Origin of the sequence: Saccharomonospora sp. NB11 (genome assembly GCF_015910535.1) — a bacterium.
In the GTDB taxonomy this organism is placed as follows: Bacteria; Actinomycetota; Actinomycetes; order Mycobacteriales; family Pseudonocardiaceae; genus Saccharomonospora.
In genome coordinates, this window is sequence record NZ_JACBJG010000010.1 from 1 (window position 1) to 57,671 (window position 57,671).

51 protein-coding genes and 1 tRNA gene (1 of these 52 running past the window's edge) are annotated in these 57,671 nt (G+C 68.7%); 19 read left to right on the top strand and 33 right to left on the bottom strand.

The window, feature by feature from the left end; all coding sequences use genetic code 11:
* Positions 1–441 precede the first annotated feature (441 nt).
* The 16 genes from tyrS to infC all read right to left on the bottom strand — a co-directional run bounded on the left by tyrS (position 442) and on the right by infC (position 17,224).
* Entirely contained in the window at positions 442–1,716 is a 1,275-nt protein-coding gene (tyrS, locus tag JAV51_RS15610) for a tyrosine--tRNA ligase (RefSeq protein ID WP_197321468.1), read from the bottom strand.
* A 94-nt stretch (positions 1,717–1,810) separates the two neighbouring features.
* Positions 1,811–2,449, bottom strand: a complete 639-nt coding sequence (locus JAV51_RS15615; protein ID WP_197321469.1) for a DNA-3-methyladenine glycosylase — start codon at positions 2,447–2,449, stop codon at positions 1,811–1,813.
* 51 nt (positions 2,450–2,500) lie between these two features.
* Positions 2,501–3,898 (bottom strand): argininosuccinate lyase, encoded by a 1,398-nt coding sequence (gene argH, locus JAV51_RS15620; RefSeq protein WP_197321470.1) that lies wholly within the window; start codon positions 3,896–3,898, stop codon positions 2,501–2,503.
* 83 nt (positions 3,899–3,981) lie between these two features.
* A complete protein-coding gene (locus tag JAV51_RS15625) occupies positions 3,982–5,187 on the bottom strand; it encodes an argininosuccinate synthase (protein ID WP_197321471.1) in 1,206 nt (401 codons plus the stop codon).
* Positions 5,180–5,737, bottom strand: coding sequence for an arginine repressor (locus tag JAV51_RS15630; protein WP_197321472.1), 558 nt, complete (start codon positions 5,735–5,737; stop codon positions 5,180–5,182). The genes JAV51_RS15625 and JAV51_RS15630 overlap by 8 nt, the downstream gene beginning before the upstream one ends.
* Entirely contained in the window at positions 5,734–6,660 is a 927-nt protein-coding gene (gene argF, locus JAV51_RS15635) for an ornithine carbamoyltransferase (RefSeq protein ID WP_197321473.1), read from the bottom strand. The genes JAV51_RS15630 and argF overlap by 4 nt, the downstream gene beginning before the upstream one ends.
* Positions 6,661–6,663: 3 nt before the next feature.
* Positions 6,664–7,851, bottom strand: coding sequence for an acetylornithine transaminase (locus JAV51_RS15640; RefSeq protein ID WP_197321474.1), 1,188 nt, complete (start codon positions 7,849–7,851; stop codon positions 6,664–6,666).
* Positions 7,841–8,770 (bottom strand): acetylglutamate kinase, encoded by a 930-nt coding sequence (argB, locus tag JAV51_RS15645; protein ID WP_197321475.1) that lies wholly within the window; start codon positions 8,768–8,770, stop codon positions 7,841–7,843. Before argB ends, JAV51_RS15640 begins: the two co-directional genes overlap by 11 nt.
* The gene (gene argJ / locus JAV51_RS15650; protein WP_197321476.1) at positions 8,767–9,918 is read right to left on the bottom strand and encodes a bifunctional glutamate N-acetyltransferase/amino-acid acetyltransferase ArgJ; all 1,152 of its coding nucleotides are present in this window, start codon (positions 9,916–9,918) and stop codon (positions 8,767–8,769) included. Before argJ ends, argB begins: the two co-directional genes overlap by 4 nt.
* Positions 9,919–9,949: 31 nt before the next feature.
* On the bottom strand, positions 9,950–10,978 hold the full coding sequence (argC, locus tag JAV51_RS15655) for an N-acetyl-gamma-glutamyl-phosphate reductase (RefSeq protein WP_197321477.1): 1,029 nt from the start codon (positions 10,976–10,978) through the stop codon (positions 9,950–9,952).
* A gap of 408 nt (positions 10,979–11,386) precedes the next feature.
* Positions 11,387–13,906, bottom strand: coding sequence for a phenylalanine--tRNA ligase subunit beta (gene pheT / locus JAV51_RS15660; RefSeq protein WP_197321478.1), 2,520 nt, complete (start codon positions 13,904–13,906; stop codon positions 11,387–11,389).
* Positions 13,907–14,974, bottom strand: coding sequence for a phenylalanine--tRNA ligase subunit alpha (gene pheS / locus JAV51_RS15665; protein ID WP_197321479.1), 1,068 nt, complete (start codon positions 14,972–14,974; stop codon positions 13,907–13,909).
* A 114-nt stretch (positions 14,975–15,088) separates the two neighbouring features.
* Positions 15,089–15,895 carry an RNA methyltransferase gene (locus JAV51_RS15670; RefSeq protein ID WP_197321587.1) on the bottom strand — a complete coding sequence of 269 codons (807 nt, stop codon included), beginning with the start codon at positions 15,893–15,895 and terminating at the stop codon, positions 15,089–15,091.
* Positions 15,892–16,269 carry a 50S ribosomal protein L20 gene (rplT, locus tag JAV51_RS15675; protein ID WP_197321480.1) on the bottom strand — a complete coding sequence of 126 codons (378 nt, stop codon included), beginning with the start codon at positions 16,267–16,269 and terminating at the stop codon, positions 15,892–15,894. Before rplT ends, JAV51_RS15670 begins: the two co-directional genes overlap by 4 nt.
* Before the next feature lie 65 nt (positions 16,270–16,334).
* A complete protein-coding gene (gene rpmI, locus JAV51_RS15680; protein WP_197321481.1) occupies positions 16,335–16,529 on the bottom strand; it encodes a 50S ribosomal protein L35 in 195 nt (64 codons plus the stop codon).
* Positions 16,530–16,645: 116 nt separating this feature from the next.
* Positions 16,646–17,224 carry a translation initiation factor IF-3 gene (infC, locus tag JAV51_RS15685; protein ID WP_197321482.1) on the bottom strand — a complete coding sequence of 193 codons (579 nt, stop codon included), beginning with the start codon at positions 17,222–17,224 and terminating at the stop codon, positions 16,646–16,648.
* 250 nt (positions 17,225–17,474) lie between these two features.
* On the opposite strand from infC, the gene JAV51_RS15690 reads away from it, so the two are divergent.
* Complete coding sequence (locus tag JAV51_RS15690; protein ID WP_307845901.1) at positions 17,475–17,870, top strand: DUF1844 domain-containing protein; 396 nt, start codon at positions 17,475–17,477, stop codon at positions 17,868–17,870.
* A 10-nt stretch (positions 17,871–17,880) separates the two neighbouring features.
* Here the strand turns inward: JAV51_RS15690 and JAV51_RS15695 are convergent, their stop codons facing one another.
* Genes JAV51_RS15695 through JAV51_RS15705 form a run of 3 tightly spaced genes read right to left on the bottom strand, consistent with a single transcriptional unit; the run spans position 17,881 to position 20,682 of the window.
* Positions 17,881–18,270, bottom strand: coding sequence for a Rid family detoxifying hydrolase (locus JAV51_RS15695; protein WP_197321483.1), 390 nt, complete (start codon positions 18,268–18,270; stop codon positions 17,881–17,883).
* 26 nt (positions 18,271–18,296) lie between these two features.
* Positions 18,297–19,010 carry a response regulator gene (locus JAV51_RS15700; protein WP_197321484.1) on the bottom strand — a complete coding sequence of 238 codons (714 nt, stop codon included), beginning with the start codon at positions 19,008–19,010 and terminating at the stop codon, positions 18,297–18,299.
* Between the two features lie 28 nt (positions 19,011–19,038).
* Positions 19,039–20,682 carry a sensor histidine kinase gene (locus JAV51_RS15705; RefSeq protein WP_197321485.1) on the bottom strand — a complete coding sequence of 548 codons (1,644 nt, stop codon included), beginning with the start codon at positions 20,680–20,682 and terminating at the stop codon, positions 19,039–19,041.
* 173 nt (positions 20,683–20,855) lie between these two features.
* Between JAV51_RS15705 and JAV51_RS15710 the strand changes: the two genes are divergently transcribed.
* Complete coding sequence (locus JAV51_RS15710; protein ID WP_197321588.1) at positions 20,856–22,190, top strand: cation:dicarboxylate symporter family transporter; 1,335 nt, start codon at positions 20,856–20,858, stop codon at positions 22,188–22,190.
* A 16-nt stretch (positions 22,191–22,206) separates the two neighbouring features.
* Here the strand turns inward: JAV51_RS15710 and JAV51_RS15715 are convergent, their stop codons facing one another.
* The 3 genes from JAV51_RS15715 to JAV51_RS15725 are packed head-to-tail and all read right to left on the bottom strand — an operon-like array spanning position 22,207 to position 26,842.
* Positions 22,207–22,680 carry an SRPBCC family protein gene (locus tag JAV51_RS15715; protein ID WP_197321486.1) on the bottom strand — a complete coding sequence of 158 codons (474 nt, stop codon included), beginning with the start codon at positions 22,678–22,680 and terminating at the stop codon, positions 22,207–22,209.
* Between the two features lie 28 nt (positions 22,681–22,708).
* Positions 22,709–25,567: an excinuclease ABC subunit UvrA gene (gene uvrA, locus JAV51_RS15720; RefSeq protein ID WP_197321487.1), complete on the bottom strand. Its 2,859-nt coding sequence runs from the start codon at positions 25,565–25,567 to the stop codon at positions 22,709–22,711.
* Between the two features lie 57 nt (positions 25,568–25,624).
* On the bottom strand, positions 25,625–26,842 hold the full coding sequence (locus JAV51_RS15725; protein WP_197321488.1) for an acyltransferase: 1,218 nt from the start codon (positions 26,840–26,842) through the stop codon (positions 25,625–25,627).
* 98 nt (positions 26,843–26,940) lie between these two features.
* Here JAV51_RS15725 and JAV51_RS15730 point away from each other — a divergent pair, with 98 nt between their 5' ends.
* Positions 26,941–27,615, top strand: coding sequence for an MBL fold metallo-hydrolase (locus tag JAV51_RS15730; RefSeq protein ID WP_197321489.1), 675 nt, complete (start codon positions 26,941–26,943; stop codon positions 27,613–27,615).
* Positions 27,616–27,727: 112 nt separating this feature from the next.
* Here JAV51_RS15730 and JAV51_RS15735 read toward each other — a convergent pair whose 3' ends face one another.
* Entirely contained in the window at positions 27,728–28,129 is a 402-nt protein-coding gene (locus JAV51_RS15735) for an NUDIX domain-containing protein (RefSeq protein ID WP_197321490.1), read from the bottom strand.
* Positions 28,130–28,332: 203 nt separating this feature from the next.
* On the opposite strand from JAV51_RS15735, the gene JAV51_RS15740 reads away from it, so the two are divergent.
* Positions 28,333–28,920 carry a helix-turn-helix domain-containing protein gene (locus tag JAV51_RS15740; protein ID WP_197321491.1) on the top strand — a complete coding sequence of 196 codons (588 nt, stop codon included), beginning with the start codon at positions 28,333–28,335 and terminating at the stop codon, positions 28,918–28,920.
* Positions 28,921–28,952: 32 nt separating this feature from the next.
* A complete protein-coding gene (locus tag JAV51_RS15745; RefSeq protein ID WP_197321492.1) occupies positions 28,953–29,606 on the top strand; it encodes an RES family NAD+ phosphorylase in 654 nt (217 codons plus the stop codon).
* Here the strand turns inward: JAV51_RS15745 and JAV51_RS15750 are convergent.
* Together JAV51_RS15750 and JAV51_RS15755 are read right to left on the bottom strand one after the other, a co-directional pair.
* The gene (locus JAV51_RS15750) at positions 29,599–31,542 is read right to left on the bottom strand and encodes a S9 family peptidase (RefSeq protein ID WP_197321493.1); all 1,944 of its coding nucleotides are present in this window, start codon (positions 31,540–31,542) and stop codon (positions 29,599–29,601) included. The two genes, JAV51_RS15745 and JAV51_RS15750, sit on opposite strands and share 8 nt — an antisense overlap.
* A gap of 41 nt (positions 31,543–31,583) precedes the next feature.
* On the bottom strand, positions 31,584–32,600 hold the full coding sequence (locus JAV51_RS15755; protein ID WP_197321494.1) for a TerC family protein: 1,017 nt from the start codon (positions 32,598–32,600) through the stop codon (positions 31,584–31,586).
* A 322-nt stretch (positions 32,601–32,922) separates the two neighbouring features.
* Between JAV51_RS15755 and JAV51_RS15760 the strand changes: the two genes are divergently transcribed.
* The 3 genes from JAV51_RS15760 to JAV51_RS15770 all read left to right on the top strand — a co-directional run bounded on the left by JAV51_RS15760 (position 32,923) and on the right by JAV51_RS15770 (position 37,288).
* On the top strand, positions 32,923–35,787 hold the full coding sequence (locus tag JAV51_RS15760) for an alpha/beta fold hydrolase (RefSeq protein WP_197321589.1): 2,865 nt from the start codon (positions 32,923–32,925) through the stop codon (positions 35,785–35,787).
* Entirely contained in the window at positions 35,784–36,734 is a 951-nt protein-coding gene (locus tag JAV51_RS15765; protein WP_197321495.1) for an ABC transporter permease, read from the top strand. Before JAV51_RS15760 ends, JAV51_RS15765 begins: the two co-directional genes overlap by 4 nt.
* Before the next feature lie 173 nt (positions 36,735–36,907).
* Positions 36,908–37,288, top strand: a complete 381-nt coding sequence (locus JAV51_RS15770) for a VOC family protein (RefSeq protein ID WP_197321496.1) — start codon at positions 36,908–36,910, stop codon at positions 37,286–37,288.
* A gap of 36 nt (positions 37,289–37,324) precedes the next feature.
* Here JAV51_RS15770 and uvrB read toward each other — a convergent pair whose 3' ends face one another.
* The 3 genes from uvrB to JAV51_RS15785 all read right to left on the bottom strand — a co-directional run bounded on the left by uvrB (position 37,325) and on the right by JAV51_RS15785 (position 41,178).
* Positions 37,325–39,484 (bottom strand): excinuclease ABC subunit UvrB, encoded by a 2,160-nt coding sequence (uvrB, locus tag JAV51_RS15775; protein ID WP_307845902.1) that lies wholly within the window; start codon positions 39,482–39,484, stop codon positions 37,325–37,327.
* Positions 39,485–39,534: 50 nt separating this feature from the next.
* Positions 39,535–39,810 (bottom strand): hypothetical protein, encoded by a 276-nt coding sequence (locus tag JAV51_RS15780; protein ID WP_197321497.1) that lies wholly within the window; start codon positions 39,808–39,810, stop codon positions 39,535–39,537.
* 120 nt (positions 39,811–39,930) lie between these two features.
* Positions 39,931–41,178, bottom strand: coding sequence for a helix-turn-helix domain-containing protein (locus tag JAV51_RS15785; RefSeq protein WP_307845903.1), 1,248 nt, complete (start codon positions 41,176–41,178; stop codon positions 39,931–39,933).
* Positions 41,179–41,237: 59 nt separating this feature from the next.
* On the opposite strand from JAV51_RS15785, the gene JAV51_RS15790 reads away from it, so the two are divergent.
* On the top strand, positions 41,238–41,762 hold the full coding sequence (locus tag JAV51_RS15790; protein ID WP_197321498.1) for a DUF402 domain-containing protein: 525 nt from the start codon (positions 41,238–41,240) through the stop codon (positions 41,760–41,762).
* A 68-nt stretch (positions 41,763–41,830) separates the two neighbouring features.
* On the opposite strand, the gene coaE is transcribed toward JAV51_RS15790, so the two are convergent.
* Positions 41,831–43,030: a dephospho-CoA kinase gene (gene coaE, locus JAV51_RS15795; RefSeq protein WP_197321499.1), complete on the bottom strand. Its 1,200-nt coding sequence runs from the start codon at positions 43,028–43,030 to the stop codon at positions 41,831–41,833.
* Between the two features lie 117 nt (positions 43,031–43,147).
* Complete coding sequence (rpsA, locus tag JAV51_RS15800; protein WP_197321500.1) at positions 43,148–44,629, bottom strand: 30S ribosomal protein S1; 1,482 nt, start codon at positions 44,627–44,629, stop codon at positions 43,148–43,150.
* A 261-nt stretch (positions 44,630–44,890) separates the two neighbouring features.
* On the opposite strand from rpsA, the gene JAV51_RS15805 reads away from it, so the two are divergent.
* From JAV51_RS15805 to JAV51_RS15815, 3 genes are read left to right on the top strand one after another with little or no spacing between them, the layout of a single operon-like run.
* Complete coding sequence (locus JAV51_RS15805; protein WP_197321501.1) at positions 44,891–45,742, top strand: class I SAM-dependent methyltransferase; 852 nt, start codon at positions 44,891–44,893, stop codon at positions 45,740–45,742.
* Positions 45,739–46,608: a GNAT family N-acetyltransferase gene (locus tag JAV51_RS15810; protein WP_197321502.1), complete on the top strand. Its 870-nt coding sequence runs from the start codon at positions 45,739–45,741 to the stop codon at positions 46,606–46,608. The genes JAV51_RS15805 and JAV51_RS15810 overlap by 4 nt, the downstream gene beginning before the upstream one ends.
* Positions 46,609–46,629: 21 nt before the next feature.
* Positions 46,630–47,514: a GNAT family N-acetyltransferase gene (locus tag JAV51_RS15815; protein WP_197321503.1), complete on the top strand. Its 885-nt coding sequence runs from the start codon at positions 46,630–46,632 to the stop codon at positions 47,512–47,514.
* A gap of 6 nt (positions 47,515–47,520) precedes the next feature.
* Here the strand turns inward: JAV51_RS15815 and JAV51_RS15820 are convergent, their stop codons facing one another.
* Entirely contained in the window at positions 47,521–48,081 is a 561-nt protein-coding gene (locus tag JAV51_RS15820; protein ID WP_197321504.1) for a hypothetical protein, read from the bottom strand.
* A 117-nt stretch (positions 48,082–48,198) separates the two neighbouring features.
* Complete coding sequence (polA, locus tag JAV51_RS15825) at positions 48,199–50,901, bottom strand: DNA polymerase I (RefSeq protein WP_197321505.1); 2,703 nt, start codon at positions 50,899–50,901, stop codon at positions 48,199–48,201.
* An 85-nt stretch (positions 50,902–50,986) separates the two neighbouring features.
* Between polA and JAV51_RS15830 the strand changes: the two genes are divergently transcribed.
* Positions 50,987–51,427 carry a PaaI family thioesterase gene (locus JAV51_RS15830; protein ID WP_197321506.1) on the top strand — a complete coding sequence of 147 codons (441 nt, stop codon included), beginning with the start codon at positions 50,987–50,989 and terminating at the stop codon, positions 51,425–51,427.
* A 203-nt stretch (positions 51,428–51,630) separates the two neighbouring features.
* A complete protein-coding gene (locus tag JAV51_RS15835) occupies positions 51,631–52,848 on the top strand; it encodes a hypothetical protein (RefSeq protein ID WP_197321507.1) in 1,218 nt (405 codons plus the stop codon).
* A 116-nt stretch (positions 52,849–52,964) separates the two neighbouring features.
* Here the strand turns inward: JAV51_RS15835 and JAV51_RS15840 are convergent, their stop codons facing one another.
* Positions 52,965–53,579 (bottom strand): ANTAR domain-containing response regulator, encoded by a 615-nt coding sequence (locus tag JAV51_RS15840; protein WP_197321508.1) that lies wholly within the window; start codon positions 53,577–53,579, stop codon positions 52,965–52,967.
* A gap of 211 nt (positions 53,580–53,790) precedes the next feature.
* Here JAV51_RS15840 and JAV51_RS15845 point away from each other — a divergent pair.
* The 5 genes from JAV51_RS15845 to JAV51_RS15865 form a co-directional block, all read left to right on the top strand.
* Positions 53,791–53,864, top strand: a tRNA-Leu gene (locus JAV51_RS15845).
* A gap of 696 nt (positions 53,865–54,560) precedes the next feature.
* Entirely contained in the window at positions 54,561–55,103 is a 543-nt protein-coding gene (locus tag JAV51_RS15850; RefSeq protein ID WP_197321509.1) for a PadR family transcriptional regulator, read from the top strand.
* Between the two features lie 57 nt (positions 55,104–55,160).
* On the top strand, positions 55,161–55,904 hold the full coding sequence (locus JAV51_RS15855) for an ABC transporter ATP-binding protein (protein WP_197321592.1): 744 nt from the start codon (positions 55,161–55,163) through the stop codon (positions 55,902–55,904).
* Complete coding sequence (locus JAV51_RS15860; protein WP_197321510.1) at positions 55,894–56,523, top strand: ABC transporter permease; 630 nt, start codon at positions 55,894–55,896, stop codon at positions 56,521–56,523. Before JAV51_RS15855 ends, JAV51_RS15860 begins: the two co-directional genes overlap by 11 nt.
* Before the next feature lie 671 nt (positions 56,524–57,194).
* Positions 57,195–57,671, top strand: the 5' portion of a protein-coding gene (locus tag JAV51_RS15865) for a hypothetical protein (protein WP_197321511.1). 240 nt of this gene lie beyond the right edge of the window; 477 of the gene's 717 nt are visible here — the first part of the coding sequence; the start codon lies at positions 57,195–57,197; the stop codon falls past the right edge of the window.

Consider the following 57,671-nt stretch of genomic DNA (forward strand, 5'->3'; position numbering starts at 1 on the left):
GAATTCAATCCGACGACTCAATCAGTCATCTCAAAGAAACCCACAAAAAGGGGCTCAAAAGAGCACTACTAGCATGAACAATCACTAGCACACTGTTGAGTTCTCAAACAACACAATTCGTGTTTCCAGCCGTTGGGCGCAACCAACCCCACCACCAAAACCAGCGAGGGAGAAACACACCCAACCAGGGAGGCCCACTCTACCACAACCGCGGGAGCTTGGTTCGCCATCCCCCGCCGAGTAACCCGCCCCGACCCTTTCGGGCCCGGCCGGTCTCCCCGGCGACGAAAAGAAGATTACACCCCCCGAAAACCCCCTCGAACAGGGGGGTCCCTTAACGGCGTTTTCGCTGGTCATCCGGCATTCACACGCCAGAAACGACGAAGGCCACCGGTTCGCCCTCTCGACAAGGTCGACCGATGGCCTTCGAAGCGCGTTGGTTCAGGGGTGCACGCGGACACCCGCCATGTTCTTCTTGCCCCGTCGCACGATCAGCCAACGGCCGTGGAGGGCATCCGACGGTTCCGGCTTCCAGCCCTCGTCGGTGATCTTGACGTTGTTGACGTACGCGCCGCCCTCCTTGACGGTGCGACGCGCCGCGCCCTTGCTGTCGACGAGGCCAGCCGAGACGAGGAGGTCGATGATCGTCGGCCCCTCCGCACTACTCACCTCACCCGTCGGAACCTCCGCCATCGCGGCGTCCAACGTGGCCGCATCAAGCTCCCGAAGCTCACCGCGACCGAAGAGCGCCTGACTCGCGGCCACGACCTGCCGCGTCTGTTCGGGTCCATGCACGAGGTCGGTCAACTCCTGCGCGAGTCGCCGCTGCGCCTGCCGGGCCGCGGGACGTTCGCGCGTGGCCGTGTCGAGTTCGTCGATCTCTTCGGCATCGAGGAGGGTCAACAGCTTCAGACAGCGCACGACGTCGGCGTCCGGCAGATTGACGAAGTACTGGTACCAGGCGTACGGCGACGTCATCTCCGGGTCGAGCCACACGTTGCCGCCGCCGGTCGACTTGCCCAGCTTGCGGCCTTCCGAGTCGGTGATGAGAGGAGTCGTCAGGGCATGGACCTGCGCCCCGTGGGTCCGCCGGACGAGGTCGACGCCCGCCACGATGTTGCCCCACTGGTCGGAGCCCCCCACCTGCAGCCGCACTCCGTAACGCTCGAAGAGTTCGCGGTAGTCGGTCGCCTGCAACAGCATGTAGCTGAACTCGGTGTAGGAGATCCCTTCGCCTTCGAGACGGCGCTTCACCGTCTCCCGCGCCAACATCGTGTTGACGGAGAAGTGCTTGCCGACGTCGCGGAGGAACGTGGGCACGGTCATCGAACCGAGCCAGTCGAGGTTGTTCACCTCGATCGGCGGCACCTCCGGATGGTCGAAGTCCACGAAGCGGGCGAGTTGACCTCGCAGCCGGCCCGCCCACTCCCGCACCTGCTCCTCCGAATGCAGCGTGCGTTCACCGACGTCCCGCGGATCACCGATCAGTCCGGTGCCGCCACCGGCGAGCAGCACGGGCCGATGACCGGCGTTCTGGAACCGCCGCAGCATGAGCATCTGGACGAGGTGCCCGGCGTGCAAGCTGGGTGCCGTCGGGTCGAAGCCCGCATACACGGCGATCGGCCCCTCGGCCAGATCCCGCCGCAGGGCGTCGAGGTCGGTGGATTGCGCGATCAGACCGCGCCAGGACAGCTCGTCAAGGATGTGCTCGCTCACGGGCCCCATTGTCCCCCGCTTCCCGAGCTGCTCGGCCGTGGGGACGGTGCGGCCCCACAGGCCGAGACGTCGTCGACTGCTCGGCCGCCGCGAGTCAGCGGCGTGGGCGTGCCCGGCCTCCGCGACGGTAGGTGCTGACCGCGGGCGAGCCGTCGATCCAGAACCGCCACGGGACGTCCTTCGCGGCGGCCACACCGACCCGTGGACCCGAACGGATCCTTTCCGCGCCGACCGGATCGCCAGCCAGGAGCCGCACCGGGGAGTCGGGGTCGGTCAAATCGAGTCCGTTGTGGCCACGATCGAGGCCCAACATCGAGGTCAGCACCGCCGGGCCCTTGGCCACGAGCCCGCCACCGCGTGCCGTCGGACGCCGCGACCGGGCCAGTTCGCGGCCCTCGACGACCTCACCGGCACGGAGCAACACCGCTCCGGGCTCACCGTCCCGTAGACCGACGACGTTGGCGCAGAAATGCATGCCGTAGACGAAGTAGACGTAGAGGTGCCCGGCGGGCCCCCACATCACCTCGTTGCGCGGTGTCCGACCTCGGTAACAGTGGGACGCCGGGTCGTCCAGGCCCCGATACGCTTCCACCTCGACGAGCAGTACCCGGACGGTTCCCTGCTCACTGCGGGACTCCAGCTCGCAGCCCAACAGGCTCAACGCGAGGTCGACCGGGTCGAGGGCGAGATCCTCCCGCCTGACGACCCGTCGCGTCACCACATCGTCCGTCACCGCACTCCCCTCGCCGACGTCGCCGCGACCCAGCGTAACGAGAAGCGCCGCCTAACGCTCTGCCCACGCACGCAGGTCGGACAGGCGGGCCTCCAGTCGCTCCTTCTGCTCGGCGACCCGCTCGGGTGCGGTCCCGCCGCGCGAATTACGGGAAGCCACCGAGCCCTGCACGCTGATCACCGACCGCACCTCGGGCGTCAGTACCGGGTGGATCGTGGCGAATTCCTCGTCCGTCAGTTCGTCGAGCCCCACGTCACGGCTCTCCGCCACCCGCACGCACTCGCCGGCCGCCTCGTGAGCACGCCGGAACGGGACTCCCTGCCGCACGAGCCACTCGGCGATGTCGGTCGCGAGCGTGAAACCGGCGGGAGCGAGTTCGGCGAGCCGGTCGGTGTGGAAGGTCAGCGTGCCGATCATCCCCCCCATCGCCGGCAGGAGGAGTTCGAGCTGGGCGACCGAGTCGAAAACCGGTTCCTTGTCTTCCTGGAGGTCCCGGTTGTAGGCGAGCGGCTGCGCCTTCAAGGTGGCCAACAGGCCGGTGAGATTGCCGATCAATCGCCCGGCCTTGCCACGGGCGAGCTCGGCGACGTCGGGGTTCTTCTTCTGCGGCATGATCGAGCTGCCGGTGGCCCACGCGTCGTCGAGGGTCACGTACCCGAACTCTGCCGTGTTCCAGATGATGACTTCCTCGGCGATACGGGAGAGGTTCACGCCGAGCATCGCGACGGCGAAGCAGAACTCGGCGGCGAAGTCACGCGACGCCGTCCCGTCGATCGAGTTGTCCACCGAGGTCGGAAAACCGAGTTCGTGGGCGACGGCCTCGGGATCCAGCCCCAGCGACGAACCGGCGAGCGCCCCGGAACCGTAGGGCGACTCGGCCGCGCGGTCGTCCCAGTCACGGAGCCTGCCGAGGTCGCGCAGGAGTGCCTGGGCATGAGCCAGGAGGTGGTGTGCGAGCAGCACCGGTTGGGCGTGCTGCAGGTGGGTGCGTCCGGGAAGCACCGCCTCGGGATGCCGAGTGGCCTGGTCGACCAGAGCCTGCACGACGTCGAGCGTCCCGGAGGTCACGCGGCGCGCCGCGTCCCGCAGCCACATGCGGAACAGCGTGGCGACCTGGTCGTTACGCGACCTGCCCGCACGGAGCTTCCCACCGAGTTCCTCACCGGCCCGCTCGATCAGGCCGCGTTCGAGCGCGGTGTGCACGTCCTCGTCGGCGATCGTCGGAGTGAAAGCCCCCGACTCCACGTCCTCGGCGAGCCGGTCGAGGGCCGCGAGCATGTCGGTCAGTTCCGTGTCCGTCAACAGACCGGCGCGGTGCAGCACCCGGGCGTGCGCCCGCGACCCCGCGATGTCGTACGGCGCCAGTCGCCAGTCGAAGTGCGTCGACGCCGACAAGGCCGCCATCGCCTCGGCCGGCCCACCGGCGAACCGGCCACCCCACAGCTTCATCGTGTCCCCTCCCGGTCTGCCCGGACATCGGTGGGGCCACCCCGCACGTCACGTGCCATGTGGCCCCACCGGCTTCCGTCGCGTCAGTTGTTCTTGTTCTGCTGCCGCTTGGCGGCGATCTTGCTGGGCAGGCCCCACAGCTGCACGAAGCCCTTCGCCAACGACTGGTCGAACGTGTCGCCCTCGTCGTAGGTGGCGAGGTTGAAGTCGTAGAGCGACTCCTCGCTCCGCCGGCCGGTGACCGTGGCCGTACCACCGTGCAGAACCATCCGGATGTCGCCGGTCACGTGCTCCTGCGCCTTGGCGATGAAGCCGTCCAGCGCCTCCTTCAGCGGCGAGAACCACAGGCCGTCGTAGACCAGCTCGCCCCAGCGCTGCTCGACCTGCCGCTTGAACCGGGCCAGGTCACGCTCGACCGTGACGTTCTCCAGCTCCTGGTGCGCCGTGATCAGGGCGATGGCACCGGGAGCCTCGTAGACCTCCCGGCTCTTGATGCCGACGAGCCGGTCCTCGACCATGTCGAGCCTGCCGATGCCGTGGGCTCCGGCCCGACGGTTCATCTCCTGGATCGCCTCCAGGACGGTGACCTGCTTGCCGTCGATCGCGACAGGGACGCCCTTCTCGAAGGTGATGACCACCTCGTCGGGAGCCTGGAAGTGGACCTTCGGGTCCTGCGTGTAGGAGTAGACCTCCTTCGGCGGCTCGTTCCAGAGGTCCTCCAGGATGCCGGTCTCGACCGCGCGTCCCCACACGTTCTGGTCGATGGAGAACGGCGACTTCTTCGTGACGTCGATCGGCAGGTTGCGCTCCTCGGCGTAGGCGATCGCCTTCTCGCGCGTCCAGGCGAAGTCGCGGACGGGAGCGATCACGTCGAGGTCGGGCGCCAGCGCACCGATACCCACCTCGAACCGCACCTGGTCGTTGCCCTTGCCCGTGCAGCCGTGGGCCACCGTGGTGGCGCCGTGGTACTTGGCAGCCTCGGCCAAGTGCTTGACGATCACCGGACGCGACAGGGCGGACACCAACGGATACCGGTCCATGTACAGCGCGTTCGCCTGCAGCGCCGGCAGGCAGTACTGCTCGGCGAACTCGTCGCGCGCGTCCGCCACCACCGCTTCGACGGCGCCGCAGTCGAGCGCGCGCTGCCGGATGGTCTCGAGGTCCTCACCACCCTGGCCGAGGTCCACGGCGACGGCCACCACCTCGGCGCCGGTCTCCTCGGCGATCCAGCCGATCGCCACGGAGGTGTCGAGCCCGCCCGAATACGCGAGCACCACCCGCTCAGTCATTGTCCTTCTCCTCAATCACGTTCGTGTCCGCGTTCGACGACCGCTGTGCCAAGGCGGTGAACCGTGCGGCCAGGTCCTTGCCCGACAACGGTTCCCTGGCGATCACCGCGATCGTGTCGTCGCCGGCGATGGAGCCGACGACCTCTTCCAGCGCTGCCCTGTCGATGGCGCTGGCCAAGAACTGCGCAGCGCCCGGCGGGGTGCGCAGCACCATGAGGTTGCCCGAGGCGTCCGCCGAGACCATGAACTCGGCCAGCAGCCTGGACAGCCGCGTCGTGCCTCCCTGCACGCCCTTCACGGGACTCCCGTCCTCGGGAATCACGTACACCGGAGCACCGGAATCGGCGCCCCTGAGCTTCACGGCACCCAATTCGTCGAGATCGCGCGACAGCGTGGCCTGGGTGACCTCGATGCCCTCCGCGGCCAACAGCTTCGCCAGTTCGGTCTGGCTGCGGATGGCCATCGTGGAGACCAGTTCGGTGATCCTGGCGTGCCGTCGGGCGCGGTTGATCCCGCCCGTCACCGGGGCCCGGTGGGACTGGGTCGTCATCGTCGCTCCTGCCGAATCAACCAGGACAGCAGGGCCTTCTGTGCGTGAAGGCGGTTCTCCGCCTCGTCCCACACCGCGCTGGCGGGTCCGTCGATCACCTCGTCGGTGATCTCCCAACCGCGATGCGCGGGCAGGTCGTGCAGCACGACGGTGTCCTTGCCGGTCTGGGCGAGCAGCTCCGCGTTCACCTGGTACGGCAGGAACGGAGTCCTGCGGTCCTTGCCGTCACCCTCCTGCCCCATGGACGTCCACGAGTCGGTTGTCACGACGTCGGCTCCGGCGACCGCCGCCCGTGGGTCGGTGAACACCGTGCCACTGCCCCCGGTCTCCGCCGCTCGCTTGGCGACGAGGTCGAGCACCCACGGCAGCGGGTGGAAGCCCTCCGGTGCGGCGATCCGCACGTGCATGCCTGCCGTGACGCCGCCCAACAGCAGCGAGTGCGCCATGTTGTTGGCGCCGTCGCCGAGGTAGGTCAGCGTCAGACCCGCGAGCGTGCCCTTGCGCTCCCGGATCGTGAGGAGGTCGGCGAGGATCTGGCACGGGTGGAACTCGTCGGTCAGGGCGTTCACCACCGGGACGGTGGACGCCGCCGCGAACTCCTCGATGCGCTCCTGTCCGAACGTCCTCCACACGACGAGGTCGGTGTAGCGAGAGAGCACCCGAGCGGTGTCGCCGATCGTCTCCTCGCGGCCCAACTGCATCGTGCGGCCGTCGACGACGACGGCGTGACCTCCGAGCTGGGTGATTCCCACTTCGAAGGAGAACCGGGTCCGCGTGGAGTTCTTCTCGAAGATGACCGCTACGGACTTCGGTCCGGCCAGGACGTCGTCGTAGGGCTGCTCCTTGTACCGGGCGGCGAGGTCGAGCACCTCGGCCTGCTCGGCGGGGGTCAGCTCGTCGTCGCGGAGAAAGTGGCGTGGCATGGGTCAAACGTCCTTCGGTGTGGCGGCGTCGAGCGCCTTGGGCAGGGCCGCGAGCAGGGCCTCCACCTGCTCCCGGCTGACGATCAGCGGAGGCGCGAGCCGGATGACGTCGGGCTTGACGGGGTTCACGAGGAAGCCCGCGTCGCGCAGCGCGGACGCGACCGCCGACGCCACGGGGTGGGTGAGGACGATCCCGAGCAGCAGGCCCGCCCCGCGGACGACGTCGACGAGCGGGTGGGCGAGATCGATCACGCCCGCCGCGAGCTCTTCCCCACGGGCCGTGGTGTGGTCGAGCAGACCGTCGGCGTCGATGGTGTTCAACACGGCGAGTCCCGCGGCGCAGCACACGGGATTGCCCCCGAACGTCGTCCCGTGCTGTCCCGGCTCGAAGAACGTCGCGGCCTCGCCGAACGCCAGACACGCACCCAGGGGCAGCCCACCGCCGAGCCCCTTCGCCAGCGTCACCACGTCCGGCTGAATGCCCGCTCGCTGGTAGCCGAACCAACTGCCGAGCCTGCCGATGCCCGTCTGCACCTCGTCCACCACGAGCAGGGCGCCGTTGCGACTGGTGATCTCCCGGGCCGCCTTCAGGTAGTCGTCATCGGGCACCACCACGCCGTTCTCGCCCTGGACGGGCTCGACCACGAACGCCGCCGTGTCGGCGTCGATCGCTGCATCGAGCGCCTCCACGTCGCCGTACGGCACGTGCCGGACACCGGGGACCAGCGGTTCGAACGGCTCCCGCTTGGCGGGTTGACCCGTCAACGCCAACGCGCCCATCGTGCGGCCGTGGAAGCCTCCCTCGGTGGCGACGACCGACGTCCGGCCGGTCCGCCGCGCCAGTTTGAACGCGGCCTCGATCGCCTCGGCTCCGGAGTTGCAGAACAACACCTTGCCGTCGTTCACGCCCGACAGCCGCAGCAGCCGCTCGGCCAGGGCCAACGACGGCTCGTTGGTGAAGAGGTTCGACGTGTGACCGATGGTGGAGATCTGCTTCGTCACCGCCGACACCACGGCGGGATGGGCGTGCCCCAGCGCGTTCACCGCGATGCCCGTGACGAAGTCGACGTACTCGCGTCCGTCGGCGTCCCACACCACCGCACCGTCACCGCGAACGAGGTTCAGCTCCGGGACGCCGTAGTTGTTCATCATCGCGGCCCGCCAACGGGCCTGCGCCTGCTCATTCGACATCGTCATCCCCCTTGCCGGGCAGGACCATGGTTCCGACTCCGGCCGACGTGAAGACCTCCAGCAAGACCGAGTGCGCGAGCCTTCCGTCGATCACGTGTGCGCGGCGCACTCCACCCCGGATGGCCCGCAGGCACGCCTCCATCTTCGGGATCATCCCGCTCGCGAGACTCGGCAGAAGCTTCTCGAGCTCGTCGGCGTCGATGCGGTTCACCAACGACGAACGGTCGGGCCAGTTCGCATACAAGCCCTCCACGTCGGTGAGCACCACCAGCTTCTCGGCCTGCAGCGCCGCCGCGAGCGCCCCCGCCGCGGTGTCGGCGTTGACGTTGTGCACGACTCCGTCCGCATCGGGCGCCACCGTGGACACGACCGGGATCCGACCCGCGTTGACGATGTCGAGGACAGCCTCGGGATTCACACCGACGACGTCCCCGACCAGTCCGATGTCGACGGACTCTCCATCCACTGTGGCCTTCTTGCGCTCGGCAGTGAAGAGCCGAGCGTCCTCGCCCGAGATGCCGACCGCGTACGGCCCGTGCGCGTTGATCAGACCGACCAGCTCGCGACTCACCTGGCCGACGAGAACCATACGGACCACGTCCATGGTCTCGGGCGTCGTGACCCGCAGCCCGCCCCGGAACTCGCCTTCGATGCCGAGGCGAGTCAACATGGCGTTGATCTGCGGTCCACCACCGTGCACGACCACCGGGCGCAGCCCGGCCAGGCGGAGGAACACCATGTCCTCGGCGAACGCGCGCTTCAGGTCGTCGTCGATCATCGCGTTGCCGCCGTACTTCACGACGACGGTCGCGCCGTGGAACCGCTGCAGCCACGGCAGAGCCTCGACGAGGACTCCGGCCTTCTGCGCGGCCGTGGCGAGACGTTCGTCTGCGGGAACGAGGGAGGGTTCGTCGGTCATGTCGAGTACGCCGAGTTCTCGTGCACGTACGCGTGCGTCAGGTCGTTGGTCCAGATGGTCGCCGACTCCTCGCCTGCCTTGAGATTCACGGTCACCGTGACCTCACGGTTCGACAGATCGACGGCGTCACGCGGTTCGCCGGGTCCGCCGTCGCGGCAGATCCACACCCCGTTGAAGGCAACGTCGAGCGCCGCCGGGTCGAAGGTCGCGTCGGTGGTCCCGGCCGCGGCGAGGATGCGACCCCAGTTCGGGTCCTTGCCGAAGACCGCGGTCTTGAACAGGTTGCTACGGGCGATGGCCCGTCCCACGGCGAGCGCGTCGTCCTCCGTGGCCGCGTTGACCACGTCGATCGTGATGTCGTGCTCGGAGCCCTCCGCGTCGCTCAGGAGCTGCTGGGCGAGGTCGTGGCACGCCTCGGTGAGGAGCAAGGTGAATTCCTCCGTGTCCGGAGTCGTGCCAGACGCACCGCTGCACATCAACAACACCGTGTCGTTCGTCGACATGCAGCCGTCGGAATCGAGCCGATCGAACGTCGCGCGGGTGGCCGCCCGCAGCGCCCGGTCGGCCGTCTCGGCGTCGACGGCCGCGTCGGTGGTCACCACGACAAGCATCGTCGCGAGGGCGGGAGCGAGCATGCCCGCACCCTTGGCCATGCCGCCGATCGTGTAGCCCTGTCCCTGGCGCACCACCTGCTTGCTCCGGGTGTCGGTGGTCATGATGGCTTCCGCGGCTGCGGGCCCACCGTCAGCCGCGAGCGCGTCCGCCGCAGCCTCGATCCCGCCGGTCAGCGCGTCCCGGTCGAGTTGCTCACCGATCAGGCCTGTGGAGCACACGACGACGTCGACGGCCCCGACACCCAGTCGCTGCGCCACCAGCTCGGCGGAGGCGTGCGTGGTCTGAAACCCGATCGGGCCCGTGTAGCAGTTGGCGCCTCCCGAATTGAGGACGACCGCCTTCGCACGACGGTCCGCCATCACCTGCTCGCTCCAGAGCACCGGATTGGCCTTGCACCGGTTGGTGGTGAACACGGCCGCCGCAACGTCCGAGGGGCCGTCGTTGACCACAAGCGCGACGTCGCGTTTGCCGCTGGCCTTGAGACCCGCCGTGACGCCGGCGGCACGGAAACCCTTGGGCGCGGTGACGCTCATACGTCTGCCTCCGCCCGCGTCGGAGCGAACATCATGGTGCGACTCCCGTCGTCGGCAGCCCAGTGGTCTCCGGAAGACCGAGGGCGATGTTCATGGACTGCACGGCCCCACCGGCCGTGCCCTTGGTGAGGTTGTCGATCGCGCAGACGACCACGAGGCGACCGGCGTCCGAGTCGACCGCGACCTGCAGGTGGACCATGTTCGAACCGAGCGTGGCTGCCGTCGTCGGCCACGCCCCATCCGGCAGGAGAGACACGAACGGCTCCCCGTCGTAGGCCTTCTCGTACACGTCACGGACCGCGTCCGGCGTCGTGTCCTTCGCCAGCGGCGCACTGGCCGTGGTGAGGATGCCACGCGGCATCGGCGCGAGCACCGGGGTGAACGACACCGTCACCGCGCGTCCGGCCGCAGCGCTGAGGTTCTGCACGAACTCGGGCGTGTGCCGGTGCGCCCCACCGACGCCGTACGCACTCGCCGACCCCATGACCTCGGAACCGAGCAGGTGCGGCTTCAGGCTCCTCCCCGCGCCCGACGTTCCGGTCACCGACACGATGGTCACCTCGGGGTCGACCAGTCCCGCGGCCAATGCCGGCGCAAGCGCAAGCGAACCTCCGGTCGGGAAGCATCCCGGTACCGCGACACGACGGGTGTTCCGCAGCCGCTCCCGCGCCCCGGGCAGTTCCGGAAGGCCGTAGGGCCACGTCCCGGCGTGGTCGCTGCCGTACCACCGTTGCCAGGCAGCGGAGTCCGACAGTCGATGGTCGGCGCCCATGTCGATGACAAGAGTGTCGGCGCCGAGCTGAGCGGCGAGGCCCCCGGAATGACCGTGAGGCAGAGCGAGAAACACCACGTCGTGGCCCGACAGCGTGTCGGCCGTGGTCTCCTGGACGAGGCGGTCACGCAGCGGACCGAGATGTGCCTGGTGCTGCCCCAGCAGCGTGCCGGCGCTACTCGCCGCCGTCAGCGCACCGATCTCGACCTCCGGGTGCGCGAGCAGGAGGCGCAACACCTCTCCACCCGCGTAGCCGGTCGCGCCGGCCACCGCTACCTTCACCGCCATACGAATGATTATGCATGACTATGCAAGACCAAACACAACCGGGGGGCTGTCACGGTACGTGATTCGCACATATGTTCGACTCTAGCGACCGTTCCGTCTCTTCACAGTTCCCGGATCGGGTGACACTTATGCGTGTTGGATGCGATCCGGGCTAATGGGCGAAAGACAAGAAGCGGGGAGTCACCGGCCGCTGAGCGTCGGATACGTCGCCGACGCGCCGAAGAGAGCACCCTATGACAGGTACGAACGCCGCGCACAGCGCCGGTGACAACGACCAGCACGACGCTGCATGCGGACGGCGAAGCTCACCCAGGCCGGTCAGACGGAAAAGCGGTGGCCCGGCCTCGTACCGAACCACCGCTCACAGGATGACGTGGCCGCCCGCATCGTCACGGACGGCCACGTACGTCACCCACGAAGAACGGCGCCGAAGCGCTCCCCAGCGAGAGCCACGGCGGCGTCACGCGCCTTCGTGGCCTCCTCGCCGGTCAGAGTGCGATCGGGGGCGCGGAACCGCAGCTTGTACGCCAGCGACCGCTTGCCCTCCTCGATCTGCTCCCCCTCGTAGAGGTCGAACAGAGACACGTCCTCCACCAGTTCTCCCGCACCCTCTCGCAGAGCGTCCGCGAGAGCCGCCGCGGGCACGTCGGCGTCGACGACGAACGCCACGTCGAGCAACACCGGCGGGAAGGACGAGATGGCGGGCGCAGGCCGACGGTCCACCACCGGCACCGCGTCCAAATCGAGCTCCATCACCGCGGTCCGCTTCGGCAGACCCAGCTTCTCGACGACCTTGGGGTGCAGCTCACCGGCGTACCCGACGGTGCGGCCGTCGACCGACAGGCGAGCACACCGACCCGGATGCCACGGCATGACCTCGGCCGACTCGATGTCGAGCTGCACGCCCGACACCTCACCGACGATCCGCGCAGCCTGAACGGCGTCGGCCCAGGACGCCTGCTCCCCGGAGCCCCACCAACCGGACCGCCGACGCTCGCCCGCCAGCACGACCGCCACGTGCTGCGGCTGGTGTGGAACGGCCTGTTCGAGCGCGGCGAGCTCCTCGTCGGAAGGACGCTGCTCCACGCCGGGGTCGGGCGCACCCACCTGGTCGGGTCCCGGGAGAACGACCTGACCCAGGTGGAACAGCGCGACGTCCCGAGCGCCACGGGCCACGTTGCGCTGCAATGTCTCCAGCAGCCCCGGCACGAGGCTCGTGGTGAGTTGGTTCCGATCGGTCTCCAACGGATTGAGCACCGGAACCGTGCGGCGACGTGGGTCGTCCTCGGCCAGACCGAAGTCGTCCCACACACTCGCGGAGACGAACGGGAACGGAAGGACCTCGACGTAACCGGCCTCGGCCAGCGCACGTGCGACCGAACGGCGACGCCGCTGCTCCGGCGTCAGTCCCCGACCGGCGGGCGCTGCCGGGAGGACCGACGGAATCAGGTCGTATCCCTCAAGACGCAGCACCTCCTCGACGAGGTCCGCGGGCTGCGCGAGATCACCACGCCAGCTCGGCGGGATCGCGGTGACCACGGCCGTGCCGTCCTCGCCGGTACCCACCGACACCTTGCACCCGATCTGCGTGAGCCGTCGCACCGTGACCCCACGCTCGAACTGCACGCCGGCCACCCGGTCCGGCAGGCTGATCGGCATCGTGATCGGTTCGGCGGGCCGGACCTCGCCCTCGTCGGTGCGCCCCGGACGGATGCTGCCGTCGCCGTACTGGCGCAGCAGGCGCGCCGCGACCTCCACCGCGACCGCGCACAGCTCCGGATCGGTGAACCGCTCGAACCGGCGCGCCGCCTCGGAGAACAGGTTGTGCCTACGCGCCGTCCGGCTGATGGAGCCCGGGTCCCAGTGCGCCGCCTCCAGCAGCACGTCGGTGCTGTCGTCGCGGATCTCCGTGCTGGCGCCACCCATAGTGCCCGCCAACGAGATCACGCCGCTGTCGTCGGCGATCACCACGTCGTCCGGGTCGAGCGTGCGTTCGACCTCGTCCAGCGTCGTCAACGTCTCGCCGGGCTGAGCGCGGCGCACCACGAGGTCGCCCTTCAGCGCCGCCGTGTCGAAGGCGTGCAGCGGGTGACCGAGCTCCAACATCACGTAGTTCGTGACGTCCACGGCGAGCGAGATCGGGCGCATCCCGGCCAGCAACAGCCGCCGCTGCATCCACCACGGGGTGGGCGCACCCGCGTCGAGGTTGGTGACCCGACGCAGCACGAACCGACTGCAGCCCTGCGGGTCCTCGATCCGCACCGGCCACGCGTCGCCCTCACCCTCCGGGACGTCCACGTGGGCCGGGTCGCCGTAGGGGACATCGAACACGCACGCCAACTCGCGGGCGAGACCCCGCACCGACAGCGCGTGGCCGAAGTCGGGCGTGGGAGTCAGCTCGAACACCACGTCGGCGATGTCGAGCACCTCGCGCGCGTCGTCGCCGGGGCTGGCCGTGCCCGACGGGAGAACGAGAATCCCGGCGTGGTCCTCCCCGATGCCGAGTTCGCGGGCCGAGCAGATCATGCCCTCGCTGACGTGCCCGTACGTCTTGCGCGCCGAGATCGCGAACCCGCCCGGGAGCACCGCTCCGGGGAGAGCGACGACGACCAGGTCGCCCTCGACGAAGTTCCGGGCACCGCAGATGATGCCGTTCGTCGGCGGCTTCGTGGGATCGATCTCCTCGCCGTCCTCGACGTCCGCGGACTCGCCCACGTCGACCCGGCAGTAACGGATCGGCTTCTTGAACCCGGTCAGTTCCTCGATCTCGACGACCCGGCCGATGACGAGCGGGCCCGTGATCTCACCGACCGTTTCGACACCCTCGACCTCGATGCCGAGCTTCACGAAGGCGTTGGCGATGTCGTCGTTGGTGACGTCCTCGCTGAGTTCCAGGTGTTCCCTGAGCCAGCTGGCGGGGACCTTCATTCACGCCTCCGTTCCGAAGGGGAGGGTGAACCTCACATCCCCTTCCACCATGTCGCGCATGTCCGGAATGCCGTTGCGGAACATGAGGGTGCGCTCCAGCCCCATGCCGAAGGCGAAGCCCGAGTAGACCTCCGGGTCCACCCCGCACGCCCTGAGCACGTTGGGGTTGACCATGCCGCAACCACCCCACTCGACCCAGCCGGGACCGCCCTTCTTCTCCGGGAACCACACGTCCACCTCGGCCGACGGCTCGGTGAACGGGAAGAAGTGAGGACGGAACCGGGTGCCGGACTCCTCGCCGAACATCGCCTTGGCGAACGCGTCGAGCGTGCCGCGCAGGTGGGCCATCGTGAGGCCCTTGTCGACGGCGAGACCCTCGACCTGGTGGAACACCGGCGTGTGGGTCGCGTCGAGTTCGTCGGTCCGGAACGTCCGACCAGGACAGACGATGTACACCGGAAGGTCACGGTGCAGCAGAGCACGCGCCTGCACCGGCGACGTGTGCGTGCGCAGGACCAGGTTCGAGCCCTCGGGCCCCGCGTAGAACGTGTCGGCCATCCGGCGCGCAGGGTGGTCCTTGCCGAAGTTCAACGCGTCGAAGTTGAACCACTCGGCTTCGAGCTCGGGCCCCTCGGCCACCTCGTAACCCATGGCGACGAACACGTCGGCGACGCGCTCGGCGATCGTGCTGACCGGATGGCGCGCACCGCGCGGAACCCGATCCCAGGGCAGCGTGACGTCGACTGCTTCCTCACGCAGCACGCGCTCGTCCCGCTCGGCCTGGAGCACCGCACGACGTTCCTCGAACGCCGCCTGCACTTCCTGGCGAGCCCGGTTGACGAGCTTGCCTGCCTCGGACTTGCGCTCCTTCGGGAGCGATCCGATGGCCCGGCGCGCGAGCGACAACGGGGCCTGGTCGCCGAAGTGCGCGGGCTTCACCGCGGCCAACGCGTCCAGGTCCGCGGCCTCCGCGAACTCCTTCTTCGCCGCGTCGACGGCCGCCCTCAACGTCTCGGGCGCGACCCTGTCGGTCGACTCCGGCTCCTGCTTATCCACGGCTTCGGACATAGCTCCTCGAACGTCCGCTCCACGTTGAAAGGGCTGTACGCGAGCGTGAGCGCACGTCAGCGGTACACACGGGATTCTAAGTGAGCGCTACGGGCCGCCCTCGGTCACCCTCCGTCAGGAGCGGTGGCGAACGGCACTGGCGTAGAGGCAGACCGCCGCAGCCGTGGCGAGGTTCAGACTCTCCGCCTTGCCGTACAAGGGAACCCGCACCGCGGTGTCGGTTCTCGCGAGCACGTCGTCGCTCAAACCGTGCGCCTCGTTGCCGAACAGCCACGCCGTCGGACGGTCCAACACCGCCGTCGTGGTCAGATCGGCCTCGGCGTAACCGTGCGCGGCGACCGTCGTCAGTCCGGCGCGCCCGCACGCCTCCAGCACTCGGTCGACGTCCGGCTCGGCGACCACGGGCAGATGGAACAGGCTCCCGGTGGAGGCGCGCACGCACTTGCCGTTGTGCACGTCCACACACCGCCCCGCGAAGACGACCGCGTCGGCACCGGCTGCGTCGGCCACTCGCAGCACCGTGCCCGCGTTGCCCGGGTCGGCGATGTCCACCAGCACGGCCACGAGCCGAGGCTTGAGTCCCAACGCGGCGTCGAGGTCGACCGTGACCGTGTCGCACACCGCGACGATGCCCTGCGGAGTGACCGTCTCGGACAGCAACTCCGCCGCACGGGCGTTGACGCGCGAGACCTTCGGCGCCTCGGCGACGAGCTCGGGATGCCGCCGAGCCGCCTCGTCGGTGACGAACACCTCGTGCACCCGGCCGTGGCGCAGAGCCTCCCTCACCGCCTGTGCACCCTCGGCGAGGAAGCGACCTGTCTCCGCGCGAGCCGAGCGCCGCGTCAACCGGCGCGCAGCAACGACCCGGGGCGTCCTCTGGGTGAACGGGACATCCCCGGGTCGTTGATGCTTGGTGCTCAGGCCGACTTCTTCACGTCGGCGGGCAGGTTCTGCTTCGCCAGCTCGGCGAGCGAGGCGAACGCGGGCGCGTCGTTCACGGCGATGTCCGCGAGCACCTTGCGGTCGACCTCGACACCAGCGGCCTTCAGGCCCTGGATGAAGCGGTTGTAGGTGACGCCGTTCTGGCGAGCAGCCGCGTTGATCCGGGTGATCCACAGCTGGCGGAAGTCACCCTTGCGGGCGCGGCGGTCGCGGTAGGCGTAGTTGAGCGAGTGGAGCGTCTGCTCCTTGGCCTTGCGGTACAGGCGCGAGCGCTGACCGCGGTAACCGCTGGCCAGCTCGAGAGTTGCGCGACGCTTCTTCTGGGCGTTGACCGCCCGCTTGACGCGTGCCACGGGTCCATCCTGTCGTGTCGGGGGGCGCACTTCGAGCGCCCCGGGTGGTTACGGAGGAGCTGGAATCAGCGGCCGAGCAGCCGCTTCACGCGGCGCACGTCCTGGGCGGCGACCTCGGTGGTGCCTTCGAGTCGGCGGGTGAGCCTGCTCGACTTCCGCTCCATCAGGTGCCTGCGGCCGGCCTGCTGGCGCCGGATCTTGCCGCTGCCCGTCACTCGGACGCGCTTCGACATCCCGCTGTGGGACTTGTTCTTCGGCATTCTTACCTCTTTCATACGACAGCACACCGATCACCGGTGTGCTGCTGCGTGGTGGCGGTACTGCCGGCGACCGGCGAGCGGACCGTCTGCCGCCCGTCGTCGCGGGCGGCAGTCCGTCACGACTCGTCGCTGCCCGCGTCCTTCGTCGCCTTCGACTTCGCCTTGGCGTTCTTGTGCGGCGCCAGAACCATGATCATGTTACGGCCGTCCTGCTTCGGCTTCGACTCGACGAAACCCAGCTCGGACACGTCGTCCGCGAGACGCTGCAGCAGGCGGAACCCGAGCTCCGGCCTCGACTGCTCACGCCCACGGAACATGATCGTCACCTTGACCTTGTTACCCGCCTCGAGGAAGCGGGACACGTGGCCCTTCTTCGTCGCGTAGTCGTGCGGGTCGATCTTGGGACGCAGCTTCTGTTCCTTGATGACGGTGAGCTGCTGGTTGCGGCGGGACTCACGGGCCTTCTGAGCACTCTCGTACTTGAACTTGCCGTAGTCCATGAGCTTCGCCACCGGCGGGCGTGCCTGCGGGGCGACCTCCACGAGATCGAGGTCTGCCTCCTGGGCGAGCCTCAGCGCGTCCTCGATACGGACGATGCCGACCTGCTCACCGTTCGGTCCCACGAGGCGAACCTCGGGAACACGGATGCGCTCGTTGATGCGCGTCTCGGAGCTGATGGGGCCTCCTTGGTCCAAGTGCCGGTCATTCTGCTGTCTCGACCTGGTGCCCACATACCACAGGCCCCGACACTCGTACACGTGTGCGGGGCCCTCATTCCGATCAGTGTCCCCGACGGGACACTTCGCGCGACCGTGGTGGCGTCGAAGCCACTCGCAGTCGCGTGACCGGACCCGGCCGCCTGGGACGGCGACTCGGGTGGGAGCGGGGCTCCACTTGCGGCCCCCGATGCCTCGGAGGCTGGTCGCACGTGGAATCGTACCAGACGTGCAAGACGAGTCTTACAACGCTTCCGAGCCCGGTCAGGATTCCCCGGAAGCCACCGAACCGCAGGAAACCGAGAACGTCCGCGAGCTGAGCGCGATCCCCAGCGTGGAGGTGATCAGCCGGGCGGCCGTCATGCTCATGTCCGCAGCCGCCGAACGGCTCGGACTCGCCGACGACGACCCCGACGCGAGCCCGTTGCGCGACCTCGACGAGGCGCGACGCCTCATCACGGCGCTGGCAGGGCTGGTCACCGCCTCCGGCGAGTACCTCGGCCTGCACGCGGCTCCACTGCGCGACGGCCTGCAATCGCTGCAGAAGGCGTTCCGCGAGGCGTCGGCCGTTCCCGACGCGCCCGGTCAGGGACCGGGCGAGAAGTACACGGGTCCCGTGTACTGACGGCTGTCCGTCAGACGAGAACCGCGAGCGCGTCGATCTCGACGAGCAGCTTCCCGGGCAGGCCCACGTACACCGTGGTCCTCGCCGGGTACGGCTCGGACACGAGCGCGTTGTACGTCTCGTTGAATTCGGCGAAGTGCGCGGTGTCGGTGAGATAGGCGCGCATCATGACGACGTCGTCGAGGTCGGCTCCCGCGGCACGCAGCACGGCCCGCAGGTTGGCGAACACCTGCCGGGTCTGACCGGCCACGCCGCCCGCGACGGCCTCCCCGGTCGCGGGGTCGACACCGACCTGCCCGGCCACCTGCAGGATGTTGCCCTTGCGGACGGCCTGCGAGTACGCCGCCACCGGCGCGGGCGCCTCACTCGTGCTGATCGCCTCTCGACGCGAAGTGCTCATCGTCTCGTCGCACCCTTCCTGCCGAACTAGGACGCCTCGGGCGATCGCCCGAGCCCGGACGCACCGGAGTCGACCGCGACGTAGCGGACCTCCGGTCGGCCCACCGTTCCGTAGTGCGGGTGTCGGCGAGCCACTCCGTGATCGGCAAGGTACTCGAGATAGCGGCGCGCCGTGACCCGGGCGACGCCGGTGGCCTCCGCGACCGTGGCTGCCGAGACCCCTTCCCCCGACTCGACGAGGACGGCGGTCACCGCGTCGAGCGTCGCCGTGCTCATTCCCTTCGGCGGCGTGGCCTGGCCCGGCGAGCGCAGTGTCGCGAGGACGTGGTCGATGTCCGCCTGTCCCTTCGCCTGTCCCGGACTGGCCACCCGTTCGCGGAAGCGAGCGTAGCTGTCGAGCCGCTCCCGTAGAGCCGCGAACGTGAACGGCTTCAGCAGGTACTGCACCACCCCCGCCGACACCGCGCCACGTACCACCGACAGCTCGCGCGCCGAGGTCACCGCGATCACGTCGATCGGTGCGCCCGTGGCCCGCAGAGCGCGACACACGGCGAGGCCGTGCGTGTCGGGCAGGTAGAAGTCGAGCAAAACGAGGTCGACCCGGTGCCGCCGGCAGAATCGCACGGCCGCTCCTCCCGAGTGCACGACTCCCGCGACGGCGAAACCCGGAACGCGTTCGACGAACGCACGATGCGCGTCGGCTGCCACGGGATCGTCCTCGACCACCAGCACACTGATCATCAGACGCCTCCACGTTCAGCGTAGGGAGTCACCCAGGGTGATCCGTCGTCGCGGGGAGAGGCACGTGCACGGTGAACACCGCACCCCCGTCGTCGGCGTTCGCCACCGACACGGTGCCGCCGAGTCGGCGGACGGTCTGCCCGACCAGCGCGAGGCCGAGACCACGCCCCGTGCTTCCCCCTCCCGACTTCGTCGACCACCCTCGGCGGAAGATGTGCGCGCCGATCCCGGGGTCGATTCCCGGACCGCTGTCGGCGACCCGAACGACCAGCGTGCCGTCGTCGGCGCGCACCCGCACCCACACCGTGGGGGCACGTTCGGCGGCGGTCTCGACGGCGGCGTCCACGGCGTTGTCGACGAGGTTGCCGAGCACGGTGACCAGGTCGCGCGGATCGATCGTGGAACTCGTGTCGTCGAGCACGGTGTCGTCGGTGATGACCAACTCGACCCCACGCTCGGCCGCCTCGCTCGACTTGCCCAGCAGCAACGCCGCCAGCACCGGCTCGGACACCGCGCTCAACACGCGGTCGGTCAGCTCCTGCGCCGTACGCAACTCGGAGGTCGCGAACGACACCGCCTCCTCGGTGCGGCCCAGTTCGACCAGCGATACCACCGCGTGGAGGCGGTTGGCCGACTCGTGTGCCTGCGCCCGCAACGATTCGGCGAAGCCACGGACGGTGTCGAGCTCGCCGGTCAGGGACTGCAACTCGGTGTGGTCCCGCAACGTCACCACGTTGCCCATCGCCCGGCCCCGTGACCGCACCGGGACCGTGTTGACCAGCAGCACCCGGGTGTCGGTGACGTGGAGTTCGTCGACGACCGCGTCGTCGGCCACCAGGGTGCGGGTGAGCGCGTCGGCGAGGCCCAGCTCCGAGACGGCAGCTCCCCGCACGTCGCCCGGCAGGTCGAGCAGCTCGGCGGCGGCGTCGTTGTACAGGCCCACCCGACCGTCCCGGTCGACGAGGACGAGCCCTTCCCGTACCGAGTGCAGGATGGCCTCGTAGTAGTCGAACATCCGACTGAGGTCGTCCGGGGCCACCCCTCGGGTCTGGGCGCGCAGGCGGCCGCTCACCGCCACGCTGCCGATCGCGCCCACGACGAGCGCGCCCGCCGCCACCCCGAACACCGGCGGCAGGCGTTGCGCCAGTTCGGTCGAGATCGCCTCGACGGTGATGCCCACCGCCACGAGCGCCCCGACCTCGCCGTCGACGTACACCGGCGCCACCGCGCGCACCGACGGCCCGAGCGTGCCCGTGTAGGTCTCGGTCACCAGTCGTCCCCGCAACGCGGGCTCGATGGTGCCGATGAACGGCTCACCGATGCGATCGGGATTCGGGTGCGTGTACCGGGTCCGGTCGGGACTCATGATCGTGATGAAGTCGACCCCGGTGTCGGCACGGACGCGCTCGGCGAAGGGCTGCAGCGTCACGCTGGGGTTCGGTCGCGTCACCGCCGTGCGGATGTCCGGCGAGTCGGCGAGGGTGACCGCCACCGACACGACCTCGTCGGTCGCCTTGTCCTCCACCGTGTTGACGGCGTCGACGTAGGCCAGCGACGTGCCGCCGATCACCAGGACAGCCACGACGCTGAGCTGCAGGACCAGCAGTTGCCTGGCGACACTCCACCTCCGGCCGGGCGGGCCGGGAAGTCGGAAACGGGGCGGACGGCGCACCGGTTCATGAGAACACACGCGCCCGACGCGAGTTCGCGACCGAAATGAACACAACCGTGACAGCCGGGCGCGAGGTTCCCATAGTCGTCACGATTACCCGTCAGTACTTCGAGGAGGCAACGTTGCCTGAACCGTCGCCCACGGCTGCCGAAGCGCCGCGGCGTCGCGACCGGATGCACTACCTGTACTTGGCCGTGATCGCCGCGGTGGTGCTGGGGATCATCGTGGGCTTCGTCGCGCCCGACATGGCGAAGGAACTCAAGCCCCTGGGCACCGGCTTCGTCGACCTGATCAAGATGATGATCAGCCCGATCATCTTCTGCACGATCGTGCTCGGCATCGGCTCGGTCGCCAAGGCCGCCAGTGTCGGCAAGGTCGGTCTGCTCGCCGTCGGCTACTTCATGCTGATGTCCACGTTCGCGCTCGGCATCGGGCTCGTCGTCGGTAACGTGCTGCATCCCGGCGAGGGCATGGAACTCGACCCGGAGGCCGCCGCGGCAGCGCAGGAGAGCGCCGCGAGCGGTGAGGGAACGGTCGACTTCCTCCTCGGCATCATCCCCGAGACGCTGGTCTCGGCGTTCACCGAGGGCTCGGTGCTGCAAACTCTGCTCGTGGCCTTGCTCGCCGGCTTCGCCCTCCAGAAGATGGGCACCGCCGGTCAGCCGATCCTGCGGGGCATCGAGCACATCCAGCGGCTCGTGTTCCGCATCCTGGCGATGATCATGTGGGCCGCTCCGGTCGGCGCGTTCGGCGCGATCGCGGCCGTGGTCGGCGAGACGGGTTGGGACGCGCTGCGCAGCCTGGCCGTCATCATGATCGGCTTCTACATCACGTGTCTGCTGTTCGTGTTCGTCGTGCTCGGCGCCATGCTGTGGTTCGGTGCTCGCGTCAACATCTTCAAGCTGCTCGGCTACCTCGGCCGCGAGTTCCTGCTCATCGTGTCGACGTCGTCGTCGGAGTCGGCGCTGCCGCGCCTGATCGCCAAGATGGAGCACGTCGGCGTCAGCAAGCCCGTCGTCGGCATCACCGTTCCCACGGGCTACTCGTTCAACCTCGACGGCACCGCGATCTACCTGACGATGGCGACGCTGTTCATCGCGACGGCCCAGGGCAGCCCGCTCGGCGTCGGGGAGCAGATCTCCCTGCTGGTCTTCATGATCATCGCGTCGAAGGGTGCCGCCGGGGTCAGCGGTGCCGGTATCGCGACGCTCGCCGGTGGGCTCCAGTCGCACCGCCCGGAACTCGTCGACGGGGTGGGCTTCATCCTCGGTATCGACCGGTTCATGTCCGAGGCCCGCGCGCTGACCAACTTCGCGGGCAACGCCGTGGCGACCGTGCTCATCGGGTCGTGGACGAAGTCGCTCGACCGCGAGCGGCTCTCCCGGGTGCTCTCCGGGCAGGAGCCGTTCGACGAGACCACGCTCCTGGACGACCACGCGTCGGCCGGCAAGGACGCCGCACCGGGCGACGGCCCGGCCGTGTCCGACAAGCAGCACTCCCCCGCCTGAGCACGAGCGCTCGGCGTCAAGCCGCGTCTCGCGGGTGGCCGGTCCGGTCATCCGCGAGACGCGTCACCAGTCCCTGCCGACCACGTCGCATCATGGCCGCGTGGTTGAACCGGAGGACCGGGCGAAGCCACGGCGACAGCACCCGCAGCAACCGACGGCGCACCTCGACCTCCTGGACGATCTCCACCCGGGTGCCGAGCCCGTCCGGACCCACCTCGGCGCGCAGCGACCCGCTCAGATCGCCGTCGATCGCGACGGCCAGCCGCCCGGTGCGGGAGTCCTGTTCGGTCCGTCTCAACACCAGCGCCAGTGTGAACGGCAGGACGGCCCGCGCCCGGAGTTCGGCCGTGTCCGCGTCGCATTGCCGGACCGACCGCACGTCCCGCCACCAACGGGGATAGTCGGCCAGGTCGGCCAACACCGCGAACACCGTCGGCGCGTCGGCGCGCAACCACCACCGCGTGCGGAACCGGTACCACGTCGTCGACATGGTTCCGGGTTCCCCACGCGGTCGCGGCTCAGACGTTCAGCAACGGGGCGAGGAACTGCCCCGTGTAGCTGCCCTCCGTCGCGGCGACGTCCTCGGGCGTGCCCTCGGCGACGACCGTGCCACCGCCCGAACCACCTTCCGGGCCGAGGTCGACGACCCAGTCGGACGTCTTGATGACGTCGAGGTTGTGCTCGATCACGATCACGGTGTTGCCCTTGTCGACCAACCCGTTGATCACGCCGAGCAGCTTGCGGATGTCCTCGAAGTGCAGTCCCGTGGTCGGCTCGTCGAGGATGTAGACCGTCCGGCCCGTCGACCGCTTCTGCAGTTCGCTGGCCAGCTTCACCCGCTGCGCCTCACCGCCGGAGAGGGTCGGCGCGGGCTGACCGAGCCGGACGTACCCCAACCCGACGTCGACCAGCGTCCGCAGGTGGCGGTGGATCGCCTTGATCGGCTCGAAGAACTCGGCGGCCTCCTCGATCGGCATGTCGAGGACCTCGGCCACGGTCTTGCCCTTGTAATGCACCTCCAGCGTCTCGCGGTTGTACCGCGCGCCCTTGCACACCTCGCAGGGCACGTAGACGTCCGGCAGGAAGTTCATCTCGATCTTGATGGTGCCGTCGCCCGCGCACGCCTCACACCGGCCGCCCTTGACGTTGAACGAGAACCGGCCGGGCTGGTAGCCGCGGACCTTCGCCTCGGTGGTGGCGGCGAACAGCTTGCGGATGTGGTCCCACACCCCCGTGTAGGTCGCCGGGTTCGACCGGGGCGTCCGGCCGATCGGGGACTGGTCGACACGCACCAGCTTGTCGACGTGGTCGAGCCCCTTGACCCGCTTGTGGCGGCCCGGCACCTGCCTGGCGTTGTTGAGCTTGTTCGCGAGCACCGTCGCCAGGATGTCGTTGACGAGGGTGGACTTGCCCGACCCGGACACCCCGGTGACCGAGACGAGACACCCGAGCGGGAACGACACGTCGATGTTGCGCAGGTTGTTCTCGCGCGCGCCCACCACCGTGAGCTGCCGCTTCGGGTCGACCTTCCGGCGTTCCTCCGGGACGTCGATCGTGCGCCGTCCGGAGAGGTAGTCGCCCGTGAGCGACTTCTTGTTCCGCAGCAACTTCTCGTAGGTGCCGCTGTGCACGATGAGACCGCCGTGCTCGCCCGCGCCGGGACCGATGTCGACGACCCAGTCACTCGCCCTGATGGTGTCCTCGTCGTGCTCGACGACGATCAGTGTGTTGCCGAGGTCTCGCAGACGGGTGAGCGTCTCGATGAGCCGGTGATTGTCACGCTGGTGCAAGCCGATCGACGGCTCGTCGAGGACGTACAGCACGCCCACGAGACCCGACCCGATCTGCGTCGCCAACCGGATGCGCTGCGCCTCACCGCCGGAGAGCGTGCCCGCCGCGCGGTCGAGCGAGAGGTAGTCGAGGCCGACGTCGAGCAGGAAGTGCAGCCGGGCCTGGATCTCCTTGAGCACGGCACCGGCGATCATCGCCTCACGCGGGCCGAGCCGGAGACCGTCGAGGAACTCCGACGCCTCCGCCACGGACAGGGCGCACACCTCGGCGATCGACCGTTCGCCGTACTCCTCGTGTTCGAGGGTGACGGCAAGAATCTCGGGCTTCAGCCGCGTCCCCTGACACGTCGGACACGGCACCTCGCGCATGTAGCCCTCATAGCGCTCGCGCGCCCACTCGGACTCCGTCTGTTCGTGGCGCCGCTCCAGGAACGGGATGACGCCCTCGAAGCTGGCGTAGTAGGACCGCTGGCGGCCGTAGCGGTTGCGGTAACGCACGTGCACCTGCTCGTCGACACCGTGCAGCACCGCCTTCTGGACCTTCGCGGGCAGCTTGCGCCACGGCGTGTCCATGCGGAAGCCGAGCGCGGTGGACAACGATTCGAGCAGGCGCTGGAAGTACTCGGCGCTCTGTCCGCCCGACCACGGCGCGATGGCGCCTTCTGCGAGCGAGAGCTCGTCGTCGGGCACCACCATCTCGGGGTCGACCTCCTTGCGGACGCCGATCCCGGTGCAGTCGGGGCACGCGCCGTAGGGCGCGTTGAACGAGAAGGACCGCGGTTCGAGGTCCTCGATCGTGAGCGGATGCCCGTTGGGGCAGGCGAGGTTCTCCGAGAAGCCGCGCGTGCGGTGCGGGTCGCCCTCGGGCAGGTCGACGAATTCGAGCTCGACGAGCCCGTCGGCCAGGCGCAACGCGGTCTCGACGGAGTCGGTGAGCCGCTGCTTGGCGCTGGCCTTGACGCTCAACCGGTCGACGACCACGCCGATGTCGTGCTTCTCCTGCTTCTTCAACTTCGGCGGGTCCGACAACGGGTGGACGGTGCCGTCGACCCGGACACGTGCGAAGCCCTGCTGCTGCAGGTTCGCGAAGAGATCGACGTACTCGCCCTTGCGACCACGCACGACCGGCGCGACGACCTGGAACCGCGTGCCGGGTTCCATGTCGAGCACCTGGTCGACGATCTGCTGCGGCGTCTGCTTGCTGATCGGCTCACCGCACCGAGGACAGTGCGGCTTGCCCGCCCGCGCGTACAGCAGCCGCAGATAGTCGTAGACCTCCGTGATGGTGCCGACCGTGGAGCGCGGGTTGCGCGAGGTGGACTTCTGGTCGATGGACACCGCGGGAGAGAGACCCTCGATGAAGTCCACGTCGGGTTTGTCCATCTGTCCCAGGAACTGCCGCGCGTACGCCGACAGCGACTCCACGTAGCGCCGCTGTCCCTCCGCGAAGACGGTGTCGAACGCGAGACTCGACTTGCCCGACCCCGACAACCCCGTGAACACGATGAGGCTGTCCCGGGGCAGATCGAGGTCGACGCCACGCAGGTTGTGTTCACGGGCGCCACGGACTACGAGGCGATCAGCCACCCGAGATCCCTTCGAGAATGATGTGTGGAAGGCCGAACAGACGTCGGCCGCCCCATGCTAGGTCGCACCCCCGACAGAAACGGACGACGCGTCGCGGGGGCCCTCCTGGGACGACCCCGCGGTCGGTGTGACGTCCGCAACACTGCGGTGACGTCGCCGCGTGAGCAGCCGGTGCGCCGGCCGTTCGACGAGGACGGTGAGCAGCCAGGCCGCGACCACGGCGGCCCCGACCACTATCGACAAGCGTAACCACCACGGCGAGACTCCGGCCTCGCTCAGCGCTCGCGCCAGGACGTAGCCGAGCTGTTGGTGAACCAGATAGAGGCTGTAGCTGATCCCGGCGAGCCACGTCACCGGCCTGCGCAGCAGCCGCAACCCCGGCACGTCCCAGTCCGGTCCCCGTGCGGCAGCGCACATGCCGACGAGCATGACGACGAACCCGAGCACGACCAGCGGCACGGGGGTTCCGCTGCGGAAGATCTGGATGACGACGGCGGTGCCGAGCAACAGGACGAGCTGCGTGGTCGGCAATCGACGCTGCTGCCACAGCCAGATCGCGACACCCGCAGCGAACAGGTACGCCCGGAACATCCCGGTCGCGGCGGGCGCCGTCTCGACGAGGAGCCCCAGCACGGGCGACACCACGGAGACGACCATGGCCGCCCACAGCATGACGACGGCGCTGATGCGGTGATGCAGCTTGTAGCGCCAGATCAGGGCCGCGACGGCGAAGGTGATCACCTGCACGGGAAGGGTCCAGTACGAGCCGTCGATGCGATGCCACGGATCGGGGTTCCACTCGTGCAGCAGCGTCAGGTGCAACAGCAGATCCGCCAGGTCCGGCACGTGCCAGGCGGGCAGGGCGTCCGGTCCCCGATCGGCCGGCATGATCGGCTCGCCGAACAGCACACCCAGCACGCCGTCCTGGTGCGTTCCTCCGTTGAACCGCACGACGACCAGCCGGGTCACCGTGTACACGACCACCACGGCCACCAAGTAGGCGGGCAGGAGTCTCGCGAGTCGCGCGCGGAACCATCGGCCGGCGCTGCCCCGGCGGATGGTCGGGCCGATGAAGTATCCGGAGAGCACCAACAGCGTGACCGTGCCGAACCGGATGTTCAGCTCCAGCGGGTACGCCTCGATGCCCGGAACCTGTCTGGCCACTCCGGTGACGTGCCCCAGCACGACGAAGACGATGGCGACGACGCGAATCAGGTCCCAGTTGAAGCGTCGCGACGAACGCGACGTCGGCTGCGAACCTCCGGTGACGGTCACGAGGAACCCCCCAGCGAGTGCGCGGTCAACCGACCGTAGCGGCGAACGGTCGACCAGCGGCCGTCGGGGGTGGCCGACGCATTGACTACCGTAAGACCGTGAACGTCACCGAGGACTACACCGGACACGTCGAACCCGGTGCCGCCGCGCGGCGGGTGCTCGACGCGCTGACCATCACGAAGGTGTCGGTCGGCCCCATGGACAACAACGCCTACCTGCTGGTGTGCCGCGCCACCAGCGAGGCTCTGCTCATCGACGCCGCCAACGACTACGAGCGGCTGTCGGACCTCATCGGGCACGGTCCCGACCGCCCGTCGCTGCGCACGATCGTCACCACGCACCAGCACAAGGACCACTGGCAGGCGTTGGGTGCGCTGGCCGGCGCCTACGGAACGGACACGGCGGTGCACCCGCTGGACGCCGACCCGCTGCCCGTACCGCCGGACATCCTGCTGGAGCACGGCGACACGATCTCCGTTGGCGACGTCTCGCTGGAGGTCATCCACCTGCGCGGCCACACGCCGGGTTCGATCGCGCTGCTCTACCGCGACCCGAAGGGGCGTCCGCACCTGTTCACCGGCGACTCGCTCTTCCCGGGCGGTGTCGGCAAGACCACGTCGCCGGAGAACTTCACCTCGCTCATCGACGACGTGGAGCAGCGGATCTTCGCCGAGCTTCCCGACGAGACGTGGTTCTACCCCGGCCACGGCGACGACTCGACGCTGGGAGCCGAGCGCGGCAAGCTCGCGGAATGGCGCGAGCGCGGCTGGTGACGGACGCCGTCGACGTCACGGAAGCGATCGTCGTGGCACCACGTCCACGAGACCGCCCGTTGACGACCGGCTCTACTCGAAACCGGGGACGCCCGCCACGGCGCCTCGGTCCTCAGTCGATTTCGCCGCGCTCGGCGAGCATGGCGAGGACCCGGCGTCCGGCGGGCGGGCACCGTTGCGCGTCGGACGCCGCGAGCCACGCCAGTTCGGCGATCTCGCGGCCCGGCCGCAACTCGCCCTCGTACCGCGCGGTGTAGGCCGTCATGTGCACCCGACGCCCGTCGGTGTAGCCGTCGGCGAGTTCGTCGAGCTCGGCGAACCGAGCGACGCTGCGCGGGTCGACGTTCACCGTCAACTCCTCCCGGATCTCCCGACAGAGACACTCGACGTCGCTCTCACCGTGCTCCCGCTTGCCGCCGGGAAGGTAGAACTTCTCCTTGCCCTTCGTGCGCACGGTCAACAACCGGCGGTCCCGAACGAGCACCCACGACACGCTGTCGATCACTCCGCTCACAGCTTCGACGCTAGTCGGAGGCCGACAGGGTGAATTCGACCGGGAGTGACGCCGCTGGACAGAGCAGTGGCCTCCGCGAACCGTGAGCGAGTCGCTACAATCTGTGTTCGATGTTGTGCGGTGTGTGTCGGTTTCGGTGAATTCAGGTGTGAGCAGCGCGCTGAAAGCGCACGAACCCGCACATCCGGGTTACTCTAGGCGGCATGACGACCATCGCTCTCAAGAACGTTCTCGCCAAGGCGGGGCTCAAGACCGACCCCACCGAGTTCTTGGCGCTGGTCGAGGACGCAGCCAAGCGCCTGACCCCGCCGAGCCCGAATCCGGCCCACTATTTCTCCCCCGAACAGCGGGAAGCACTGCAGGACGTCGGGCTCGACCTCGCGCCCGCGAGCGAGGACGACCGCGATGCCCGCGCACGGGCCGTGGCCGCCCACGCGGTGCTGGCCGACTCCGCGCTCACGGTGGCGGAAGCGGCGACGCTGCTCGGGGTCGACGACAGCCGCATTCGGCACCGGCTGAAGGAAGGCCGACTCACCGGCTGGAAGGCCCAGGGTGGCTGGCGCCTGCCCGCGTGGCAGTTCACCCCGAGCGGCGTGCTGCCCGGGCTGGACGTCGTGCTGCGCGCGGTGCCCGAGGACCAGCCCGCGCTGGTCGTGGCCGCGTTCATGAGCACTCCCCAGACCGACCTGGTGATCAACGGAAGACCGGCCACGCCGAGACAGTGGTTGTTGGCGGGCGGCGACCCCGAGTACGTGGCCGAGCTGGCCGCCGTTCTCGGCACGCCCGTCTGAACCCCGGATCCCGGATCGGTTAGTCACGGTTCATGGCAAGACTGCCCCGGCCGCCGTCGCGGGCCGTACTGGTCAACGCGCTCCGCCCTGCCGAAGACATCGTCGCCGTTCACCCGAACACCCGGCTCGTGCGGATCTACACCGCCCACGGGCGGCATCCGCAGCAGTGGGACACGTTCCGCTACACCGGCCCGTTGCCCCACGGTCGATTCGACCCGCAGCAGCCGCGGTACGGCGAGATGGTCACCGACCCCCACAACGGCGTGCTGTACTTCGGCCTGTCGGTGCGCACGAGCGTGGCCGAGGTCTACCAGACGACCTCCACCGTCGACCGCAAGACGCGGGGACCGCACCTCGTGGTGGTCCGCCCCGCCCGCACGTTGCGACTCCTCGACCTCTGTGGGCTCTGGCCCACGCGAGTCGGCGCGTCCCAGGAGATCTCCAGCGGGCCGAAGAAGATCACTCAGGCGTGGGCGAGGGCGATCCGCTCGGCCTACCGCGACCTCGACGGCGTCTGGTACCGCTCGTCGATGGACGCGGGAGAGCCCGCGGTGTGTCTGTGGGACCCGCCCGCGGGTGGGGCGCTGCCCTCCGTTCCCGACGTCCTGTTGCCCCTCGACCACCCGGGACTGGACGTGCCGTTGTCCCGGGTGTGCGAGGAGCTGAACTACGTGCTGGTCAACTGACCGGCAGGTGTCGCTGCCACCACTCCAGCACGGCCTCGAACCGCTGGAGCCGGTGACGCGGTCGGCCCGAGCGCGTCAGTTCGTGTCCCTCGCCGGGGAACACGAGCATCTCCGTCTCGCACCCTGACTTCTTGAGCGCGACGAACATGCGCTGAGCCTGTTCGAGAGGACAACGCCAGTCCTGCTCGGAGTGCACGACCGCGAACGGGATCGTGATCCGGTCGGCGTAGGTGAGCGGGCTGCGTCGACGCTGCTCGTCGACATCGTCGCCCACGTAGGCGCCGGTGAAGTACCAGCCGATGTCCGAACTGCCGGTGAACGAGTCCCACGCGTTGACGGCACGTTCGCTCCAGGCGGCACGGAACCGGTGACCGTGGTGGGCGGCGAGCCATCCGGTCATGAAGCCGCCGTAGGAGCCGCCCATCACGCCGACGCGATCGGCATCCGCGTCCGGGCGCGTCGACACGGCGTCGAGCAGGGCCAGCACGTCGTCGGCATCCACCGTGCCGAGCGCGCCGACGACCGCCCGCGCGTGCGACTCGCCGTACCCGGCGGAGCCACGCGGGTTCGGGAGGACGACCAGGTACCCCGCCGAGGCGTACACCTGGGCCTCGTCGAAGAGGCTCCACTCGTACTGGGCGAACGGACCGCCGTGCACCACGAGCAGCACGGGATGGGGACCGTCGCCCTCGGGCTTCACGACCCAGCCGTGCACGGGGTAGCCGTCGGGCGCGGTGGCCGTGACCTCCTCCATCGGCCTGATCCCGGCCTCCCGCAGCGACGCGGAGAAGTCCGTGAGAACGCGAGCGGAGCCACCTTCGAGGAGCACGATCTCTCCCGTGTCCTCCGGTCCGGCTTGCACCAGGGCGATGCGGTCGCCGTCGACGGTGAACGACCGGACGGCGGCTCGCTCTCCCGCCAGGAGCGGCAGGTCGTCCAAGGCGGCCTCGGTGGCGTCCTTGGCGACGCTGCGCAGCTCGACGGCACCGCGATGCCGAACGGCCACCAGCACGTCGTCGTCTCGGACGGCGGGCGGCCCGGCCGAGGCCTCACAGCCCACGGTCTCCGCGTCGGTGAGTCGGCGCGGGGCCGTCCGGTCGCTCAGGGAGGTCACCCAGAGTCCGGTGTTGCGCGCCACGGGGTCGAAGCCGTCGAAAGCAGTGCTGTAGAAGTACACCGCGCCGTCGGAGGTCACGACCGGCGAGGACACGGAGCCCGCGCTCCGCACGAGCAGTTCCGGACCGTCGCCACCGTCGACCCTGACGAGGTAGAGGTCGTCGTGCAGCGACTCCTCGGCGTCCCAGTCGCGAGGCGCGACCACGACGACACCGGTGGAGTCCGGGGTCCATGCCAGGTCGCCGACGCTCACCGTGGCGTCGGTCAGCGGCGAGAGGTCGTCCGCGCCGAGGGTGTCGCCGGTCTCGGTGTCGACGACGAAGAGCCGGTACGGCCGATCACGAAGGAATCCCTCGCCGTCGAGGCGGTAGTCGAAGCGCGTGATCCGGCGCGGCGCCTCGGCCTCGGGTTTCGGCGCGTCCTTGCCGTCGGCGGCCGTGCCGTAGCGGCCCGGTTCGGGGACGCGAGCGGTGAAGGCGATGCGGCGCGAGTCCGGCGCCCACACCGGTGTCCCGGCTCCCAACGGGAGATCGGTGAGCCGGCGCGACTCGCCGCCCGCCGCGGGCATGACGTGCAGTTGTGGCGCGTCGGTACCGGTGGCGCGCAGGAAGGCCACCCACCGGCCGTCCGGGGAGATCGCAGGAGCGGTGTCCCGCTCTCCGTGGGTCCAGGGTGCGGGACCGTCGGGCCCGATCCGGACGAGAGAACTGCGGTAGACGTCGGTGTCCGTGTCGGGGCGAGCCACCGCCGTGAGCAGCAGCTCGCCCCGCATCGTCGGACGACCGGGAACGGCCATGCGGTCGAGATCTGTGGGACGCATGATCCGGACTCTAACCGAAATTCTTTAGCCGAGGTAACGGTTTAGCCGTCCCGCGAAGGCTCCCGGGTCTCCTCATCCGGCGTGTCCACATCGAGCTTCAGCTTGCTCGTCACGGTCGGGTCGCGCTTGACCTTCCACAGGCTCGCGACGGTCGTCACGACCAGCACCGTGACGATCACGCCGAGCGAGGTCCAGTTGTCGATGTCCAGCCACTCGGGCGCGACGTGGTAGCCGTGCAGAGCGTGCAGCACCAGCTTCACGCCGATGAAGCCGAGAATCACCGACAACCCGTAGGACAGGTACACCAGCTTGGTCACCAGACCGCCGACCAGGAAGTAGAGCTGGCGCAGCCCCATGAGCGCGAACGCGTTGGCCGTGAACACCAGGTACGGGTCCTGGGTGATGCCGAAGATCGCCGGGATCGAGTCGACGGCGAACAGCAGGTCGGCGCTCCCGATCGCGACGATGACCACGAACATCGGTGTGAGATACCGCTTGCCGCCCTGCTTGACGGACATCTTGTGGCCGACGTAGTCGGGCGTGACCGGGAAGAGCTTGCGCACCAACCGGGTCAGCGCGTTCTCGTTGTACTCCTCGTCGTCGTCCTTCTCCCGCACCATGTTGATCGCGGTGAAGATGAGGAATCCGCCGAAGACGAAGAAGATCCACACGAACTTCGCGATCAGAGCAGCTCCGAGCGCGATGAACCCCGCCCGCATGGCCAACGCCAGCAGGATGCCGATCAGCAACACGCGGTGCTGATGGATGGACGGCACCCGGAACGACGCGATGATCACCATGAAGATGAACAGGTTGTCGACCGAGAGCGAGTACTCGGTGATGTAGCCGGTGAAGAACTCGACGCCGGGATCGTGGCCTGCGATGACCCACACCCCGACCCCGAACAGGACGGCGCAGGAGACGTAGAAGACCACCCAGCGAGCGGCCTCACCGGTGGTGACCTTGTGCGGTTTGCGGTCGACGATGATCAAATCGAGCGCGACCAGGAGGAGGAGTGCCCCCACCGTCGCAAGCCATACCCACACGGGCACGTTCATATGAGCCAACCTCCGGTCAGCGCGTAGCGGCCAGTACCGGAGGTCTCTCCCACCGACGCGGACGTCGGCCGACGGCGCCGGGTGTCAGCGAGGACAGCCGTGTTGACGACGCCGCCGCGAAGGAATACTCCCCTCCACGAACGCCCACCATCATCTCGACTGTGACGCAGGATGACCAGTGGTGGTCGGCAGAGTCACCGCTGCGACACACGTAAGATCGGTCACATGACCCGAGCACGGTGTGCCGCCGCCCCGCCTCCGACCGTGACCCGCCGCAAATCGCCCGGAAACGCCCAATAGTGTGGCAACCGTGCCCCGAACTATGAAGTTGCGCGGCAAGCGCGCGCGCCTGCTCGGACTCGCGGCCGTGGCCGCCGTCCTCGCCACGGTCGCGCTGGTGTGGGTCGACGACGACGAACGTCCCACGCACACCACCCACGAGGCCGTCATCGACGTGGCCGCCGCTCCGGGCTCCGCCGAGCGCGTCCAGTTGGACACCACGATGTACGTGCCGGCCACCACGCCCGCACCGGCCGTGTTGCTGCCGCACGGGTTCGGCGGTGACAAGAACAGCGTGACGCGTGAGGCCGAGGAGCTGGTCGAACGCGGGTTCGTCGTGCTCACCTACTCGGCCCGAGGATTCGGCCGCAGCACGGGCGAGATCGCGCTCAACGACCCCGACTACGAGGTCGCCGACGCCTCGCAGCTCGTGGACTACCTGGCCGACCGCCCCGAGGTGCAGCTCGATCAGGACGGCGATCCGCGCGTCGGTGTCACCGGTGCCTCGTACGGGGGCGCGCTGGCGCTGCTGCTCGCGGGCACCGACGATCGCGTCGACGTCATCGCACCCGTGATGACCTACAACGATCTCGCACAGGCGCTGCTGCCCAACGCCGCGAGCGCGGAGGACGTCGACGACGACACTCCCGCGCCGGGTGCCTTCGCCGAGAACGGGGTCTTCAAGCAGGCGTGGGCCGGGACTCTGTTCGCCGCCGGGCTGGGCCCGGCTCGCCCCGGCGCTCCCGGCGCCGAGGCACTGGAGCCGGGCGACGAGCCGGAGAACAACGACACCACCGGAGCCGTCCCCGGGTCCGGTGCGAGCGTGCCCGCTCCGGGGCAGAGCCGTCCTTCGCTCGACGCCGCGGCGAACGCGTGCGGGCGGTTCACCGAGCAGGTGTGCGCCGCCTACACCGACGTGGCCACCGACGGAATCGCCGAGGACGACACCCTTGCGCTGCTGCGTCGGGTCTCGCCCGCGTCGGTCACCGACCGGATCACCGTTCCGACGCTGCTGGTGCAGGGCACGGCCGACACGCTGTTCGGGCTCGACCAGGCCGACGAGAACGCCCGCCAGATCACCGAGGCGGGCGGTGAGGTCTCCGTCGTCTGGTACACGGGAGGCCACGACGGCGGAGTGCCGGGCCCGAAACTGCGCACCACCATCGCCGACTTCCTCGACCACCACCTGACCGGCAACGGCGACGACGTCGACTCTCGATTCAGCTACGACGTGCAGGGCGCGCTGCGCACCAACGGCACGCCCTCCGTCCGCACCGTCGAGGCCGGCGCCTACCCCGGTGTGGCCGCCGAACCGACCGACCGGCGTCGCATCGCGTTGAACGGCGTCGAGCAGGTCGCGCAGCGACCGCCCGGTGCGACCCCCTCGGCCGTCAGCGGCATTCCCGGCATCAACTCCGCGGTGGCGAACTCGTCACGGCTGTCGGGGTTGTTCACCATCGACCCGCCCGGTCAGGCGGCCACCTTCACCTCGGAACCGGTCGACTCACAGGTGCTGATCACCGGTGCCCCCACCGTCACGCTGAACGTCGCCGCGGCGAACGACGCGAGTAGCGGCGAGGACGCCGTGCTCTTCGTCAAGCTCTACGACGTCAACCCCGACGGCAGCCGGACGTTGCCCGGCAGCGCGGTCGCACCGGTCCGGGTCCCGTCCCTGCCCGACGACGGGTCGGCGGCGGAGGTCACGGTCACGCTGCCGGGAATCGTGCGACCCGTCGAAGCCGGTCACAGCCTGCAGCTCGTGGTGAGCACGACCGACCAGGCCTACGCGACGCCGACCGAACCGGCGGCATACCGGATCTCGCTGGCCGGTGACTCCGCCGTGTCGGTGCCGCTCGTCCCCGGCACCACGATGACGTCCGGCTGGCCCACCAGCCAGCTTCTGGGCATCGGAGGCGTGTTGGTCGCCGTGGGTGTCGTGGCGGTCGTCGCCGCGGTGCGGCGCAGGCGGTCGCACCACGTGGACCCGGAACTCGCCGACACACCCCTGGTCATTCGCAACCTGACGAAGTCGTACCCCGGCGGGTTGACCGCCGTGAAGGACCTGTCGTTCCGGGTGGAGCGCGGTCAGGTCCTGGGCCTGCTCGGCCCCAACGGAGCGGGGAAGACCACCACGCTGCGCATGTTGATGGGCCTGATCCAGCCGACCGACGGTGAGATCACCGTCTTCGGTCGGACGATCTCGCCGGGGGCGCCCGTGCTGTCCCGCATCGGCTCCTTCGTGGAGGGCTCGGGCTTCCTGCCTCATTTGTCCGGAGTCGAGAACCTCAAGCTCTACTGGGCCGCCACCGGTCGCCCCGCCGACCAGGCCCACTTCGACGAGGCGCTGGAGATCGCCGGTCTCGGTTCCGCCGTGCACCGTCGAGTCCGCACCTACAGCCAGGGCATGCGTCAGCGACTCGCCATCGCCCAGGCCATGCTCGGTCTGCCGGACCTGCTCGTCCTCGACGAACCCACCAACGGGCTCGACCCGCCGCAGATCCACCAGATGCGGGAGGTGCTGCGTCGCTACGCGGCCACCGGGCGCACCGTCCTCGTGTCGAGCCACCTGCTCGCCGAGGTCGAACAGACCTGCACACACGTGGTCGTCATGCATCGCGGCTCCGTCGTCGCCGCTGGGGAGGTCGGGGACATCGCCTCCGCAGGAGGGGAAGCCACCTTCCGCGTGGACGCCCCGGACACCGCAGCGAAGGTGCTGCGCGACACCGACGGCGTGGTGGGCGCGGAGGTCGAGGACGGTGTCGTCCACGCCGACCTCGGTGACGTGCCCCGATCGGCCGCCGTGGCCGCGCTGGTGCGCGCCGGTGTGGCCGTCGAGCAGGCGGGCCCGCGTCGCCGGTTGGAGGACGCGTTCCTCCAACTGGTCGGAGAAGGGGAGCAGGAACGATGAGCAAGGCCGACAAGCCCGAGACCCTCGCCTCCGCCGGCGTGCACACCGATCCGGCCGCGCTGGAAGAACTCAGCGCGGCCGGAGCCCCGAGCACCGAGGTCGGTCGCGATGGCGGCGTGGTCGGGTATCGGCCGGGTCGGACGCTGCGGCTCGGCGTGGAGCTCCGACGTCAGTTGCGTCGGCGCCGCACGCAACTGGTGCTGGCCCTCGTGGCGTTGTTGCCGATCATCCTGGTGATCGCGTTCGAGATCGGGGACGCCAACCCGAATCGCAGGTCCGGCGCGTTCATCGACCTGGCGACCGCCAGCGCGCCGAACTTCGTCGTGGTGGCGATGCTCGTCTCGGGCTCGTTCCTGCTGCCGATGATCGTCGCGCTGTACTTCGGTGACACGGTCGCCAGCGAGGCGTCGTGGTCGAGCATGAAATACCTGCTGGCCATTCCCGTGCCACGGCACCGGTTGCTGCGGCAGAAAGCCGTCGCCTCGGCGCTGCTGTCGGCGTTCACGCTGACGCTGCTGCCGTTGGTCGCTCTCGTGGTCGGGGTGGTGTGGTACGGCGCAGGCAGCGCGATCAGCCCGACGGGCGACTCCGTGTCGTTCGGCGCGAGCCTCGTCGCGATCACGCTGGGCACGGTCTACGTGATCATCCAACTGTCCTGGGTGGCCGCACTCGGCCTGCTGCTGAGCGTGTCCACCGACACCCCGCTGGGAGCGGTCGGCGGGACGGTGCTGGTGTCGATCCTGTCGCAGATCCTCGACCAGATCACCGCGCTCGGCGACCTCCGAGAGTTCCTGCCCACGCACTTCGCCTTCGCGTGGATGGAGCTGATCGCCACCGACGTCGACTGGACGAACATGGCGAGCGGTGTGCTCTCCGCCGTGGTGTACGCGGCGGTGTTCGGCATGCTCGCTGCGCGCCGATTCGCCACGAAGGACATTACGAGCTGACTTGCCGTGGTGCCTGCGTGATCGCCGACCGCAGGCACCCCGCCGGTCACCGTGCGACGAGCGTGCGACTCCCCTGTCGGCACGGATGGCAGGGAGGGCGGGGGCGCGTGACAATGGCAGAACGCGTCCATTTCCGCCCCACTAGTCCCGCACGTACCTTTCGAGGGGTTCGCATGGCTCGACCGGTTCACTTCGAGATCCACGCCACCGACCCGGAGCGCGCGATCACCTTCTACACGACGGTGTTCGACTGGATGTTCGAGCGGTCGGGTACGGAACCCTACTGGCTGATCACCACCGGTGAGGGCTCGGCCCTCGACGGCGGGCTCGCCCTCCGCGAAGGCCCCATGCCCGACCACGAGGCGAGCGTCAACGCCTTCCCCCTGACCATGGAGGTGGCCAACCTCGACCTCGTGACCCGCGAGGTCGAGCAGGCCGGCGGCGTGGTCGTCGTCGAGAAGCGGGCGATCACCGACGTCGGGTGGATCACCTACTGTCGCGACCCCGAGGGCAACCTGTTCGGCATGCTCCAGCCGGACCCGACCGCGGAGTGAGCGAGCCGGGTCCGACCGTCACTACACTCGCTCCGCTCACTGCACTCCAGCGGCGTCCATTCCGCGCAGTTCTTTCTTCAGTTCCGCGACCTCGTCGCGCAGTCGCGCCGCCAGCTCGAACTGCAGATCGCGGGCGGCCTGCATCATCTGGTCGGTGAGCTGCTGGATGAGGTCGGCGAGTTCCGCACGCGGCATGTTCGAGACCTCACGGTCCACGAGGACCCCCGAACTGCGCACCCGGTCGCCCTGTTCCGGCTTCTTGCCGCGCGAGGCGTTGCGGCCCGAGCCGCCCACCTCGATCGCCTCCTCGGAGTCCTCCGCCTCCGTGTAGACGCGGTCGAGGATGTCGGCGATCTTCTTGCGCAACGGCTGCGGGTCGATGCCGTGTTCCTCGTTGTACGCGATCTGCTTGGCGCGCCGTCGGTTGGTCTCGTCGATGGCGTACTGCATCGAGTCGGTCACCGTGTCCGCGTACATGTGGACCTGCCCGGACACGTTCCGCGCGGCACGACCGATCGTCTGGATCAGCGAGGTGCCACTGCGCAGGAAGCCCTCCTTGTCGGCGTCGAGGATCGCCACGAGTGACACCTCGGGCAGGTCGAGCCCTTCCCGCAGGAGGTTGATGCCGACGAGGACGTCGAAGTCGCCCGACCGCAACTGTCGGAGCAACTCCACCCGGCGCAGCGTGTCGACCTCGGAGTGCAGGTAGCGCACCCGGATGCCGAGTTCGAGCAGATAGTCGGTGAGGTCCTCGGCCATCTTCTTGGTCAGCGTGGTGACCAAGACCCGCTCGTCCTTCTCGGCACGCACGCGGATCTCGTGCACCAGGTCGTCGATCTGCCCCTCGGTGGGTTTGACGATCACCTCGGGGTCGACGAGTCCGGTCGGCCGAATGACCTGCTCGACGAACTCCCCGCCCGTCTGCCCCATCTCGTAGGGCCCCGGCGTGGCGGACAGGTACACGGTCTGTCCGATCCGGTCGGAGAATTCCTCCCAGGTCAAGGGCCGGTTGTCCAGCGCGCTGGGCAGCCGGAACCCGTGCTCGACCAACGTCCGCTTCCGGGAGGCGTCGCCCTCGTACATGCCGCCGATCTGCGGCACCGTGACGTGGGACTCGTCGATGACCAGCAGGAAATCCTCGGGGAAGTAGTCGAGCAGCGTGGCCGGCGCCGAGCCCGGCGGGCGTCCGTCGACGTGGCGCGAGTAGTTCTCGATGCCCGAGCAGAACCCGACCTGACGCATCATCTCGATGTCATAGGTGGTGCGCATCCGAAGCCGCTGGGCCTCCAGCAACTTGCCCTGCTTCTCCAGCTTCGCGAGCTGTTCCTCCAGCTCGGCCTCGATGCCGCGGATGGCCTTCTCCATCCGCTCCGGACCCGCGACGTAGTGGGTCGCGGGGAAGATGCGCACCTCGTCGACCTCCCTGACGATGTCGCCGGTCAACGGGTGCAGGTAATACAGCCGGTCGATCTCGTCGCCGAAGAACTCGACGCGGACCGCCAGCTCCTCGTAGGCGGGGATGATCTCCACCGTGTCCCCGCGCACCCGGAAGGTGCCGCGCGCGAACGCCAGGTCGTTGCGCGTGTACTGCACGTCCACCAACGCGCGCAGGAACGTGTCGCGGTCGACCTCCTCGCCCACGGCGAGCCTGCTGGAACGGTCGAGGTAGGACTGCGGGGTACCGAGGCCGTAGATGCACGACACACTCGACACCACGATGACGTCCCGGCGGGACAACAGGTTCATGGTGGCGGAGTGCCGCAACCGTTCGACGTCGTCGTTGATCGACGAGTCCTTCTCGATGTAGGTGTCGGTCTGCGGAACGTACGCCTCGGGCTGGTAGTAGTCGTAGTAGCTGACGAAGTACTCCACCGCGTTGTTCGGGAAGAACCCACGCAGTTCGTTCGCCAGTTGCGCCGCGAGCGTCTTGTTGGGCGCCATCACCAATGTCGGTCGCTGCACGCGCTCGATCAGCCAGGCCGTGGTCGCGGACTTGCCCGTGCCGGTGGCGCCGAGCAGGACGACGTCCTTCTCCCCTGCCTTCAGCCTGCGTTCCAGCTCGTCGATCGCCTGGGGCTGGTCACCGGCAGGCTCGTAGTCGCTGACCACCTTGAACCGACCGTCCGACCGAGGGATGTCGGAGACAGGCCGAAACTCCGAGTGGGCGAGTACAGGGTGTTCGGTCGCGAAAGCCACGTCATCCAGGGTAGACACCCCGACCGACATTTCTGCCCGAGCGAACGCGCTCAGCTCGCGACGCGGAGGATGTCGAGTTCGCGGCGTCGCAGTCCGTCGGCGGCGAGTGACAGGCAACGCACACACGGCATACCGCGGATCGACGGCAGCCATTCGGACTCGCCGCGCCGCAACACCGCGCCGCAGAACGCCTCCAGCCAGTCGGGTACACCGTCGACGTCGGGAACCGGAACGACGTGACACACCCGTCGGGACTCCCCGACGACGCCTCGCCGTAACCGAGCGAGCACGACGGCGACACCCGGTTCACGCATCGCGGACCCCATGCGACAGAGTGTAATGCTGGTCACGCGGGCACTCTTCGTGTCGAGCGACCAAAAGTCGAGCCGGCGGACTGGTCCGTCGGACTGAAAAGTCACCTCACCGCGCGAGGAGTCGCGGCGTCTCTACTGTCTCGTCAGCACAGCGCCGCCGAGTCGGTCGCAGAGTTTGAGCGCCAACTCGACGTCGAGCCGCCGCGTTGCGAGCGGGACCGCGAGCAGCTCCTCCGCCTTCCGGACGCGGTACTGCACCGAGTTCTTGTGCAGGCCCAACAGCCCCGCCGCGGCGGTGTAGCTGCTGCCCGTCTCCAGGAACACCCGCAACGTCGTACGGAGTCGGTGCGCCGTTGGCTCGTCGGAGGCCAGCCGCCCCAGGACGTACTCCACCCAGGTCCGGGCCGACGGCAGGTCGGAGGTCATGAGCGCAACCGCTCCGACGTCCGAGAACGCCAGCACCCGCGCGCTGTCCTTTCCCGCCGCCAACGCGAGTGCCTGCACCCGCACGGCCTGCCGGTGTGTGGTGCGGAAACCCTCGACCCCGTGCGCCGGGTCGCCGAGCGCGACCCGCACCTCGGAATCCAACTCCGACACCTGCCGCTCCACCTCGGCGACGTCGAGCGTGGAGAGCGGAAGCCACACCCACGCGGTCAGCTCGTCGTGCGGCACGAACAGCGGATCACCGGACGTGGCCGCTCGCCCCACGCGATGCGCGAGAACCTCCAGCTCGGCCAACGGGTCCTTCGGCTCGGGGTGCTCGGGATACCACGCGACGAGGCCGACGTGGTCGCCCCGCAGGCGGTAGCCCAGCGCCGCCTCGCTCGCGCCGATCTCGGTGACGTCCCCGTCGAGCACGGCGCGCACTCGCGTGGCTCGAACGGCACTGCGGTTGAGCAGCCAGCGTCCGCGCTCCTCCTCGTAGACGGCCATCACCTGGCGGGTCACCCCGTCGATGAACCGGAAGGTGGTGCTGACGGCGTGACGCAGCGAGTGACCGAGTTGCTTCGCTTCGGGAATGCGGGCGGTGCCCTCCGCGAGCGCCGTCTCCAGCACCGCCGCCTGACCGAGGTAGTAGGCCCGCACGAGGTCGCTCACCGGTGTTCCCCGCTGGGCGAGGCGTCGCGCGTACTCGACTGCGGCTGCAGGAGCCTGGACGCGATCCGGGTCGAGGCCGCGTTGGAACATCCGCAACGCGGTGTCGATGTTGGCGAAGACGCTGGCCGACAACAGGGTCACCATGGCCTCGTCGTCGTGCACGAGATGAGGCACTTCCCGTTCGTACAGCGCGAGGAGAGTTCCGGTCAGTTCCTCCACCCGATCGGCCAGCGCGGTCGCGACCTCCGCGAGCCACATGCGGGCGTCGACCTGCTGTTGCACGCCCACACTCTAGACGTGACGTGGCTCGCGTCCGGGAGGATGGTCCAGTATGTGCGGGTATGGGCGCTCATCCGCCGAAGTGTGAACGGTTCGACCTCTCCCGCAACGTCAACGTCGATCCGAAGGGGATCGACAGGGCCGTGGACGAGTTCCGACTCACGGACCACGGCCTCTATCTGGCGCGCCCCACGCCCGGACGACCGCAGTTCCATTACCTGGAGTCCTGGATCCTGCCCTCGGTCGGACTGCGGGTGACCGACTTCTGGTTCAACCCCGGGCACGAGCGGGATCAGGACTTCTACGTGGACGTGGTGTCGGTCGAGGCGGGACAGGACATGTGGGTCACCACCGACCTCTACCTCGATCTCGCGGTCCGCACGAACCGGTCTGTGACCGTGCTGGACACCGACGAACTGCTGGAGGCGACGACGGTCGGCCTGCTGTCGCGGGACGACGCCCGGGACGCGCTGGAACGCACCTACCGCACGGTCGACGCGCTGGCCGTGCACGACTACGACCTGCCCCGTTGGCTCGCGAGCATCGGACTGCCGACGACGTGGCGCAGGCACCCGCCGACCGGCTGAGCGCGAAGCCCGCCACCCGTGACAGCTCGCCGCTGGGTGCGCCCACCGGCCGACTCCCGGCTTTGGTCTCAGTCCGCCGACTCGACCGTCCATCCCGTTCGGGCCGCCCAGTCCTCCGCCCGCGCGAACGCCGCATTGACCCAGGGCTGCTTGTCCTCGGCGTAGCCCGCGACGGTTCCGGCGTCGGCGTGCTTGGCCGCCAGCTTCCGCTTCACCTCGGCGTACTGCGTCGCCTCGGCCGGATTCGCGCGCATCCAGTCCCGGAACAGCAGCGCCCGACGCCACGCCGGACTGCCCTCGACCCGCACGTGCAGGTTGATCGGGCGTGCGGGGTCGGCACCCTCGTACAACTGCTTCGTCCACCGTTGCTCGTCGCCGATCGGGTCGTCCGACCACTGCTGGTCGTTCCTGCGGACGAACCCGGCTCCGGACAACGGCTCGACGAGTGCGTCGGCATCGTCGTGGGTCGCGACCACGAGCTGGATGTCGAGGATGTCCTTCGCAGGCAGTCCCGGAATCGCCGTCGAACCGATGTGGTCGACGCGCAACGCCCTTTGCCCGGCTGTCGCCCGGATTCGTGCTCGGACTCGATCCGCCTGCGTCGGCCAGGTGTCGTCGGCTGGGGACAGCACCGGCGAGGCGGGGGGACGGCGCCGCTGTAGTCGGATGTTCTCCTCGTAGGGCACCAGCCGTTCCCGCCACAGTCGATCCACCTGCGCGAGCACCGCGTCCCGGTCACCACTGTTGTCCAACCACACGTCGGCGACCGCTCGCCGTTCCTTGGTGGTGGCCTGCGCCGCCATGCGAGCCCGCGCGTCGGCTTCGGCCATGCCTCGCGACTCGGTGAGCCGCCGCACCCGCACGTCCTCGTCGGCGTCCACCACGATCACGAGGTGATAGGCCGCGGCAAGGTTGTTCTCCACCAGCAGCGGCACGTCATGCACGACGATCGCGTCCTCGGCGGCCTTGGCGAACAACTCGCCCGTGCGGGCGGCGATGCGCGGGTGCAGGATCGCGTTGAGCCGACGCCGGGACTCGTCGTCGGCGAACGCCTTGGCCGCGAGCGCGCCGCGGTTCAGCGTTCCGTCCTGGGCCAGGACGTCCCCACCGAACGCCGCCACCACCTCGGCGAGTCCCCCGGTTCCGGGCTCCACGACCTCGCGCGCGATCGCGTCGGCGTCGACGATCACGGCGCCGTGTTCCGCCAGCCGAGACGCCACCGTCGACTTCCCCGATCCGATCCCGCCGGTCAATCCCACACGCAGCATGGGCACTATTCAAGCATTCCGTGCTCGGTCGGTCGCACGGCACGGACCCCGAACACGACTGTGGCCCCGGTCCACCACGGGACCGGGGCCACAGTGCTACGACCGTTCAGGCGTTACTCACGCACCGCCGGACAGCTTCTCGCGCAGAGCCGCGAGCTGCTCGTCGCTGGCCAGCGTGCCGCCCGAGCGCTCCTGGTCGGACTGCGAGGAGCCGTAGCTGGTCTCGCCACCGCCGACAGCGCCCTCGGCGACCGCAGCCGCGTTGGCCTGCTGCGCCTCGGCCACCTGACGCATGTGCTTCTCGTAGCGAGCGTGAGCCTCGGCGTACTGCCGCTCCCACTCCTCACGCTGCTTCTCGTAGCCTTCCTGCCACTCCTGCGTGTCGGGGTCGAAGCCCTCGGGGTAGATGTAGTTGCCCTGCTCGTCGTACTCCGCCGCCATGCCGTACTGCGTCGGGTCGAACTCGGCGTCCGGGGTGAAGCCCTCGTTCGCCTGCTTCAGCGACAGCGAGATGCGACGACGCTCCAGGTCGATGTCGATGACCTTGACCATGACCTCGCCGCCGACCTGCACGACCTGCTCGGGGATCTCGACGTGGCGCTCGGCCAGCTCCGAGATGTGCACCAGGCCCTCGATGCCCTCCTCGACGCGGACGAACGCACCGAACGGGACGAGCTTGGTGACCTTGCCCGGCACGATCTGGCCGATGGCGTGGGTGCGGGCGAACTGACGCCACGGGTCTTCCTGGGTGGCCTTCAGCGACAGGGACACGCGCTCGCGGTCCATGTCGACGTCCAGCACCTCGACCGTGACCTCCTGGCCGACCTCGACGACCTCGCTCGGGTGGTCGATGTGCTTCCAGGACAGCTCCGACACGTGCACCAGACCGTCGACACCGCCGAGGTCCACGAACGCACCGAAGTTGACGATGGAGGAGACGACACCCTTGCGGACCTGGCCCTTGGCGAGCGCGTTGAGGAACTCGCTGCGAACCTCCGACTGGGTCTGCTCCAGGTAGGCGCGGCGGGACAGCACCACGTTGTTGCGGTTCTTGTCCAGCTCGATGATCTTGGCCTCGAGCTCGCGGCCGACATACGGCTGGAGGTCGCGCACCCGGCGCATCTCGACGAGCGAGGCGGGCAGGAAGCCGCGCAGACCGATGTCCAGGATCAGGCCGCCCTTGACGACCTCGATGACCGTGCCGCGAACCGGCTCGTCCTTCTCCTTGAGCTCCTCGATGGTGCCCCAGGCGCGCTCGTACTGCGCACGCTTCTTGGAGAGGATGAGACGACCTTCCTTGTCCTCCTTCTGAAGGACAAGGGCTTCCACCGCGTCACCGACGGCGACAACCTCGGCCGGGTCGACATCGTGCTTGATGGAGAGTTCGCGGGACGGGATGACACCCTCGGTCTTGTAACCGATGTCGAGCAGGACTTCGTCGCGATCGACCTTGACGATGGTGCCTTCCACGATGTCGCCATCGTTGAAGTATTTGATTGTCTTGTCGATAGCAGCGAGGAAGTCTTCCTCCGTCCCGATGTCGTTGACGGCGACCTGCTTCGCCTGGGCGTTCGGGGCGGTGGTGGTGTCGATGGTCATTAGGTGGGTTGCTCCGGTTAGCGGCTTGGTCTCGTGGGATGTGCAGTTTGCGTGCGCGGCGTGGGAACGATGCAGTCCCAGCGTTCGGAGAGAACGGCCGCGACCTCATCGATGGTGCGCGAACCCGAGATCCCAGCAGATGCTCACTGGGCCGAAGGCAGCGCGAACCCACTGCGCTGATTGTCAGCATACGCGGAGACGTCAGGTCAGCACAACGAGGGGTCCGGGGGCCGTCACCGCGACACTCACCTCGACAATGAGGTGGTGAACGACACGAACCCGGCCGAGCGCCACGCCGCCGCGGAGTCGGTGCTCGGCACCGCGGGCGTCGCACACCGCGAGGTGGGCGCCTCCGAGGCCACTGCCGCGAGTTCGGCCTGGTGGGACGCCGATGCCGACGCCTATCTCGACACGCACGGCGACTTCCTCGGCGAGGCGGACTTCGTGTGGTGCCCCGAGGGGCTCCGCGAGGACGATCTCACGCTGCTCGGCGACGTCGCGGGGGCCAGCGTGCTGGAGGTGGGGTGCGGCTCCGCGCCCTGCGCCCGGTGGCTCACGAAGCAAGGTGCCAAGGTGGCGGCGTTCGACCTGTCGGCGGGCATGCTCCGGCACGCGAGAGCGGGCAACCGCCGTACCGGACTGACGCCCGCGCTCGTCCGGGCCGACGCCCAGCACCTGCCGTTCGCGGACTCCGTGTTCGACGTCGCGTGCTCGTCGTTCGGCGCGTTGCCCTTCGTCCCGTCGCTGGAAACGGTGTTCCACGAGGTGGCCCGGGTACTGCGACCGAACGGGCGCTGGGTCTTCTCCACCACGCATCCGCTGCGGTGGATCTTCCCGGACGACCCGGGCCCGACGGGTCTCACCGTCACCCAGTCGTACTTCGACCGCACCCCGTATGTGGAGGTCGACGCCGAGGGACGCGCAACCTACGTGGAGTACCACCGCACGCTCGGGGACTACGTGCGCGCGCTCGACGCCACCGGCTTCCGCCTCGTCGACCTGATCGAGCCGGAGTGGCCACAAGGGCACACCCGTGTCTGGGGTCAGTGGGGGCCGGTGCGCGGCAAGTTCTTCCCCGGTACCGCGATCTTCTGCTGCGTGCTCCGGTCGTGACGTTCACCCGGCTCGACCCGCTGTTGCCCGAGGTCGTCGATCCGGGCGAGGGCGAGCTGCTGACCGTGTCGGTCGCGGGCGGCGGCACCGTGTCGGCCGTGGTCTACCGCGCTCGCCACGACGGCTGGTCAGCGCTGTGGCATCCGCGCGTGGTGTGGGAGTTGGCCCCGGTGTCCCCGGACGTCGGGACGGACGGCATGGCCGCTCTCCTCGACGCGCTGCGGCGTCGACTGCGCGACGAGCGTCCCGGCACCGACACGGCCTGCAGCGTGACCTGGCCCAGCCGAGATCTCGCCGTGAGCGAGGCCCTCGCCTCACACGGCTTCGTTCCTTCCACGGTGCTCGCCGTGCGAGAAGCGGCGCCGCCCGAGGACGCCCCCTCGACGGAGGTCAGGCCGGTCACCGCCTCCGACGGCGCATCCCTGGCCGACCTGCTCGATTTGTGGCTGGCCGAGTGGCGTCACGCGATCTCGGTGGGCGCGGCGATCGACCGACCGGACGCGGCGGCGTTGTTGGCCGGTGAACTGCGTCGAGCGATCTCGGCGGAAGAGCCGATGTGGGTGGCGGAGATCGACGGTGTCCTCGCGGGGCTGGCTCTGGCGCGGTGGCCCGCGCCGCATCCGCGGCTGCCGAGCGGGTCGTGGGCGCACGTGCACACCGTGTCGGTCGCCGCGGACGTCCGCCGACGGGGCGTCGGCCGTGCGCTCGTGGCCACCGCGCACGGCCGCCTACTCGCTCGCGGAGCGCGTGGCACGTACGTGTTCTACAGTCCGCACAACGCGCTGTCGACGGTGTTCTGGCACCGCCGGGGCTATCGTCCACTCTGGACGACCTGGGAGGCGCGTCCCGCGACTGCCACGCGTTGAGCACGACCGACGGGCACTGTGATGATCGAGCCGACGAGCGATCTTGTCGAGGACCAGACCGAGCGGTGGGCGGCGCTGGACCCGCTGTTGCCTCCCGCGGTCGCACCACGACGCGGACGCCTTCTCACGGCCACGCTGAGCGACGGCACGCGCGTGGCCACGGGACTCACCGAGCCCGACCGGACATCACCCGTCGTGACCCTCACGCCGCTTCTCGGCCCGCACGGCGGGGCGGGCATGGACGCCGTGCTGCGGGCGGCGCGCGGCCACCTCGACCACGCTCCCCCGCCGGCCGACTCGGCGGCCACTCTCACCTGGCCGAGCGTCGACGCCGAGTGCGTGCGCCCATTACTGCTCCACGGCCTGCTGCCCGTCCTCGCGCTCGGGGTCCGTACCGCGTCGTCGCCGGAGATCGGCACACCCCTCGCGTCGGTCACCGTACGGGCGGCGAGGCCCGCGGACACCGTCGTCATCAGGCGACTCATTCCCCAGGGGTGCGCGTTCCCCGGCCGACATGCCGGGGTGTTGCACGCGCGCTGCGGCGAGGGCGTCGTCGAGTCGCTGCCTGGATCGGGACAGACGTGGGTGGCAGAGGAGCGCAGCGACGTCGTGGGCGTCGTTCACGTCACGCGGGTCGCGACCGACTCCCCGGAGTTCGAGGGACTTCTCCCAGCCTCGTCCTGGGGGCAGGTGACATGCCTGGCAGTCCGTCCCGACCGACTCGGTCGCGGCATCGGACAGGCCTTGAGCGCCACTGCTCGGGCGTTCCTCGACGGCCTCGGCGTTCGCCGGTGCGTCACCTGGTACAGCCCGCTCGACCCCCGGGCTTCGGTGTTCTGGCACCGACAGGGCTACCGACCACTGTGGACCACGTGGCAGTGCGCCCCGGCCTCGGCGTTGCGCTGACCGCTTCTAGCCTGCCGTCGGGTGCGCCAGGCGCGGGAGCACCCGCGCCAACCCGTGAACTCGGGGACCGGCCGCCGACTGTCGCCGGACACCGACGTCGTGCCGGGTCGACGGCGCGCCCGCCAACGCCTGGGCCACGGCTTCCCGGACGCCCGCCACGATCTCGGCCTGGCCGAGCGGGCGGGAGCTGTCACGGGCGGAGGCGTTGCCGAGGAAGACGTGCTGCACGCAGCGCCCGGCCGCCTGCTCGGGCACCTCGGCGACGTCGCTCGTCGATCGCACGTCGACCACCGGAGCGTTCGGCGCGAGCAATGGTTCCACCGCCCGCAACACGTTTTTCCGGTCCTCGTCGTGCAGCCACACGACCACCAGGTCGACGGTGGCACCGTTCAGCGTCCTGGCGACGTCGCGGACCAGCAGCTCCGGTTCGTCCCAGCGGGCCTCCACCCACACCACGCGTCCGGCAGGATGAGCCACGTCGTTCGCCGCCACCGGTACGTACCGGCGGCTCGGCTGCACGACGCGCCAGCCGTTGTCCACCAAATCGTGCGCGATGCCGTTCAACATGCCGGCACCAGTCAGAATCAGAGCGTTGCGGTCCACGTCCCGGAGATACCCGAACGAGCGATCCACCAATCCCGGGTGGCGTGTGACCTGCTCCACCCGGGGTCCAGGCCAACCCGGTTAGTGCGCGGCCTCGTTCCAGGAGCGGCCGAAGCCGACCGACACCTCCAAGGGCACCGACAACGCGTACGCCTCGCCCATCTCGCGGCGCACCAGCTGCTCCACCTCGTCGTGCTCGCCCTCGGCGATCTCCAACACCAGTTCGTCGTGCACCTGCAGAAGGATCCGACTGCGCAGGTCGCGCTCCTGCAATGCCCGATGCACGCCGAGCATCGCGACCTTGATGATGTCGGCCGCGCTGCCCTGGATCGGCGCGTTGAGCGCCATCCGCTCGGCCATCTCGCGCCGCTGCCGGTTGTCACTGGTCAGATCGGGCAGGTACCGCCTCCGACCGAAGATCGTCTGCGTGTAGCCGTCCTTGGCCGCGCGGTCGACCACGCTGTGGAGATAGTCGCGAACACCGCCGAACCGCAGGAAGTACTCGTCCATCAGTCCGCGTGCCTCCTCGGTGGAGATGCGGAGCTGCTGCGACAGCCCGTACGCCGACAACCCGTATGCGAGGCCGTAGTTCATCGCCTTGATCTTGGCGCGCTGTTCACTGGTGACCTCGGTGGGATCGACGCCGAACACGCGCGCTGCGGTCGAGGCATGGAAGTCGAAGCCGGACTGGAACGAGTCGATGAGCGCCTCGTCGTTCGACAGGTGCGCCATGATGCGCATCTCGATCTGGCTGTAGTCGGCGGTCATGAGCTCGGCGTAGCCGTCACCGACCACGAACGCGTCGCGGATCCGCCGCCCCTCCTCCGTGCGGACCGGGATGTTCTGCAGGTTCGGTTCGACCGACGACAGGCGTCCGGTCGCCGCGATCGTCTGGTGCAGCGTCGTGTGGATGCGGCCGTCGTCGCCGATCGACTTGATCAGGCCCTCGACCGTGGTGCGCAGCCTGGTGGCGTCCCGGTGTTCGAGCAGATGCTGCAGGAACGGATGTTCCGTCTTCTCGTAGAGGGTTTGCAGCGCGTCGGCGTCGGTGGTGTAGCCGGTCTTGGTGCGCTTCGTCTTCGGCATACCGAGTTCGTCGAAGAGCACGACCTGCAACTGCTTGGGCGAGCCGAGGTTGATCTGCTTGCCGATCACCTCGTATGCCTGCTCGGTGGCCTGCTTCACGCGCCCCGCGTAGTGCGCTTCGAGCGAGGTGAGCGCGTCGGCGTCCACGGCGATGCCCGCCGCCTCCAGCTCGGTGATCACCAGCAGCAGCGGCAGCTCGATGTCACGCAGCAGCTCGGTGGCGCCGATGGTGGTCAGCTCGTCGGACAACGCCGACGACAGCTCTCGCACCGCCCTGGCGCGCACCAACTGGTCGTGCACCGCCTGGTCCTCGGCCTCGGTGTCGAGCAGGGACAACTGCCCGTCGTTCGGGCTCTCCGAGCGCAACTCCCGACGCAGGTAGCGCAGCACCAGGTCGTCGAGCCCGAAGGAGCGCTGCCCGGGGCGCACCAGGTACGCGGCGAGCTCGGTGTCCATCACCAACCCGCCGAGCCGCCAGCCGCGTGCCCGCAGGGCGTGCAGTGGCGTCTTGAGCGAGTGACCCACCTTGCGCACCGTGTCGTCGGCCAGCCACGCGGCGAGGGCCCGCTCGTCGTCCTCGGTGAGGGCGGTGACGTCGAGGTACGCGCCTTGCCCGTCGGCGGCGGCCAGGCTCAGCGACTGCACGTCGGAGGCGACGGAGGAACCCGTGGTGGCGAAAGCAAGCCCGACGGTCGTGTCCGCCGGAGCGTGCCGCGCCAGCCAGTCACCGACCGTGCCCGGCTCCAGCGCCGACCCCTCGATCTCGAAACCGGAGTCGGCCTCCGGCTCGGCGCTCGACAACGAGGCGAACAACCGGTCGCGCAGCACCCGGAACTCGAGTTCGTCGAACAGCCGGTGCACGGCGTCGCGGTCCCAGGGCCGCACAGCAAGATCCGCGGGAGCGAGGTCGAGCGGGACGTCGCGGACCAGCTCGGTGAGCTGCCGGTTCAACATGACCGAGTCGAGTTGGGCCCGCAGCGCGTCACCCACCTTGCCCTTCACCTCGTCGACCCGGTCGATCAGCTCGCCCAACGAACCGAACTGCCGCACCCATTTGGCCGCCGTCTTCTCCCCCACGCCGGGAATGCCGGGCAGGTTGTCGGACGGGTCCCCACGCAGAGCCGCGAAGTCGGGGTACTGCGTGGGCGAGAGGCCGTACTTCTCCTGCACTCCGGCCGGGTCGAAGCGCACCAGATCGGACACGCCCTTCCTCGGGTAGAGCACGGTGACGGAGTCGGTGACCAGTTGCAGGGCGTCCCGGTCGCCCGTACAGATGAGGACCTCGTAGTCGTCGCCGGCCTGCGTGGTGAGGGTCGCGATGAGGTCGTCGGCCTCGTAGCCCTCCTTCGCCAGGACGGGAATCGACAGCGCCCCGAGGATCTCCTTGATGAGCTCGACCTGCCCCTTGAAGTCGTCGGGCGTGGCGGAGCGGTTGGCCTTGTAGTCGGCGAACGTCTCGGCGCGGAACGTCTTGCGCGACACGTCGAACGCGACCGCCACGTGGGTGGGCGCCTCGTCGCGCAGGAGGTTGATCAGCATCGAGGTGAACCCGAACACCGCGTTGGTGACCTGGCCGGTCGACGTCCGGAACCGGTCGGCCGGGACCGCGAAGAACGCGCGGTAGGCCATCGAGTGGCCGTCGATCAGCAACAGCCGAGGTGTGTCGTTGGCAACGAAGGTGTTCTGCTTGGGGCTCACGACCGTGAGTCTAGGGTGAGGGTGCGACAGCCTCACTGCGCGTCGACCACTGGACCCGAACCGCCGAACAGCAGGGAGCGATGCGGTGACCGAGGACTCCTCCGAGCAGGTGCGCGCTCTCCTCGCCGGTGTCTCGCCGGAGATCGCCGAACAGCAGTTGAACGACAAGCTCGGCATCACGTTCGTCGATCTCGGACCGGAACGCGTCAGCGGGGTCATGCCGGTCAAGGGCAATCTTCAGCCGTTCGGGTTACTCCACGGTGGCGCCAACGCCGTGCTCGCGGAGTCGCTGGGGTCGGTCCTCGCGGCGTTGAACGCCGGACCCGATCGGATCGCCGTGGGCCTGGAGTTGTCCTGCACCCACCATCGCGCCGTGGTGTCCGGGTCGGTGACGGGCGTGGCGACGCCCGTGCACGTCGGACGCTCGACGGTGACGTCCGAGATCGTCATCACGAACGAGGAGGGCAAGCGCACCTGCAGCGCGCGCCTGACCTGTGTCGTCCGTGACCGCGCTCCCGGTTCCTGAGCGTCCACACTGGACAGTGGTCGTATCGGTTCTCGGCTGCGTAGTAGCAATCGGCTCCGTTCGCACTTCACCCGACACGGTGATCGTCGCGCACGCCGACCACGAGAATCCGCAGCTCACGCCACAGACGCGTGGGTCGAGTGCAATCCCGGAAGTCTCTGAGGATCTCGTGTTCGCGGGAACCGAGGGCTAGCGTCGCCGCCATGACCACGCGCGACCACCTCCGGACCGTCCACCCGTCCGCCACCCCCGACATCTCCTACCCGGAGCTGTTGGGCGCAGATCGTCTCGCGCCCCTGCGACTGCCACCCGAAGAGAGACTCGCCCAGCTCGCCAGGAGCAGCACCCTGCTCCACAGGACGCGAGCACTCGCCGTGTGGATCGGCCGGGAACGTCGTTTGGCCGACGACACCGCATCGTTGAGTGAGGACGACATCCGCGCGGCGGCCGACCATCTGTCCACTACGGACTCCGGTGCGACGGACGTTCCGCCACGCGAAATGCCGCAATACTGGCACCTCGCCCACGACCTGAGCTTCATCACTCTGGGAGAGGCGAGCGTCAGCGTGGCGTCCGGTGTGGACGCATGGCCCGACGGCGACGACGGTGAGGTGCTCGACGTGTGGCGGAAGGCATTCGCTTCGCTCTGCTCCTGGAGCGCAGCACTCGACGTCGAGCTGGCCGGAGAATCTGTGCCACTACGAGGAGCCGGCGCCACCGTCCTGCCGTTGTTCATGGCCCGCGAGCGCGGCCTGCCGTCGGCCGAACTGAGCGCCCTCGTACGTCAGACCGCGATGCTCGACGCCGAAACCGCGTGGTCCGAGGCGGTGTGGTCCAGCTGGGTCAGCAGGCACGGTGACCCCGCCGAGGTCCTCTACGACCGCCTCACGCTGCTCGGGGCCGTCCACCGGACCGACGATGTGGTCAGGCTGACTCCCCTGGGCTTGTACGCCCTGTGGCACGAAGTGCAGTCGGAAGTCGACATCCCGCTCCTCCCGCCGCCCGAGGACATGACTGCCTCCGACATCGTGTCGATCGCACTGCTCGGCACCGACGACCAGCTCTGCCAGGAGTGGCGAGCCTGGCTGACGACACGAACCCCAACCGAAGCCGCGACGGAACTCGCCGCGGCGGCAGCAGAGGGCAGTCCCGCGCAACGCGCGACAGCGATCAGCCTGCTGCACGACCTCGGACCTCCGGAGCTGCTCAGCGAGCAGTTCGATATCCCACCGCCATGCCTCTACGCCGAGCAGGCCCGAATCGAGACTCTCGATGACCGAGCGGATGGGCGACCGACCGACGACGTCACGCGGCGGGCAGCCGATCGCCTCCACGACGCGAACGTGCGCGCCCCACCGGACGCCTCAGTGAAAGGTCTCGCCTCTCCCCAGCTCACGCCAGGTAATCGACCCGCGCAATGACGCCATAAACGACGTCACTCCCCTGTGACGAGTCCCAGGCGAAGGGCGCACACTGAAGCGACAGGCGACACGCTGGCCTGGACGGGCAGGGGTCACGAGAAACCCGCCCAGCGCCCCTACTTGCCGACGTTGTCGATGACGGCCTGAGCGACGGCCTTCATGGTGGTTCGGCGGTCCATGGCGGTGCGCTGAATCCAGCGGAACGCGTCGGGTTCGCTCAAGCCCTGGTGGGTCATGAGCAGGCCCTTGGCGCGGTCGATGGTCTTGCGTGTCTCGAGCCGGTCGGTGAGGCCCGCGACCTCCGCCTCCAGAGCCTGCAGCTCGGCGAAGCGGCTCACCGCCAACTCGATGGCGGGCACGAGGTCACGCTTGGCGAACGGCTTGACGAGGTAGGCCATCGTCCCGGCCTCCCGCGCGCGTTCGACGAGGTCGCGCTGGCTGAAAGCGGTGAGGATGACGACGGGCGCGATGCGGTCGCCGGTGATCTTCGCGGCGGCCTCGATGCCGTCGAGCTTCGGCATCTTGACGTCGAGGATCACGAGGTCGGGCTTGAGCTCTCCGGCCAGCTTGATGGCCTCTTCCCCGTCGCCCGCTTCACCGACGACCTCGTAGCCTTCTTCACGAAGCATTTCGACGAGGTCGAGACGGATGAGCGCCTCGTCTTCGGCGACGAGAACGCGGCGCTGCGGAGCGGGAGCGGCGTCGTTGGCCTCGGTAGCCGCTTCGGTCACCGGGCTCCTCCTGGGAACGATCGACGGGTAGGGCTTGCATGCGGTATTCCGCTCCCCCGAGGTTACCGGCAATCGCCGGACGCGTCGGGATGGCGTTCACCACGTGCTGTGACCATCACAGCCGTATGCGACGCCCGCCGTACAGCGGCGTTACGATCGTGACAACCCCGCTGCCACCCGGCCAAGCGACACGGAGTAAAGTGCTCACCACGCCCCCGTAGCCCAATCGGCAGAGGCAGCGGACTCAAAATCCGTCCAGTGTGCGTTCGAGTCGCACCGGGGGCACTCACTGTGACCACACGAAACGGCCCCTCACCAGGCACAACGCGGTGAGGGGCCGATCTCGTGTTGTCCGGCTGTGTCCGGTTAAATCCCGTCGTCACCGGCTGTCTACGGAATAGCCGCCCCATCAGCAACCTGGGCAGCGGACACCCCGGCCGTCAGCCAGCTGGACACGCAGGCATGGCACAGGCCGGAGGGCGCACCGACACGCCATCCGACTTCGCGGCGATCGCGTCCGCACCATCACCGGGTCCTCCAGGCGAGAAACCGGAACCGTATCCGCCTACAGCGATCGCGGAGAGCCCTCGGCATGCACGGGCTTCTCGGACTCACGCCGCTCGGTGTCGCGCGCCCGGCCCGTCATCGCCCTTGCGCAGCAGTGCGTCCTCGGACTTTCCGCATGTCGTCGCCTGTATCGCCGTGGTCACCGTAGCCATCGTGTCCGCGTTCCCGACTCACGACTGCGCTGCGACCCGCGGCCACTTCACGTCGCCGTAGCGCTGCGCAATCGGGAATCGCGACCGCAGTAGGGCTTCCGACAGTCATCCCTTTGCGCCGATACCCCTTGGCGTCCTACCCGACCGACTGACGGATGGACGCCGTCCTTGCCGAGGAGTCCACTGAAGGTTCGAGTTGTCCAGCACGGCTGGCGTCACGCCATAGGTGCACACACACCTATGTGTGCAGTAGACTATGCCCATGGAGTTGAAGCACGCCATCCTCGGACTGCTGTCGATCCGCCCCATGAGCGGCTACGACCTCGGTCGCGCCTTCGCTGGTACAGTGGCGCACTTTTGGCACGCCGATCGATCGCAGATCTATCGGACACTGGACCGACTGAGCGCGTCCGGAGCGATCACGACCGAGGTGATCCCGCAGGACGGGAAACCCGACCGCAAGGTGCACTCACTGACCGACGCCGGGCACCGAGAGCTGCTCGACTGGCTGTCATCCCCGGTGGAGGCGGACCGGCCGAAGGAGCCTTTCCTCGCGAGGTTGTTCTTCGCCGCGCCGATCGGCCGCGACGGAGTGGGGCAACTGCTCGACGAACGCGAACGCCAGATGACCGAGGCGCTGACCGAACTGGACTCGATCACGATCGACGCCGACGACTTGGCAGGGCGATTGCGGGCGGCGACTCTGCGCAACGGGCTCCTCCACACGAAGGCCGAACTGGAATGGTTGCGCGAGACGCGACGGCTTCTCGAAATCGACGAATCACCCCGAGACGCCGAGGCCTGATCGATCAGAGAACTCTTCGACCGCCCCGTCCGCCCACTCCCTGGAAAAGTGATCACAATGATTAATACATCGCCCCCGCCGGCCGTCGAGACTCGGCATCTCATCAAGCGTTACAAGAGAAAAACCGCGGTCAATGGCATCAGCCTTCGAATTCACGCCGGGGAGACCTTCGGCGTATTGGGAACCAATGGGGCCGGCAAGACCACCACGATGGAGATGATCGCCGGGCTGCGCAAACCCACCGAGGGGTCGGTTCGGATTCTGGGCTTGGACCCCTTCACCGACCGAGCCCAGGTCCGTCAGATACTCGGCGTCCAACTGCAGCACGCCAATCTGCACGACGCACTGACTGCACGCGAGCTCGTCGACCTCTACCGCGCTTTCTACCCGAACCCCTTGGATACTGATCAAGCCTTGGCCATGGTGGAGTTGCAGGAGAAGGCCAAGACCCGGTTCAGCGATCTCTCCGGCGGCCAGATGCAACGCCTTTCGATTGCATTGGCGCTGGTGGGGCGGCCACAGGTGGTGATCCTGGATGAACTGACCACCGGACTGGATCCCATGGCTCGACGTCGGGTGTGGTCGACGATCGAGGCCCTGAGGAATCAGACGGTGATTCTCGTCAGCCACGCCATGGACGAAGTCGAACATCTCTGCGACCGGGTGGCGATCGTCGATTCCGGGCGCGTCGTCGCCCAGGGCACCCCGAATGCACTGAAAGCGCACACCTCGGCGGCCACCTTGGAAGATGCCTTCGTGAAACTGACCGGAAAATCCTTGAACGAGAAGGATGACCACTGATGACCACCATGCCCATTCCTTCCGTCCACGCTCGCCGGCCGGGTGCACGAGCCTGGATGCGGATGATCCAGGCCGAAGGGAAAATGATCGTCCGCTCCACCGCGAACCTCATCGTGCCACTGGGCGCAAGACCAAAGTGCTGCGCCGGTTGGCAGTCACCCCGACCTCTCCTGCCATGGTGATGGCCGCTCAGCTAGTGGTCGGTCTGATCCAGGTGATGGTGGGCGTCTCCGCAGCCTTCGGAGTCGCGGTCCTGTTCTTCGATGCTGGTTTTCCCGTCGACGTCTTCACGGCCGTGATGGTGCTGTCGGCGTGCTGTGTGGCGATGTACGCCTTGGGAATGATCGTGGCCTCGGTGGCTCCCACGCCGAACGCCGCGGCAGCCATCGGATTGATCGCGTTCTTCGCGATGGCCGCACTCGGCGGCATGTTCGGCCCCATGGAGAATCTGCCCGAGCAGGTGGCCGCGATCGGCTCCTGGCTACCCTTCGGCGCAGCTGTCGAGGCGTTCCAGTCCGCCTGGATCGGCGAGACCGTGAGGTGGGAGAACTGGGCCAGTCTCGGCGCGACCACCGTACTCGGTGTCGGCGTAGCGTCTGCGTTCTTCCGTTGGGATTGATCACGTAGTCGTCGATAGACCACCACACTGGCCGCGTACTCACCTTTGAGACGTGCCGCCGGCGGCAAGACACGGAGGGATCGCGGGTGCCGGCCGACGGTGCGACCCGGAACTGTCGTACGGTCGGCGGCCGGTTCGGGTGGCGATGCGGAAATGCGAGTGGAAGCCAACGACAGCCGCGGTGACGGCCGCCTCCCGTCCCGGCCCGGTCAGTAGTCCTACCTCTACGCCGCAGGCGGTTCTCGTCCAGCACGTCAGGTGACCGCTCCTCACCCCGCCACATCGAGCGTGACGGCAGCGGGACTTGCGAGACGGCACGCGGCAGACCCGGGAACGGCCAGTACACAAAGGACGAGCGCCCGGCCGGCCACTCGTCGCCTCGTCGGCCTCCAGAACAGTCCTGCGCTCGGTCAGCGGTCTCGCACATCGCACCTTCGACGGACGGTCGCTTCAACGCGGCCTCCTAGCCAGCTTCGAGCGCGCCGAGTACTCCACTAGCTGAACTCCCAATTTCACAGACGCGAAGGTGTGACTCGGCGAGAGCGAAGCAGCAAACCAGCTCTCTGAACGGGGTCGAATAATCATTAATTAATCCTGTCCCGAATATTCCGGAGCCCGAGGCGAGTCGCATAATCACCTTCACGGTCGACGAGAGCCGCTTCGACACCCTCGTGACGACCTTGCGCGGCATCGTGCGGGACCGCCTCACCAACGCCGTCGTCAAGATCTACGACGCCGCCTCGTCCGACATCTACGGCGGAAAAGCGGCGGTCACCGGGCACGTCTGTGTCGACGGCGCTGCGGCCCTGCTTCCCGCGCTGTGTTCGGAGGTGGAACGACGGCTCGCGGACGTCGGCGCGGCCATGCTGTCCGAGGAACAGGTCAGCGCTGATCCCCTCGCCGCCGCCGTCGTGAAGGCCTACCGCGGTGACCCGCTCGGCAACGAGGTGATCGTACGGTCCGCGCTGGGCGTTTCCACCGAGGAAGCCGACGAGCGCGGCCGAGGATGGATCTTCGTCCTGCCTTTCGTCCCCTTCACCCCCGGGGATCTCGTCCGGGCACGCGGCGTGGTCCGCGACGCCGCTCCACCCGACCCGAGCGTGCAGGTCGGCACGACCGTGAACACGCTCGACCACGACGTGGTGGAC

Bases quoted from the DNA above. Each gene is read 5' to 3' on its own strand.
- argH (WP_197321470.1), bottom strand. From the start codon at position 3,898: ATGAAGCTGTGGGGTGGCCGGTTCGCCGGTGGGCCGGCCGAGGCGATG.
- JAV51_RS15625 (WP_197321471.1), bottom strand. From the start codon at position 5,187: ATGACTGAGCGGGTGGTGCTCGCGTATTCGGGCGGGCTCGACACCTCC.
- JAV51_RS15630 (WP_197321472.1), bottom strand. From the start codon at position 5,737: ATGACGACCCAGTCCCACCGGGCCCCGGTGACGGGCGGGATCAACCGC.
- argF (WP_197321473.1), bottom strand. From the start codon at position 6,660: ATGCCACGCCACTTTCTCCGCGACGACGAGCTGACCCCCGCCGAGCAG.
- JAV51_RS15640 (WP_197321474.1), bottom strand. From the start codon at position 7,851: ATGTCGAATGAGCAGGCGCAGGCCCGTTGGCGGGCCGCGATGATGAAC.
- argB (WP_197321475.1), bottom strand. From the start codon at position 8,770: ATGACCGACGAACCCTCCCTCGTTCCCGCAGACGAACGTCTCGCCACG.
- argJ (WP_197321476.1), bottom strand. From the start codon at position 9,918: ATGAGCGTCACCGCGCCCAAGGGTTTCCGTGCCGCCGGCGTCACGGCG.
- argC (WP_197321477.1), bottom strand. From the start codon at position 10,978: ATGGCGGTGAAGGTAGCGGTGGCCGGCGCGACCGGCTACGCGGGTGGA.
- pheT (WP_197321478.1), bottom strand. From the start codon at position 13,906: ATGAAGGTCCCCGCCAGCTGGCTCAGGGAACACCTGGAACTCAGCGAG.
- pheS (WP_197321479.1), bottom strand. From the start codon at position 14,974: ATGTCCGAAGCCGTGGATAAGCAGGAGCCGGAGTCGACCGACAGGGTC.
- rpmI (WP_197321481.1), bottom strand. From the start codon at position 16,529: ATGCCGAAGAACAAGTCCCACAGCGGGATGTCGAAGCGCGTCCGAGTG.
- JAV51_RS15695 (WP_197321483.1), bottom strand. From the start codon at position 18,270: ATGAGCACTTCGCGTCGAGAGGCGATCAGCACGAGTGAGGCGCCCGCG.
- JAV51_RS15700 (WP_197321484.1), bottom strand. From the start codon at position 19,010: ATGATCAGTGTGCTGGTGGTCGAGGACGATCCCGTGGCAGCCGACGCG.
- JAV51_RS15710 (WP_197321588.1), top strand. From the start codon at position 20,856: ATGCACTACCTGTACTTGGCCGTGATCGCCGCGGTGGTGCTGGGGATC.
- JAV51_RS15715 (WP_197321486.1), bottom strand. From the start codon at position 22,680: ATGTCGACGACGTGGTACCGGTTCCGCACGCGGTGGTGGTTGCGCGCC.
- JAV51_RS15740 (WP_197321491.1), top strand. From the start codon at position 28,333: ATGACGACCATCGCTCTCAAGAACGTTCTCGCCAAGGCGGGGCTCAAG.
- JAV51_RS15745 (WP_197321492.1), top strand. From the start codon at position 28,953: ATGGCAAGACTGCCCCGGCCGCCGTCGCGGGCCGTACTGGTCAACGCG.
- JAV51_RS15750 (WP_197321493.1), bottom strand. From the start codon at position 31,542: ATGCGTCCCACAGATCTCGACCGCATGGCCGTTCCCGGTCGTCCGACG.
- JAV51_RS15755 (WP_197321494.1), bottom strand. From the start codon at position 32,600: ATGAACGTGCCCGTGTGGGTATGGCTTGCGACGGTGGGGGCACTCCTC.
- JAV51_RS15760 (WP_197321589.1), top strand. From the start codon at position 32,923: ATGAAGTTGCGCGGCAAGCGCGCGCGCCTGCTCGGACTCGCGGCCGTG.
- JAV51_RS15765 (WP_197321495.1), top strand. From the start codon at position 35,784: ATGAGCAAGGCCGACAAGCCCGAGACCCTCGCCTCCGCCGGCGTGCAC.
- JAV51_RS15770 (WP_197321496.1), top strand. From the start codon at position 36,908: ATGGCTCGACCGGTTCACTTCGAGATCCACGCCACCGACCCGGAGCGC.
- JAV51_RS15780 (WP_197321497.1), bottom strand. From the start codon at position 39,810: ATGGGGTCCGCGATGCGTGAACCGGGTGTCGCCGTCGTGCTCGCTCGG.
- JAV51_RS15790 (WP_197321498.1), top strand. From the start codon at position 41,238: ATGGGCGCTCATCCGCCGAAGTGTGAACGGTTCGACCTCTCCCGCAAC.
- coaE (WP_197321499.1), bottom strand. From the start codon at position 43,030: ATGCTGCGTGTGGGATTGACCGGCGGGATCGGATCGGGGAAGTCGACG.
- rpsA (WP_197321500.1), bottom strand. From the start codon at position 44,629: ATGACCATCGACACCACCACCGCCCCGAACGCCCAGGCGAAGCAGGTC.
- JAV51_RS15815 (WP_197321503.1), top strand. From the start codon at position 46,630: ATGATCGAGCCGACGAGCGATCTTGTCGAGGACCAGACCGAGCGGTGG.
- JAV51_RS15820 (WP_197321504.1), bottom strand. From the start codon at position 48,081: ATGTTGAACGGCATCGCGCACGATTTGGTGGACAACGGCTGGCGCGTC.
- JAV51_RS15835 (WP_197321507.1), top strand. From the start codon at position 51,631: ATGACCACGCGCGACCACCTCCGGACCGTCCACCCGTCCGCCACCCCC.
- JAV51_RS15850 (WP_197321509.1), top strand. From the start codon at position 54,561: ATGGAGTTGAAGCACGCCATCCTCGGACTGCTGTCGATCCGCCCCATG.
- JAV51_RS15855 (WP_197321592.1), top strand. From the start codon at position 55,161: ATGATTAATACATCGCCCCCGCCGGCCGTCGAGACTCGGCATCTCATC.
- JAV51_RS15860 (WP_197321510.1), top strand. From the start codon at position 55,894: ATGACCACTGATGACCACCATGCCCATTCCTTCCGTCCACGCTCGCCG.